The organism is Marinobacter sp. DS40M6, assembly GCF_028581595.1.
GTDB classification, from domain to species: domain Bacteria; phylum Pseudomonadota; class Gammaproteobacteria; order Pseudomonadales; family Oleiphilaceae; genus Marinobacter; species Marinobacter salarius.
The window spans coordinates 1-57,671 of sequence record NZ_JAFCAE010000002.1; the positions used below are offsets into that span (position 1 = coordinate 1).

46 protein-coding genes and 1 riboswitch (1 of these 47 running past the window's edge) are annotated in these 57,671 nt (G+C 58.1%); of the genes, 19 read left to right on the top strand and 27 right to left on the bottom strand.

The features are described 5' to 3' along the window. Nucleotides 1-182: 182 nt before the first annotated feature. The 19 genes from purT to JJO78_RS04150 form a co-directional block, all read right to left on the bottom strand. Nucleotides 183-1,373 carry a formate-dependent phosphoribosylglycinamide formyltransferase gene (purT, locus tag JJO78_RS04060; protein ID WP_199448824.1) on the bottom strand — a complete coding sequence of 397 codons (1,191 nt, stop codon included), beginning with the start codon at nucleotides 1,371-1,373 and terminating at the stop codon, nucleotides 183-185. A 38-nt stretch (nucleotides 1,374-1,411) separates the two neighbouring features. Further along, nucleotides 1,412-1,594 (bottom strand): DUF1289 domain-containing protein, encoded by a 183-nt coding sequence (locus tag JJO78_RS04065; protein WP_007154793.1) that lies wholly within the window; start codon nucleotides 1,592-1,594, stop codon nucleotides 1,412-1,414. Nucleotides 1,595-1,627: 33 nt separating this feature from the next. Further along, the gene (bluB, locus tag JJO78_RS04070) at nucleotides 1,628-2,350 is read right to left on the bottom strand and encodes a 5,6-dimethylbenzimidazole synthase (RefSeq protein WP_075194597.1); all 723 of its coding nucleotides are present in this window, start codon (nucleotides 2,348-2,350) and stop codon (nucleotides 1,628-1,630) included. 9 nt (nucleotides 2,351-2,359) lie between these two features. Beyond that, on the bottom strand, nucleotides 2,360-3,826 hold the full coding sequence (locus JJO78_RS04075) for a cobyric acid synthase (protein ID WP_136633969.1): 1,467 nt from the start codon (nucleotides 3,824-3,826) through the stop codon (nucleotides 2,360-2,362). A 15-nt stretch (nucleotides 3,827-3,841) separates the two neighbouring features. Next, a complete protein-coding gene (gene cobO / locus JJO78_RS04080; protein ID WP_126810324.1) occupies nucleotides 3,842-4,453 on the bottom strand; it encodes a cob(I)yrinic acid a,c-diamide adenosyltransferase in 612 nt (203 codons plus the stop codon). Further along, nucleotides 4,446-5,774 (bottom strand): cobyrinate a,c-diamide synthase, encoded by a 1,329-nt coding sequence (locus tag JJO78_RS04085; protein WP_126810325.1) that lies wholly within the window; start codon nucleotides 5,772-5,774, stop codon nucleotides 4,446-4,448. The genes cobO and JJO78_RS04085 overlap by 8 nt, the downstream gene beginning before the upstream one ends. Nucleotides 5,775-5,787: 13 nt before the next feature. Beyond that, nucleotides 5,788-6,558, bottom strand: coding sequence for an ABC transporter ATP-binding protein (locus JJO78_RS04090; protein WP_126810326.1), 771 nt, complete (start codon nucleotides 6,556-6,558; stop codon nucleotides 5,788-5,790). Then, complete coding sequence (locus tag JJO78_RS04095) at nucleotides 6,558-7,511, bottom strand: FecCD family ABC transporter permease (RefSeq protein ID WP_036206521.1); 954 nt, start codon at nucleotides 7,509-7,511, stop codon at nucleotides 6,558-6,560. Before JJO78_RS04095 ends, JJO78_RS04090 begins: the two co-directional genes overlap by 1 nt. A 33-nt stretch (nucleotides 7,512-7,544) precedes the next feature. Next, nucleotides 7,545-8,441, bottom strand: coding sequence for a cobalamin-binding protein (locus JJO78_RS04100; protein WP_126810327.1), 897 nt, complete (start codon nucleotides 8,439-8,441; stop codon nucleotides 7,545-7,547). Continuing rightward, a complete protein-coding gene (locus JJO78_RS04105) occupies nucleotides 8,435-12,646 on the bottom strand; it encodes a cobaltochelatase subunit CobN (protein WP_273622849.1) in 4,212 nt (1,403 codons plus the stop codon). Before JJO78_RS04105 ends, JJO78_RS04100 begins: the two co-directional genes overlap by 7 nt. A gap of 22 nt (nucleotides 12,647-12,668) precedes the next feature. Beyond that, complete coding sequence (locus tag JJO78_RS04110) at nucleotides 12,669-14,390, bottom strand: TonB-dependent receptor plug domain-containing protein (RefSeq protein WP_226909885.1); 1,722 nt, start codon at nucleotides 14,388-14,390, stop codon at nucleotides 12,669-12,671. A 245-nt stretch (nucleotides 14,391-14,635) separates the two neighbouring features. Beyond that, nucleotides 14,636-14,837: riboswitch (cobalamin riboswitch) on the bottom strand. A gap of 47 nt (nucleotides 14,838-14,884) precedes the next feature. Continuing rightward, complete coding sequence (gene cobD / locus JJO78_RS04115) at nucleotides 14,885-15,904, bottom strand: threonine-phosphate decarboxylase CobD (protein WP_127400907.1); 1,020 nt, start codon at nucleotides 15,902-15,904, stop codon at nucleotides 14,885-14,887. A 28-nt stretch (nucleotides 15,905-15,932) separates the two neighbouring features. Beyond that, entirely contained in the window at nucleotides 15,933-16,490 is a 558-nt protein-coding gene (locus JJO78_RS04120) for a cob(I)yrinic acid a,c-diamide adenosyltransferase (RefSeq protein ID WP_127400905.1), read from the bottom strand. Between the two features lie 42 nt (nucleotides 16,491-16,532). Continuing rightward, nucleotides 16,533-18,230, bottom strand: coding sequence for a methylmalonyl-CoA mutase family protein (locus JJO78_RS04125; protein WP_273622851.1), 1,698 nt, complete (start codon nucleotides 18,228-18,230; stop codon nucleotides 16,533-16,535). Next, a complete protein-coding gene (gene meaB, locus JJO78_RS04130; RefSeq protein WP_083637141.1) occupies nucleotides 18,217-19,197 on the bottom strand; it encodes a methylmalonyl Co-A mutase-associated GTPase MeaB in 981 nt (326 codons plus the stop codon). The genes JJO78_RS04125 and meaB overlap by 14 nt, the downstream gene beginning before the upstream one ends. After that, the gene (locus JJO78_RS04135; RefSeq protein WP_036206496.1) at nucleotides 19,198-20,619 is read right to left on the bottom strand and encodes a phenylacetate--CoA ligase family protein; all 1,422 of its coding nucleotides are present in this window, start codon (nucleotides 20,617-20,619) and stop codon (nucleotides 19,198-19,200) included. 60 nt (nucleotides 20,620-20,679) lie between these two features. Then, nucleotides 20,680-21,105 carry a cobalamin B12-binding domain-containing protein gene (locus JJO78_RS04140; protein WP_007151650.1) on the bottom strand — a complete coding sequence of 142 codons (426 nt, stop codon included), beginning with the start codon at nucleotides 21,103-21,105 and terminating at the stop codon, nucleotides 20,680-20,682. Between the two features lie 15 nt (nucleotides 21,106-21,120). Continuing rightward, the gene (locus JJO78_RS04145; protein ID WP_036206493.1) at nucleotides 21,121-21,813 is read right to left on the bottom strand and encodes a GntR family transcriptional regulator; all 693 of its coding nucleotides are present in this window, start codon (nucleotides 21,811-21,813) and stop codon (nucleotides 21,121-21,123) included. A gap of 208 nt (nucleotides 21,814-22,021) precedes the next feature. Continuing rightward, nucleotides 22,022-22,609, bottom strand: a complete 588-nt coding sequence (locus JJO78_RS04150; RefSeq protein ID WP_273622856.1) for an NUDIX hydrolase — start codon at nucleotides 22,607-22,609, stop codon at nucleotides 22,022-22,024. A gap of 102 nt (nucleotides 22,610-22,711) precedes the next feature. On the opposite strand from JJO78_RS04150, the gene JJO78_RS04155 reads away from it, so the two are divergent. Further along, nucleotides 22,712-23,260, top strand: coding sequence for an NUDIX hydrolase (locus tag JJO78_RS04155; RefSeq protein ID WP_036206490.1), 549 nt, complete (start codon nucleotides 22,712-22,714; stop codon nucleotides 23,258-23,260). A gap of 20 nt (nucleotides 23,261-23,280) precedes the next feature. Here the strand turns inward: JJO78_RS04155 and JJO78_RS04160 are convergent, their stop codons facing one another. Then, entirely contained in the window at nucleotides 23,281-23,592 is a 312-nt protein-coding gene (locus JJO78_RS04160) for a Nif3-like dinuclear metal center hexameric protein (RefSeq protein ID WP_036206488.1), read from the bottom strand. A gap of 467 nt (nucleotides 23,593-24,059) precedes the next feature. Further along, complete coding sequence (gene purL, locus JJO78_RS04165; RefSeq protein WP_075194609.1) at nucleotides 24,060-27,965, bottom strand: phosphoribosylformylglycinamidine synthase; 3,906 nt, start codon at nucleotides 27,963-27,965, stop codon at nucleotides 24,060-24,062. A gap of 536 nt (nucleotides 27,966-28,501) precedes the next feature. Between purL and mltF the strand changes: the two genes are divergently transcribed. After that, nucleotides 28,502-29,896, top strand: a complete 1,395-nt coding sequence (gene mltF / locus JJO78_RS04170; RefSeq protein ID WP_319830334.1) for a membrane-bound lytic murein transglycosylase MltF — start codon at nucleotides 28,502-28,504, stop codon at nucleotides 29,894-29,896. Here the strand turns inward: mltF and JJO78_RS04175 are convergent. Beyond that, entirely contained in the window at nucleotides 29,891-30,358 is a 468-nt protein-coding gene (locus JJO78_RS04175; protein WP_269400128.1) for a regulatory protein RecX, read from the bottom strand. The genes mltF and JJO78_RS04175 overlap by 6 nt on opposite strands. A 185-nt stretch (nucleotides 30,359-30,543) precedes the next feature. Here JJO78_RS04175 and JJO78_RS04180 point away from each other — a divergent pair, with 185 nt between their 5' ends. Then, nucleotides 30,544-33,009 carry a DUF349 domain-containing protein gene (locus JJO78_RS04180; protein ID WP_273622862.1) on the top strand — a complete coding sequence of 822 codons (2,466 nt, stop codon included), beginning with the start codon at nucleotides 30,544-30,546 and terminating at the stop codon, nucleotides 33,007-33,009. Nucleotides 33,010-33,070: 61 nt separating this feature from the next. On the opposite strand, the gene JJO78_RS04185 is transcribed toward JJO78_RS04180, so the two are convergent. Next, nucleotides 33,071-33,334 (bottom strand): late competence development ComFB family protein, encoded by a 264-nt coding sequence (locus JJO78_RS04185; protein WP_041334642.1) that lies wholly within the window; start codon nucleotides 33,332-33,334, stop codon nucleotides 33,071-33,073. A 188-nt stretch (nucleotides 33,335-33,522) separates the two neighbouring features. Between JJO78_RS04185 and JJO78_RS04190 the strand changes: the two genes are divergently transcribed. The 3 genes from JJO78_RS04190 to JJO78_RS04200 all read left to right on the top strand — a co-directional run bounded on the left by JJO78_RS04190 (nucleotide 33,523) and on the right by JJO78_RS04200 (nucleotide 39,400). Continuing rightward, nucleotides 33,523-34,731: an acetyl-CoA C-acetyltransferase gene (locus JJO78_RS04190; protein ID WP_269400126.1), complete on the top strand. Its 1,209-nt coding sequence runs from the start codon at nucleotides 33,523-33,525 to the stop codon at nucleotides 34,729-34,731. A 32-nt stretch (nucleotides 34,732-34,763) separates the two neighbouring features. Further along, nucleotides 34,764-36,914: a 3-hydroxyacyl-CoA dehydrogenase NAD-binding domain-containing protein gene (locus JJO78_RS04195; protein WP_126810336.1), complete on the top strand. Its 2,151-nt coding sequence runs from the start codon at nucleotides 34,764-34,766 to the stop codon at nucleotides 36,912-36,914. 293 nt (nucleotides 36,915-37,207) lie between these two features. Continuing rightward, on the top strand, nucleotides 37,208-39,400 hold the full coding sequence (locus tag JJO78_RS04200) for a carboxy terminal-processing peptidase (RefSeq protein WP_193216587.1): 2,193 nt from the start codon (nucleotides 37,208-37,210) through the stop codon (nucleotides 39,398-39,400). 6 nt (nucleotides 39,401-39,406) lie between these two features. Here JJO78_RS04200 and mtnA read toward each other — a convergent pair whose 3' ends face one another. Then, the gene (gene mtnA, locus JJO78_RS04205) at nucleotides 39,407-40,471 is read right to left on the bottom strand and encodes an S-methyl-5-thioribose-1-phosphate isomerase (protein ID WP_051946882.1); all 1,065 of its coding nucleotides are present in this window, start codon (nucleotides 40,469-40,471) and stop codon (nucleotides 39,407-39,409) included. 159 nt (nucleotides 40,472-40,630) lie between these two features. Here mtnA and JJO78_RS04210 point away from each other — a divergent pair, with 159 nt between their 5' ends. From JJO78_RS04210 to rdgC, 8 genes are all read left to right on the top strand, one after another. Next, complete coding sequence (locus JJO78_RS04210; RefSeq protein ID WP_136633315.1) at nucleotides 40,631-41,971, top strand: TRZ/ATZ family hydrolase; 1,341 nt, start codon at nucleotides 40,631-40,633, stop codon at nucleotides 41,969-41,971. Nucleotides 41,972-42,005: 34 nt separating this feature from the next. Continuing rightward, on the top strand, nucleotides 42,006-42,734 hold the full coding sequence (gene ubiG / locus JJO78_RS04215) for a bifunctional 2-polyprenyl-6-hydroxyphenol methylase/3-demethylubiquinol 3-O-methyltransferase UbiG (protein ID WP_269400125.1): 729 nt from the start codon (nucleotides 42,006-42,008) through the stop codon (nucleotides 42,732-42,734). A gap of 23 nt (nucleotides 42,735-42,757) precedes the next feature. After that, nucleotides 42,758-43,417, top strand: a complete 660-nt coding sequence (locus JJO78_RS04220; protein ID WP_036206455.1) for an HAD-IA family hydrolase — start codon at nucleotides 42,758-42,760, stop codon at nucleotides 43,415-43,417. A 46-nt stretch (nucleotides 43,418-43,463) separates the two neighbouring features. Further along, nucleotides 43,464-44,213 (top strand): YciK family oxidoreductase, encoded by a 750-nt coding sequence (locus JJO78_RS04225; protein WP_036206452.1) that lies wholly within the window; start codon nucleotides 43,464-43,466, stop codon nucleotides 44,211-44,213. Beyond that, nucleotides 44,213-44,446 carry a glutaredoxin family protein gene (locus JJO78_RS04230; protein WP_007151668.1) on the top strand — a complete coding sequence of 78 codons (234 nt, stop codon included), beginning with the start codon at nucleotides 44,213-44,215 and terminating at the stop codon, nucleotides 44,444-44,446. The genes JJO78_RS04225 and JJO78_RS04230 overlap by 1 nt, the downstream gene beginning before the upstream one ends. Before the next feature lie 12 nt (nucleotides 44,447-44,458). After that, the gene (gene yaaA, locus JJO78_RS04235; RefSeq protein ID WP_273622870.1) at nucleotides 44,459-45,229 is read left to right on the top strand and encodes a peroxide stress protein YaaA; all 771 of its coding nucleotides are present in this window, start codon (nucleotides 44,459-44,461) and stop codon (nucleotides 45,227-45,229) included. A 26-nt stretch (nucleotides 45,230-45,255) separates the two neighbouring features. Next, nucleotides 45,256-45,456 carry a DUF2788 domain-containing protein gene (locus JJO78_RS04240; RefSeq protein ID WP_036206443.1) on the top strand — a complete coding sequence of 67 codons (201 nt, stop codon included), beginning with the start codon at nucleotides 45,256-45,258 and terminating at the stop codon, nucleotides 45,454-45,456. 115 nt (nucleotides 45,457-45,571) lie between these two features. Next, the gene (rdgC, locus tag JJO78_RS04245; protein ID WP_075194581.1) at nucleotides 45,572-46,501 is read left to right on the top strand and encodes a recombination-associated protein RdgC; all 930 of its coding nucleotides are present in this window, start codon (nucleotides 45,572-45,574) and stop codon (nucleotides 46,499-46,501) included. A gap of 10 nt (nucleotides 46,502-46,511) precedes the next feature. Here the strand turns inward: rdgC and JJO78_RS04250 are convergent, their stop codons facing one another. Continuing rightward, on the bottom strand, nucleotides 46,512-49,256 hold the full coding sequence (locus JJO78_RS04250) for a bifunctional acetate--CoA ligase family protein/GNAT family N-acetyltransferase (RefSeq protein WP_036206438.1): 2,745 nt from the start codon (nucleotides 49,254-49,256) through the stop codon (nucleotides 46,512-46,514). A gap of 172 nt (nucleotides 49,257-49,428) precedes the next feature. Here JJO78_RS04250 and JJO78_RS04255 point away from each other — a divergent pair, with 172 nt between their 5' ends. Then, nucleotides 49,429-50,355 carry a histone deacetylase family protein gene (locus tag JJO78_RS04255; protein WP_036206435.1) on the top strand — a complete coding sequence of 309 codons (927 nt, stop codon included), beginning with the start codon at nucleotides 49,429-49,431 and terminating at the stop codon, nucleotides 50,353-50,355. 17 nt (nucleotides 50,356-50,372) lie between these two features. Here JJO78_RS04255 and JJO78_RS04260 read toward each other — a convergent pair whose 3' ends face one another. Continuing rightward, nucleotides 50,373-51,296 carry a flagellar protein MotY gene (locus JJO78_RS04260; RefSeq protein ID WP_410174377.1) on the bottom strand — a complete coding sequence of 308 codons (924 nt, stop codon included), beginning with the start codon at nucleotides 51,294-51,296 and terminating at the stop codon, nucleotides 50,373-50,375. Nucleotides 51,297-51,462: 166 nt separating this feature from the next. Between JJO78_RS04260 and pyrC the strand changes: the two genes are divergently transcribed. Together pyrC and rnt are read left to right on the top strand one after the other, a co-directional pair. After that, complete coding sequence (pyrC, locus tag JJO78_RS04265) at nucleotides 51,463-52,494, top strand: dihydroorotase (protein ID WP_273622878.1); 1,032 nt, start codon at nucleotides 51,463-51,465, stop codon at nucleotides 52,492-52,494. A 123-nt stretch (nucleotides 52,495-52,617) separates the two neighbouring features. Beyond that, nucleotides 52,618-53,253, top strand: coding sequence for a ribonuclease T (rnt, locus tag JJO78_RS04270; RefSeq protein ID WP_036206941.1), 636 nt, complete (start codon nucleotides 52,618-52,620; stop codon nucleotides 53,251-53,253). A 57-nt stretch (nucleotides 53,254-53,310) separates the two neighbouring features. On the opposite strand, the gene JJO78_RS04275 is transcribed toward rnt, so the two are convergent. Next, nucleotides 53,311-55,296, bottom strand: a complete 1,986-nt coding sequence (locus tag JJO78_RS04275) for an SDR family oxidoreductase (protein WP_273622881.1) — start codon at nucleotides 55,294-55,296, stop codon at nucleotides 53,311-53,313. Nucleotides 55,297-55,697: 401 nt separating this feature from the next. Here JJO78_RS04275 and JJO78_RS04280 point away from each other — a divergent pair, with 401 nt between their 5' ends. Together JJO78_RS04280 and JJO78_RS04285 are read left to right on the top strand one after the other, a co-directional pair. Next, on the top strand, nucleotides 55,698-55,997 hold the full coding sequence (locus JJO78_RS04280) for a hypothetical protein (RefSeq protein ID WP_007151678.1): 300 nt from the start codon (nucleotides 55,698-55,700) through the stop codon (nucleotides 55,995-55,997). A gap of 24 nt (nucleotides 55,998-56,021) precedes the next feature. Next, a protein-coding gene (locus tag JJO78_RS04285) for an insulinase family protein (RefSeq protein ID WP_273622883.1) crosses the window boundary here: on the top strand, nucleotides 56,022-57,671 show its 5' portion. 1,203 nt of this gene lie beyond the right edge of the window; the window shows 1,650 of its 2,853 coding nt (coding positions 1-1,650); the start codon lies at nucleotides 56,022-56,024; the stop codon falls past the right edge of the window.

Below are 57,671 nucleotides of genomic sequence, written 5' to 3' on the forward strand. Positions count from 1 at the left end.
CCTTGTCAACCGCTTTCTGAAGAATTTTGAAACTCGAAATCTTCAATTAATTCAAACGGTTGTCTTTCAATTTCTGGCCCGCCTCAGTGGCGTGCCCCTCGAAAGAGATGCGTATTCTACAGAGCTCACTCCGACTGTCAACGGTTCGTTATAACTTTTTCAGGAAACCTGACGATTTATCGTCAAAGCTCGGTTTTCACAGCGGCCGCAGCCTGGGTTGCTTTCTCCCTGGCCTCGTCAATCGAGCTACCGGACGCAAGCGCGACCCCCATTCTCCGCCGCCCCTTTAGTTCAGGTTTCCCAAAGAGCCTGAGAAAGATGTCGGGTTGAGCCAACGCTTTTTCAAGCCCTGTATAGGCAACCGCATCCGAATCACCCTCCGGCAATATCACTGCGGAGGCTGACGGACCCTGTTGACGGATCGCCGGTATCGGCAACCCGAGGATGGCACGGGCGTGCAAGGCGAACTCAGACAGGTCCTGGGAAACCAGTGTCACCAACCCCGTGTCGTGAGGGCGTGGCGACACTTCTGAAAACCATACGTCATCGCCTTTCACAAACAATTCCACACCGTAGACACCATAGCCACCCAGATTGCTGGCAACCGCTTCCGCGATTTCCCGGGAACGGGCCAGCGCCTTGTCACTCATTGGTTGCGGCTGCCAGGATTCACGGTAATCGCCGTCTTCCTGATGGTGCCCAATAGGATCACAGAATGAAATACCGTCGCGGTGTTTCACGGTCAGCAAGGTAATTTCGTAGTCAAAATCCACAAACCCTTCGACAATCACCCTGCCCTTACCGGCTCGACCACCGGTCTGGGCATAATCCCAGGCGGCCTCAATATCATCAGCGGACTTAACCGTGCTCTGCCCTTTTCCTGACGAACTCATAACGGGCTTCACCACCAGAGGCATTCCGATGGCTTCGACGGCCGCAAGATACTCTTCTTTCGACTCGGCAAATCGATAGGGCGACGTTGCAAGCCCGAGCTCTTCGGCGGCCAGGCGACGGATACCTTCCCGGTTCATGGTGAGATTGACGGCTCTTGCGGTGGGTATCACCCGATAGCCTTCCTGCTCGAGCTTTACCAGCTCCGGCGTGGCAATCGCCTCAATTTCCGGCACGATGAGGTTTGGCTTTTCCGCTTCAATAATGCTGCGCAAGGCAGCGCCATCGAGCATATCGACAACGTGACTCCGATGGGCCACCTGCATGGCCGGGGCGTTGGCGTAACGGTCAACTGCGATAACTTCCACGCCAAAGCGCTGGAGTTCAATCACAACTTCCTTGCCCAGCTCTCCCGAGCCACAGAAGAGAACCCTGAAAGCATTTCCTTTCAGCGGAGTACCAATACGAACTGTGTCAGTCATGAAAGTTTCTGCCTTTCCTGATATCGGGGGTCAAAGACCTAGATCAAAAATTTGCTTTCACGCTCGGCCACTTTGCGCAGCACTTCCTGGCGCTCTTCATTGCTCATCTGGGACCATCGCGTGATCTCATCACCACTGCGATGGCACCCAACACACATATCGTTGTCATCAAGGGCGCAAATACTCACACAAGGCGAGCGCACCTTATCAGCCACTTTCATTCCGCAACCTCACCTAACGTCTTGGCCACTACTTTAACCTTTCCTGATCTCCGCTTCTAACGCCGGTTCCGTCAACGACTCACCCCAGGTGCTTCCATGCACAAGATCAGCCAGAGGCAACCGCGAGCGCCATCCCTTTTTCTGTAGTTCAGGCTGTTCAAGAAACTCGCTGACAAAGCCAAGGCACAGATAGGCCAACGGGTACACGTGTTCGGGGAGTTTCAGTGTCTTCGCCAGCTTTTCCTGATCCAGAATACTGACCCAGCCCACACCGATCCCCTCAGCCCTTGCTGCCAGCCAAAAGTTCTGTACCGCCAGGCACGTACTGAAAAGATCCGTTTCAACGATCGAGTTACGTCCCAGCACATGGCTACCACCACGACTTCGGTCACAGGTGATGCATAGATTAATCGGGCTCTCCAGGATGCCCTGGAGCTTCAGACTCTTATACTGTGTATTGCGATCGCCTTCATAATTTTCCGCGGCTTTCCGGTTTTCTTCCTCGAAAATGGAAAGCACTGCGCTGCGCACTGACTTGCTATCGATCACGAGAAAATCCCACGGCTGCATAAAACCGACGGAGGGTGCGTGGTGGGCCGCGTCGAGCAGTCGGGCAAGGACATCCGGGGGAATCGGATCAGGAAGAAACTGCGAGCGCACATCCCGGCGTTCATGGATCGCACGATAAAGCCCGCTCGTTTCTTCATCACTAAAGGGGCGATTCTGGTTTGGCCGGTGAGTTCTGTGGTCTGTCATTCTATGCCTCTAATGCCGTCGGTTGAGTCCCAGCAAATGCTTCAGAAACCCCGTGTCCAGACACTCCTCAACAAGATCCGCCAGTCGATCCAGCTGTTCCAGGCGATGTGCCTTGTAGTCTACAGCCTGATGCTGAGCTCCCAAGCCCGCCCATTCGAGTATCTCACGGGTCGCTTCAGGCTGATCGAAAATGCCGTGAACATAGGTTCCAATTATCTGGCCATCCTCACTCACTGCGCCTTCAGGCTGTCCATTCAGTGTCGCCATGGGGCGTTCAAGCGCGGGGCCACAGGAAATACCGTTATGCATCTCATAACCTGTGAACCCCGCCCTTCCGCTGCCAAGCGTTAACTCTCCGGAAACGTCCTTCAGCGTTTTGCCGGCAACCATCCGTGTGGTCATGTTGAGCAACTCAAGGCCAGGCGTGGTGCCGGCATCCCCTTCCAGGCCGTCCGGGTCGGATACCGACCGCCCCATCATCTGAAAGCCGCCGCAAATGCCTAACACCTTGCCGCCATAACGGAGGTGTTTCTGAATAGCCTCGGGCCACCCCTGGGATCTCAGCCATTGCAGATCATGCCGGGTGCTTTTGCTGCCCGGTAACAGGATCAGGTCAGCCGGGGGAATCCGCTGGTCGGGGCCGATGAATTGGAGGTTGACGCCCGGGTGCAGACGAAGGGGGTCGAAGTCATTGTGGTTGCTGATGCGAGGTAACACCGGGACGATCACATTCAGTGCATCGGGTTCATTGGTGCCACTGGTGCCAACGCTGTCTTCTGCGTCAATCACCAAGCCATGCAGATACGGCAATACGCCAGCTACGGTTTTATCAGTGCGTTCGGCCAGCCAATCCAGGCCTGGCTTCAACAAGGCAATATCGCCCCGAAAACGGTTGATAACGAAGCCTTTCGTGCGCGCTCGTTCGCTCTCGGTGATGAGTTCAAGCGTGCCCACCAGTTGGGCAAACACACCACCCTTGTCAATATCGCCGACGAGGAGCACTGGGCAATCGGCCGCTTCGGCGAAGCCCATGTTGGCAATATCATTCGCACGCAAATTGATCTCGGCGGGGCTACCAGCCCCTTCGGCAATGATTACGTCATAGCGGGCACTCAGGTCACGCCATGCCTCCATCACAGAGGCCATCGCCTCGGCCTTGTAGGCATGGTAATCCAGAGCGTTCATATTGCCGTGAACCTTGCCTCGCAGGATTACCTGGGCACCGCAGTCACTCTGGGGCTTGAGCAACACCGGATTCATATCGCTATGCGGGGCGAGCCCGCAGGCCAGTGCCTGAAGTGCCGTGGAACGGCCTATTTCACCGCCGTCTACGGTAACCGCACTGTTCAGGGCCATGTTCTGAGGTTTGAAAGGCGCCACGGAAACACCCTGCCGCGCCAGCCACCGACACAGGGCGGCGACGACCGTCGTTTTGCCGGCATCGGAAGTCGTTCCCTGTATCATCAACGTGGTCATGGGTAGCAGCCTCTGTTACAGCTCGACACCTTTCTGGGCTTTCACACCCTGGTCCTTGAAGGCATGCTTCACCACGCCCATTTCCGTGACAGTGTCCGCCAGGTCCACCAGTTCCTGTGGTGCCGACCGACCGGTCACTACCACATGCTGCATCTCCGGGCGGCCCTGGAGGTCGTCCAGAACACGGTCGAGATCAATATAGTCGTACTTCAGGGCGATGTTGAGTTCGTCCAGCAGGACCAGGTCGTAGCTGTCGTCTTTCAACATGTTGGCGGCCACATCCCAGGCGGCATTGGCTGCCTCCACGTCCTGCTCCCGGTTCTTGGTATCCCAGGTATAGCCCTGGCCCATCACGTGATAACTCACGTTGGGCAATTCGCGGAAGAACGCTTCTTCGCCGGTGCTGAATGCGCCTTTGATGAACTGGACAATACCCACTTTCATGCCATGGCCGAGCGCCCGGGCCACCATGCCAAAACCGGAACTGCTCTTGCCTTTGCCCGGGCCGGTCAGCACCAGCAGCACACCCTGTTCTTTCTGGGCACGGGAAATGCGCTCCTGCATGATCTTCTGCTTTGCATCCATGCGGCGAGCATGGCGTTCGGGGTCTTTGGCGCGTTCACGCATGGTCAGGCTCCTTATCGATAAGCGGGCGAATGGCCTGCCCGCGAAAAATTCCGGCCACCAGTTCTGGGGCGGAGGGAAAATAGCCGTGGAAATAGCTGGCCACCAGCCCCTTCCGGCAATACACCGGTTCAGCCTCGGTGCCCGCAACCTTGCGGGTTCGGGCCAGGGGGTGCCAGTCAGTCTCCAGTCGCGAGTGATGATAGGTATGCCCCCGTAACTGCCCCTGCTCGGTATTCAGGCTCTGCAAACCCAGCGCCTGCAGGCGGCCGGCCATACTGGCGCGACCGGGGATAATTCCGAGCAGGTTGTGGATCTCTCCGTCGTGGTCCGCCAGTTCCTCCACACAGGCCATTAACCCGCCACACTCGGCCAGCATGGGTTTACCGGCGCTGTAGTGGTTGCGAATCGCCTCCAACATCGGACGGTTACCGGCCAGAGTGGCACCATGAAGTTCCGGGTACCCGCCTGGTAACCAGAGGGCGTCGGCGTCTGGCAATGCTGAATCTATCAGCGGGGAGAAAAAAGACAGTTTTGCCCCCATCGCCTGCAACAGGTCCAGATTGGCGCGGTAAATAAAACTCAGCGCTGCGTCCCGGGCAATGGCGATGCGAACGCCCTCAAGCAACGGTGGTGGGGACTCCGGGGGTTCAGCTTCCAGCGTCACGGGAAGCGGCAGGCCATCCAGCCCTGCTTCCGCAAGGACGTCAGCGGCAGCGTCCAGGCGCTGCTCCAGATCGCCCAATTCGCCGGCCTGAACCAGTCCAAGATGCCGGTTTGGGAGACTCATGGCCTCGTTTCGGGGAATGGCCCCTAGCAGACTGATCCCCTCAGGCAGGCTCTCCCGCAGCATAGCCCCATGTCGGGGACTGCCGATGCGGTTGGCAATCACCTGATAAACCGGAAGCGCGGAGTCGAATTTTGATAACCCCAGAGCCACCGCTCCAAAGGTCTGAGCCATGCCGCGGGCATCAATGACCGGCAGAGCGGGAATACCCATCAGCTTGGCGAGGTCCGCACTGGAAGGGTCACCGTCAAACAATCCCATTGATCCTTCCACCAGAATAAGGTCGGCATCCTGCGCGGCTTCCGCCAGACGCCAGCGACACTCGTCCTCGCCCGTCATCCACGGATGCAACTGGTACACCGGCTGTCCGGATGCGACTTCCAGCACCATCGGGTCCAGGTAATCCGGGCCGTGCTTGAACACCCGTACCTTTCGTCCGGCATTCCTATGCAATCTCGCCAGTGCTGCGGTCACCATGGACTTCCCCTGGCCAGAACCTGGTGCGGCAATCATTGCGGCTGGTACGGTTGCTTTCATATAGCTCCTACGTTCAATACTTAACAGGGACAAATAGCGGCGCACCATCCACGTCCACTGTCAGAAGTTCCTGATCATAAAGCCGTTCAAGCGCGGCCGGCACGAGCATTCGTTCTGCAGGCCCCCAGCAGGCTTCGCCGTTGGGGTACAGCAACAGCAGATGGTCACACCATCGTGCCGCAAGATTCAGGTCGTGCAGACACATGAAGACGGAACGCCCACTACGCGCCTGCTCGGTCAGTAACTGGAGTACCGACACCTGATGGTGCAGATCAAGATGGTTGGTGGGTTCATCCAGAAGCCAGGTATCAGGTGCCTGGGTCAGCACTGTGGCAATGGCTACTCTCTGGCGTTCACCGCCAGAGAGTGTGTTCACCAGCCGATCACTGAGATGGCCCACATCCAGCTGTTCCAGAGCGCCTCTCGCAAGACGTTCATCGGCTCCGGACTCCATCTGCCAGGGTGACAACCAGGGATGGCGCCCGATCAGCGCCGTTTCCAGTACCGTCGCGGGAAAACCGTCCTGCCGTTCCTGGAAAACCATCCCCAGTTGTTGCGATATTGTCCTGCGCTTCAGGTCTGCCAAAGGATGCTCTCCCAGGCAAACCGATCCGTGACGTGGTGCTCGCAACCCCGCCAGTGTGTACAAGAGCGTCGTCTTGCCGGCACCATTTGGCCCCAAAACGCCCCAGATCTGCCCGGGTTCCACGGCAAAGTTCAGCGCTTCCCCATCGCCCCGCCCGGGAATGTCGATGACCAACTGTCTAGCCTGCAACGGATTCATCAGCGGCTCCGATACAACAGGTAAAGGAAGGTGGGTACACCCAGCAAGGCCGTGATCACACCTACCGGCAACTGCTCGGGCGCAATCACTACTCGCGCCAGGGTATCCGCCAGCACCAGCAGCGTGCCGCCAGCCAGTGCACAGGCAGGGAGGATCAGGCGCTGGTCGTTACCAAGCACCAGCCGCAACATGTGAGGCACCACCAAGCCGACAAAACCAATACTGCCAGCCATGGTGACCGCGGTGGCCGTGAGCAGGCTGGCAAGGATATAGATCGTCCATTCCAGCGGTCGCACCGCCACTCCCAGGGCTGCCGCCTGCATGGGACCGCGTGCCAGTACGTTAAGACTCCGCCCCAGGGGTACCACCAAAAGACACACCAGCACCAGGAAAGCCAGGGCGGGCCAGGGCGTTCTAGCGTAGGACACATCGCCCATCAACCAGTACAACATTCCCGGTAAGCGCTGGGCCGGGCTGATCGCTAACATCAGGGTAATCACCGCGCCCCAGCCTGCGGCGACCACCACACCGGTGAGCAACAAACGCGACGGCGTCCAGCTTCCGGTGCCATGGGCCAGACCGAACACCATCAGTGTGGCCAACAACGCACCGGCAAAAGCCGATCCCGAAATCATCAAACCACCCAGGCCCGCCAGCATCGCAAACAAGGCCCCGACGGCAGCACCGCCAGACAGCCCCAGAACGTAGGGGTCCGCCAACGGATTGCGTAACAGCACCTGCATCAGAGCCCCGGCCACGGCCAGCAAACCGCCCGTTGCGAAAGCAGACAGTGTCCGTGGCAGGCGCAATTCCAGCACCAGGGTTTGCTGCAGGTTGCTGCCCTCACCCAGAATGACGGCGACAACATCTCCCGGTGCCACGCTGACACTGCCCACACCCACCGACAACATCATGGCGACGAGGCTGGCCAGAGCCAACAACACAAGTGGCATGGTCAGAGGCCTGCTCAAAAGGTCTGTCTCCCACTAACGTTTGGCACGGGCATCATCCAGTTTCTCGCAAAACAGTTGTGAACCTTTCAGAATACGCGGCGTCGGGCGCTGGATCAGCGACGGTGGAACGAAGTACAGGTTCTCCTTCGCGGTGGCATCGATACTCTGGAAAGCCTCCCAGCGGGTCAGCCAGTGCCGGTTCTCTTCACCCATGCCACCGGCCAGAATGGCCTCAGGGTTGGCGCCGATAACCGCCTCGGCACTGATCCTCGGCACCAGGCGATCAAGATCACCGAATACGTTCACGCCTCCGCATAGCGTGATCACCTTACCAATCAGGTGCTCGTCGTTCACGGTCATCAGAGGCTCATCCCACACCTGATAGAACACCGAGACCGGCTCCGCACCCTGATATTGTTTTTCCAGTGAAGCCATTCCCTTGCGGAAACGATCTGCTTCGGCAAAGCCTTCATCTTCGGTACCCGCCAGAATCGACAGCCGTTCGATGGTGCTTGAAACGCCCTCAAAACTCCGGGGCTCAATGGAAAACACCGGCAACCCCAGGTCCTTCAGGGCCGCAATCTGTTCCGGCGGGTTGCCCGTCACCCAACCAATGACCAGGTCAGGTTTCAGTGCCATCAGGCGCTCAAGGTCCATTCGAGTGTGGCTACCCACAGAGGTGACCTGCTTCGCCTGCTCGGGGTAATCACTGTACGAAACCACCGCGATGACCTGATCACCGGCGCCTGCAGCCCAGACAAGTTCGGTTGCTCCGGGAGACAAGGCCGCGATCCGGCTGGCCGGTTGTTCAAGGCAGACTTCCTGGCCGGTATCGTCGGTTGCACATCGCTCAGTACCGGCCACAGCCCCCGGTGACATGGCCAGAGCTAACGACATCAACGCAGCGGTATGCCGGAACGATTTCAACATGAGGCCCTCTGGTTTCCGGGAGTCTGACAATCATCGTTGGCAGCGCCTAACGGGGGAAAGTCGGCCGACCCACCTTTTCGCGCGGACTCGAAGGCTTCCCGCTGCCGGGGGTCCAACTGGTCCGCGACCCAATCCATCAGGGGGTGATCCGGACGGGTGTGGCCACTGCCGGGAAGGCCATGGTCGATGATGTTTCCGGCGAAGTCACGTGCCAGGGCCTGACGGGTGAAGACGTCCGCCTCCCAGAAGCCCCGTTTCGCGGCCAGGAGCGCAATCGCCTGCATGTGGGTTTTGACATACACGTTGTGGCCCTCTGCCAGGAAGTCATCCAGGCCAAGGCCGTGGCGATCCTGAAAGTACACTTCATTGACCTCGTCCCACACACTGGAACGAAGCACTTGTGGGCTTGTGATTTGCCAGCCCCATAGGTTGTCGAGAAAATCACTGCCCATGGTGCGGGCACCGGCATAGCCGTGCTCCATCAGTGGGGCCAACCATTGCGGATTCAGATTACGGGCTCTCAGCTCTACCTGCAGCGCTCGCTGAAGCGAATCCACCCGGGGATTTCGCGGGTCTGCGTACTGGAGCACCCGGTTCTGCGGTGGCTCGCCGCGCAAGTGCTCCACGGCGTTGGACAGCCCGCCCTGGAAATCAAAACCGTCATCGTTGTCCAGCAGGCCATAGAGGTGGCTGGCCCGCCCAAGATAGGTATGGTTCACCGACCGCAATTGTCGGTCGAAAGCATCGTGAGCCGGTTCACCCTGGCTGCCCTTGCCATAGACGTGCCCCATGCGCCGGCGATAAGCGTCACCCAGTTGCTCCCGGTCCTGCCAGGCGCCCGTGCGGGTAGCAAGCCGGTTAACCCCCGCACCGTATGCGCCCGGAGCCGTACCGAAGACCCGGTATGCGGCCTTTGCCCCCGCATCCCGAGCCGACGAACCTGCGGCCAGCAGTACTCGTGTATCAGCAACCCAGTGGGCGGCAACACCGTTGGTGGACAGGGATTCCTCACCCGGCTTACGCATGTCGACCGGCAGAACCGATAGCGCCTGATCCAGTGCCTCTTCTAGCTCGGGGTGCTCGGCCCTGATGGATCCCGCCGCGCCTGCCAAGGCGTAACGCGATGCCATATCCAGCCATTCCAGTTGGCTTTCATAGAGATCCCGGAACAAGCCGGACGTGGTGAAAACCACATTGCGGCGAATGGGTGTATCGGTTCCCGGGCCGGCGGGCAAACGCTCCAGGCCTTTCACGATGCCCCGACTGTTCCACACCGGGCGCACACCCAATAGCTTCATGCCAAACGCAATCATGACCCCTTCGTCTCGCACCGTATCCGAGGCCCAGAGCACCAGTGCATCGCTTTGTTCTGAGGTGCTGTCTTTTGTGGCCCTGGCCTCCTCGACCAGTTCTTCAGCCAGCGACCAGGCCACACGGGTTGGAATCAGGTCATCCGACAAGGCATGAAAATTGCGCCCCGTTGGCAATACCGCCGGCGTTCGCAATGGATCGTTGCCCTGCCCCGGAGCAACAAACCGGCCATTCAACGCGTTGAGAAAGCTGGTGCGCTCAGAAGCAGGAGACGCTTCAAGATCAATGCGCCAGGCCGGTTCTGGCTTGCCGGCCTTACCCGCCATGGAGTCGAGCATGGTGTCCACCATGTCTGTGCTCCAGTCCCGGCCAAACACGTGCAGCCCCAGGGGCATAAAGTGTTCCTGCATATCAGTGACGTAGTGGCCGGCTTCGTGAACCAGCAGGTCGGGTGAAAGTTCATCGAGGGAAACCTCTTCCACCGACAAACCCATCTCGCCAGCGATTTCCTGTTCGAGATCGTCGGAGATATCCAGCACCTGGATTTTCTCCCGCAGCATCTTCAGCGCCCGCTCCCTGGTAGGGCTGTCGGGTTCATTGGCGGACTCCCAGGTTTCCACGAGCTGTCGGAGCTCCAGCAGTTCGTCATAAAGCTCCGTTGCGGCCAGCGGCGGCGTCAGGTGACTGATCATGACTCCCAGCGCCCGGCGCTTGGCCTGGATGCCCTCACCCACACCGTCGACGATGTAAGGGTAGATCAATGGCAGGTCACCCCCCAGCAGGTCCGGGTAGTCATCCCCCGTCAAACCAGCACGGCGGCGTGGCAGAAATTCCCTGGTTGAGTGGCGCCCAACGTAGACCAGCGCATCAGCCTGGTAGTGATCCCGTAACCAGTGGTAAAAACCCACGTACTGGTGGGTCGGGGGGAAGGTGGTGTTGGCGTGCAACAATTCTTCGTCCACTTCCCAGCCCCGGGGCGGTTGCGGACCGATGTAAATATTACCAAATCGAAGCCCAGGGAAAATCAGCCTGTCATCAACCACCATGGACTGGCCCGGCGCTTCTCCCCACCCCTTTAGTCCGGGAATGCCCGTATCGGCCAGTGCAACCCGGCTGTCATCCAGTTCCGCACTGTGACCACCTTCATCGAGACGTGCTTGCCAGAGCGCTTCGTACTCGTCCAGTCTGCTCAGAGCCGACTTTCGGTTCGGGTGCTGGAGGTGTTCAATCAGGTGCCGCAAGTCACGAATTCCCCGACTCAACAGACCGGTTGCCAATTCTTTCTCGCCCAACCTATGTGCCTGCTCAAGTCGCTCATGCAGATAACCCAGGGGGCCATGGACCATTTCCTGCTGGACAACCCTGGGCAAGGTTTCGAGATACTGACGATAGGTACTGCCCGCCATTGAGGCAACGTCACCGGCCATTTCCCTCAGCGCGCGAGGATCATCCGGCAGACTCACGCCTCGTTGCTGGAGCAGGTCGGTGAGGGCTTCCGGACTCTCCGGCAGCGGGCCGGTCTCGTAGCCCTCGGCTTTAAGCCAGTGCAGCATTTCATATAGGGAAGCTGGCACATCGAGATTGTCCGCCCCAATATTCTGCCGGCCCGGTGGATGATTGTAGTAGATGATGGCCACGCGCTTGTCGGCGTTGTCCTTGGCTTGCAGCGTCTGCCAGCGTTTCAGGCGGTCCGCAACGGCGTCCACCCGCTCCGGCACCGGCTGGGTAAGCGTCAGAGCCACACCGGTGTTTTCGTCAATCACTTCCGGCTCCGCCGTAGCCAGCACCATAGGCTGACTGACCCCCTGGAGCTCGGGCATCGCCAATTTGTAGTGCACCTTGTCAGACGGAATACCATCGATCGACAATTGCCATTGGTTGGTGGTGCGGGAGGCCAGGCGCAAGCCCTTGATCACCGGCACATTCAACCGGACCAACGCTTCCGTGACCTGACGCCGACCCTCGCCGCCTCCAATAATAAAGTCCTGAAGACTGACAATACCGGACAGGGTCGCCGGGCCTACCGTTTCATTCAGGGCACGGACAGCCTCCAGGCTGGCACCACCCCATCGGGACAGGATTGCAAAGCATTGCATTCCTCTGGATTCCAGGGCTGCACAGGTTGCGTCCAGCAGCGCCCGATCGCCGGGGCGATCACCGCTATCCAGGTCCAGAAGCGCGACCACAGGGCCAGATTGCAGGTTAAGGTTCGCCGCGCTATCTGTGGATTCACCATTACGGTAATAGCGGATCAGCGACCGGGGCGGCAGATCCGGCACGTCAAGCTCTTCGCCCGCCTGAACAAGCAACCAACGCAATAAGGCATCCAGGTGTTGCGGGGTGCGTCCCTGGTATAGGGCCCGGCCTTCAAGCCAGGGTTCCTGTTCGGGGAAACGGGCCTTAAGCTCTGCCAGATGGGCTTTCAAGTCCGTGCCGGGGTCCGGCGCTTTCATCAGGTTGTTCAGGGTCGTGGCATCCAGCCCTTCCAGGGGCTTGCGCCCCTGTAACCGTGACAGCACAGTCAGCGCCCTGTCGCCATTCACCCCCAGAATCGGAAACTCGCGAACGGCGGCCTGCTCGCCCACAGCACGCTCAATCCGGCCCACCTGCTCTCCGAAAACCGCCGCCATCAACAAGGCATCGGCCTGGCTCACCAGATCGTCGAGAGCGCTGTTGTCCAGGTTTGCCAATTGCTCCGGTGTTCGCAGAATAATGCGGTGATCTGGCTGGGCTGCTAGAAAGCGTTCCGCACCAGCAGCCATCTCCGCAGCGGAACGCTCAGACACTACCCCAAATACCGTGGCGCCGGACACTGGTTGGGACAGCATCAACAGAAGCCCGGAAAGGCAGCCGAACAACGGGCGTCTCAGAGTCCTATACAGGCGCTCAATCATGCCCTTACCTCTCCATGGTTGATCATAGGTCGTAGCGAATCGTCAGCATTGCGGTGCGGCCAGCGGCTATGTAAGCACTTCCATCAAAGCGCTGCGCCGTGGCGTATTCTCTGTCCAGCACGTTGTCGACCGTCAGATTGGTGGTCCAATGGCTGTCGATTTCCCACTTTGCCCGCAGGTCCCAAGTGACAAAGCCGGCAATGCGCTCTTCATTCTCTGCGTCGTCGTAGCGATACCCCTGGCCCTTAACGGTGGTTCCCAACGACACTCGGCCGAAGTCCCGATCCAGATCCACCCGGAACTGTTTCGCGCTACGGCGACGAATTCGATTGTCGGTCTCACGGTCGCGGGGGTCGGTTACCGAGGCCCCAGCCTGCACGGTCCATTCGTCCAATTCCAGGCCAGCACTCAGCTCAACCCCCCTGATGCGTGCTTCGTTAACATTGAATGGTGCGAACCGACCGTCCCTAAAGACAAATACAATCAGATCATCAGCGTCTGTCTGATAGATCGCGGCATCCCAGAACCAACGGGCGTAATTTCCGCCAATACCAAGCTCCACGCTACCTGCGGTTTCCGGTTGAAGATCCGCATTGCCGAAGTTCGGGAAGTAGAGGTCATTGAACGTGGGCGCCCGGAAAGATGTGCTGTAGCTCACCCTTACTCTATGGTTGCGATCCATATCGACACCCATGGCGATCGCACCGGTTTCCTCACGACCAAAAGCCTCGTTATCGTCGGCGCGCAAACTCAACTGAAAGTCCGTCGGACCAAAATTCAAAAGGGCCTGACCAAAAACAGCGGCGTTGGTGCGGCTGGTTTCGTCAAAGTCGGTGGTGCTGTCTACCTCATCCATCAAGAGTTCACCGCCCAAGATGTACTCATGGCGGCCGATGCTGATCTGGTTCTCCCAACGGGCACTGCGGGTTTTGGTGTCGAAGGTGCTGTCACCAAATTCGTCCCGTGTATCCTGCTCATCAATGGATTCGGCTAACAGGATACGGCTCCGCCAATAGTCGCTGATCGGCGCGTCCAGACGAACACCAACGGTTTGGATAGCAAAATCTGTATCACCGCCCTCGAACTCGGTATTGCCCTGGGCACGCATGAGGACAACGCCGGCTTCCCCACCGGAGTCGAACTGGTGAGCAACGGACGCCAGGGCTGAGGTGTTACGAAAGCCCTTGTCTTCGCCCCCTTCAACAATGGCCGTGCCGTCAGTTTCCAGATGGCTTGCGCTCAGGCTGTATGTCATCCGGCCTTCAGTACCGGCCGTCCCGGCCACATACTCCTGGGTATTGAAGTTGCCACCGCCGGCCTGAACCCATCCCTCGCGGCCCTTTTCGGCGCTGTGGGTAAAGGCCTGGATAACGCCGCCCACGGCATCGGCTCCGTACAGGTTACTGCGGGAACCCCGAACAATTTCTACCCTTTCCACCATTTGCGGCGGGAAATACTGCCAGGCAGCACTACCACTGGTGGCCGAGCGCAAACGAATGCCGTCCACCAGGAAAACCGTGGATTCGCTGCCGGTACCCCGGGTGTAGACACTGGTGTTCTTACCGAACGAGCCGTTGCTGGTGATATCAATGCCGGGTTGGCCCATCAGCAGCTCGTCGAACGTTTGAGGTTGCAAGCGTTCAATCGCCTCTTCATCGATCACCGTGACCGATGAGTCACTTTCGCCCCGGGTCTTCGGACCAAGCGTGGCCGTCACGACAATGGGGTCAAGTGCCGAGACCATTACCTCTTCGTCGGCTAGCGCACTGGAAACTGGGAGGAACACAAGGGGGAGGCCGGAAAACAGGACCGGCAAAGACTTCGGACAACTCATAATCAACACTCGCTGGCAAACCACGCGCACCCGCGTGATGGTTATTGTGTTGCGGAGTTTGAGTATGAGATTGGGGAGGCAGGATACGAGTCAAAGTACGGGTGTGAGACCGACGCAACTCTCCCACCGCCGTCGCCCTCCGCAACTTCCGGTGTGCATTCAGGCCGGTCTCCGGGCTTGCGAGTGGATCAGCCTGTTGGACTGGTCCGGGGCAATCACCTTCCCATGCATGATGCACAGTGGCTTTTTCGATTGCCTTTAGCTCGCTTACCGTTGCGGGGGCAGCGTCGGACTTTAACCGACTTCCCGTTTTACGCTTTCCGGCGGGGATACCGCAAAAAAGCGTTACCTGAACACGGTGTTCATCGAATCGGGCGCCAAACTAGCAGCCCTTATGTGCTAAATCAATACAGACGGCTTAAATACAGTGCCTGCTCTAACCGCGTCCATTCCGGTTCTGAGCCGGGCAATCCAAACCGCAGTGCAGCAGGATTCTCGAACCCCCGCACGAGGATTCCCCGCCGTGCGAGTTCGCCTGCAATGTCCGCCGCCCGGCCATGCCGAACGTATCTAAAAAGCGCCGTTCCAGTAGCGCCTTCAAAGCCGTGCCGCGACAAGCAGTCCGCCAACCGCTGGCTTTCACTGTGCAGCCGCTCCATCGTCGCCGCCTGCCACTGGGTGTCCGCCAGCGCCTGGCCCATGATAAATCGCGCAGGGCCACTGATTGACCAGGGCCCGATCACTGCGCTCAATCGGCGAACAATATCCGGGTCTCCCACCGCAGCTCCGGCCCGCAGGCCCGCCAGGCCGAAAAACTTACCCAGGGATCTCATGACGATAAGACCGGGTCTGTCGGTCGCATACCCGACACTGAGTTCCGGAGTGGCATCGACGAACGCCTCGTCTACAATCAGCCACCCACCACGACGTTGAAGCCGCTGATGCCAGTTCAGCAACCGGTCCGGATCAACAACCTGGCCAGTGGGATTATTTGGATTGATCCACACCAGCACGTCCAGCTCGTCCAGCCAGCTTTCATTATCATCCTCTAGCTGATCATTGCCAATCTCGATCACCCGATGACCGGCAGCAGCCCAGTTATGACCATGCTCCTGGTACCCCGGAGAGGGCACACCTACCCGGCACGGCTTTCGTAAACGGGGCAAGTGCATGATTGCCGCCTGGCTACCAGCCAGGGCCATACATGCGGCGCCATCCGGTGCACCTACCCATTGCCTGATGAGTTGCTCCAGGCCATCGTCAGGGTCCGGCAGGCGGCGCCAGACCTCTTCCGGGATCGCCGGAACCGGCCACCCACTCGGATTGATACCGGTGGACAGGTCCAGCCATTGATCCAGAGGGATGCCCCACGTCTTCGCGGCGGCCCGTAGCCGGCCACCATGTTCCAGCGGCGACAAATTCACGCTTCAATACCCTGGTCTCGGGCCAGCATTATTTTCCCGGCACCCAAAGCACATCGTCCTTACCCTGGTTGTTGGCGTGTCTGGCAAGGACGAACAGCAAATCAGACAGCCGATTCATGTATTCCAGAACCAACGGGCTGATGTCCTGCTCTTCCTGTAGCTGAGCAATGATGCGCTCAGCACGCCGCGTTACCGTGCGGGCATGGTGGAGATGCGTAGCCGCAGCATTGCCTGCGGGCAGGATAAAGGAGCGAAGCGACGGAATATCCGCGTTGAACCGGTCGATCTCCTGCTCAAGCTCAACGGTCTTGCCCTCGGCGAGCCTCAGTGGCGGGTACTTCGGGTTCTCCACGATCGGGGTACACAGATCCGCCCCGACATCAAACAGGTCGTTCTGGATGCGTGCCAGTATCACGTCCAGTTCGTCGTCCACATGCAGCCGCGCGAGACCAATCACTGCGTTGGCCTCATCCACCGTACCGTAGGCTTCCACACGCAGGTCATGCTTGGCGACGCGGCTGCCGTCGCCAAGACCGGTATCGCCCTTGTCTCCGGTTTTCGTATAGATCTTGGTGAGCCTGACCATTCATGTCTCCCGTGAACCGGTTCTGTCAGTATTCAAAGCCGGTCAGATTACAGGTTTTTCGCGATAGGTTCCCCATATCCCTTTCAGGGTTTCAACAATATCGCCCATCGAGGCGCCCTCTTTCACCAGTTCGATGGTGATGGGCATGAGATTGGCCGATTCGTCCTCGGCCTGCTCTTTCAGTTGCTTGAGCATGCCTTGAACTTTCTCCTCGTCGCGATTGTCCTTGACCCTATTCAGGCGTTCAATCTGCCGGCGTTCGGTTTCCGGATCGTGGGGATGGGTTTCGATTTCAACATCCTCTTCGTCCTGCACGAACATGTTGACGCCGATAACCGGACGCTCACCGCTGGCCTTGCGCAGCGCGAAATCGTAGGCGGAATCGGAGATGCCCCTCTGGAAGTAGCCGTCGTCGATGCACTGCAGCGTGCCACCGAGCTCTTCCACTTCGTCGAGAATCTTCCAGACTTCCTTCTCGATCTCATCGGTAAGATTCTCGACATAGTAGGAACCGCCCAATGGGTCCACCACCTGGGTGATGTTGGTCTCGTAGGCGATGATCTGCTGGGTTCGCAGGGCAATACGCATCGCCTCTTCCGTTGGAATGGCGAACGCTTCATCCATGCCGTTGGTGTGCAGGGATTGGGCGCCACCCAGTACCGCAGACAGTGCCTGAAGCGCGGTACGGATCGGGTTGATGGTGTATTGCGGCTTGGTCAGGGTGGCCGCGGCAGTCTGGGCGTGAAAACGAAGCCGGCTGGCCTCGGGTTTGGTGGCGTTGAATTTTTCGCGCATGATCTTGGCATAGACCCGCCGGGCTGCGCGGAACTTGGCAATTTCCTCGAAGAAGTCGGCCTGGCTGACGAAGAAAAAGGACAGGCGCGGCCCGAACTCATTCACATCCACACCCGCATCGATGGCGGTCCTGACATACTCCATGGTGGTTGCCATGGTGTACGCCACTTCCTGGACCGCTGTCGAACCGGCTTCAGAAATGTGATACCCGGAGATATTGATAGGGTTGTACCGCCTCATGTTTTCGGAGCCGTACTGGATGCAGTCCCGCACCAGGCGAACCGACGGCCGAACCGGAAATATCCACTCTTTCTGGGCAATGTATTCCTTGAGAATGTCGTTCTGGATGGTGCCCGACAGGTCATTGAGATCGTATCCCCGTTTCTGCGCCAGGGCGATGTACATGGCGTAGAGAATCCAGGCTGACGGATTGATGGTCATGGATACCGAGATCTTGGTCAGATCAATATCGTCGAACAACTCCTCCATGTCGGCAAGGGTGTCGATGGCAACGCCTTCGCGGCCTACCTCACCCTGGCTCATGGCATGGCTGGAGTCGTAACCCATCAGCGTCGGCATATCGAAGTCGATGGACAGACCGGTCTGGCCCTGGGCGATCAGGTACTTGAAGCGACCATTGGTTTCCCTCGCTGTACCAAAGCCGGCAATCTGGCGCATGGTCCAGTTCCTGCCCCGGTACATGGTGGGGTATGGCCCCCGCGTAAACGGATATTGCCCAGGAAAACCAATATCCTCAAAGGGCGTATTCTTCAGGTCCAGTGGCGTGTAGGTACGTTTCGTCGGCATTCCCGAGGCGGTGGTGTATTCCGTCTTGCTCTCCGGCGCCCGCTTGATAAAGGACGACACCTCGTTCTGTTCCCACTGGTCGAACTCTTTTTCCATGTTCTTGAGTGCAGCGGGGTCATACTGGTCAGTGCGCTTCATGAATGGTCTCCTTCATGGCTTTTAACAAGGTTACTGCGGCTCCATGGGGGTCCAGTTCGCGCTGGGTAACCTTCTTGAGCAGCTCTTCGGTCTGCGACCTGCTGTCACGTGCAAAATTATCCCGGACAATCTCTTCAGCAACCTTTACCACCCGGGTTAATGCAATCTGGTGCCGCCGCTGGGTGATTTCGCCGCTTTTTTCCAGGTGCTCAGCGTGACGATCAATGGCGGCCATCAGGTCGTCAAAACCGGTATGCTTTTCGGAACTGGTAGGCACCACGGGCACCCGCCAGATTCCCTCGCCCGGCTCCAGGCTCATCATCAGCATGGCCTTGAGTTCCTGAATGGTTTTGTTGGAGTCCGGCCGGTCCGCCTTGCTCACCACATGGACATCGGCGATCTCCAGAACGCCGGCCTTGATGGCCTGGATGTCGTCGCCCAGCCCGGGCGCGTTGACGACCACGGTCGTGTGGGCGGCACGGACAATATCGACCTCGTCCTGCCCCACCCCGACCGTCTCGATCAGGACCACGTCAAAGCCGCCTGCATCCAGAAGATCAACCGCATCCAGGGCTGGCCTGGCGAGGCCGCCCAGGGTTCCCCGGGTGGCCATGCTGCGGATGAAAACGCCGGGGTCGGACACCAGGTCGCCCATGCGGATACGGTCACCGAGGATCGCACCGCCGGAGTACGGGCTGGACGGGTCAATAGCAACAACGCCGACCTTGCGGCCGCTGGCCCGGTACTCATGGACCAGTTGCGTGACAAGGGTGGACTTCCCGGCTCCTGGCACACCGGTAATGCCCACCACATGGGCGTTGCCGGTGCTTTTGTAAAGCTCGGCCAGGGCTTCGCGCACCTCAGCATCACCGCCGCTTTCAACGCGGGTAATAAGTCTGGCGATGGCGCGAAGATGCCCTTCCCGCACACGTTCAGCGAGCTTCATCGAGGGTATGCGGTTAATCATTTAACCTCCTCGCTTCTGGTTGAGGCTCTGGTAAAGATCGCGGTCGTCAACCACACGCTGGGCTTTGAAGTCCGTGCGAGGAAAGGTCTCGGGGTCAACCATGACGACCCGTGCGCGCACGCCCAGTACCCGGCTAAGTTCAGCCTCTGCTTTCTCACCGAGAGATCTGATCGCATCCGGGCCCCTGCCTGCGACCTCCTGATCAAACTCCGCTTTGACAGCCAGCTCATCCATAGAGCCACCCCGTGAAATGATGATCCGGTGCTCGCCACCATAACCAGCCAGGCCTTCCAGAACTTCCGCAATGGCGCTGGGATACACGTTTTCACCGCGGATCTGGAACATGTCGTCAATCCGGCCGTAGATGCCTTTGGGCAGCCTGGGATAGGTGCGACCACAGGGATTGTCTTCCATCACCCAATGGGTCAGATCGCCGGAAACCATCCGGATCATCGGCTGGGACGTTCTCTCGAGATGGGTGTAGATCGGCGTTCCCTGATCGCCGTATGGCACCCGGCGATGGGTGTTGGGATCAGCCACTTCGGTGTAGACAATGTCCTGCCAAAGCAGCATGCCCTCGGTGTCTGCGCTACCGGAGGCATGCATCCAGGGGGTCAACTCTGCCATCGTTCCGCAGTCAACTACCTTGGCACCGTAGATCTGCTGAATCTTGTCGCGGATGGACGGAATAGAGCCGCCCGGTTCACCGGAGAAGAACAGCACCTTGATGCCGAATTCTCTCGGGTCTACCCCTTCCTCGCGGGCCACTTCCGCCAGCCTTAACGCGTAAGACGGCGTTGAATACAGCCCGGCTGGCTTCATCATTCCGAGCCAGGTTACCGCTCGCGCAGTCATCCCGGGCGCACCAGCGCCGAAGGGGAAGGCTTTGCAACCCAGTCTTTCAGCCCCGATCAACGCCCCCCATGACCCCATGTAGAGGCTCAGGATCGCCGCCACAAATACCGTATCACCGGGGCGCAACCCCATCCCCCACATGATCCGGGCATGGTTGTTGGCAATGGTTTCCCAGTCACGCCTGGAAATGCCAAAAGCGGTGGGTCGGCCGGTGGTACCAGAAGTGCCGTGAATATGATGGATGTCGCTTTCGGGACAGCAGAGGTAATCCCCGAAAGGTGGATTTTTCGCCTGGGAATCGCGCAGTTCCTGCTTGGTGACGACGGGCACTTCCTCGAAGTCTGCGAGGGTACGGATGTCATTGGCCTTTATACCGGCCTCATCCCATTTGCGCTGGTAAAATGGCGAGTGGTCGTAGGCATAGGCCATCACCTCGCGGATGCGCGCAACAATCAACTCATCGCGTTTTTCCGGGTCCATCGTCTCCCGGTCCCGGAACCAGTAGGGACTGTTCGTATCCGGAAAATAGTCGTTGCGATAACTGGGGGGAAAATTCCACTCTTCCATCGGAGACTCCTGATATTGTTATTGGTTGTCGTCTGAGGAAATCTGCGGCCACGGCCCTGACTATCGGGCACCTCGATCTGCGACCATTTGCCGGAACGAATCGATGATTTCTTGCGGAGGAGTGTCCTGAAGAAGAATCTTGTGGACGCCCATCTGGTAGAGTTCTTTGACATCGTCGTCGGGGATGACACCGCCACCGGCAACGATCATGTCTTCAGCTTCCTTGTCTTTCAGAAGCTCCAGTACCTTGGGGAAAATGTGCATGTGCGCACCGGACAGCAGGCTGATGCCGAGGATGTCCACGTCTTCCTGAATGGCAGCGTCCACGACTTCTTCAGGCGTGCGATGCAGTCCGGTATAGACCACATCCATGCCGGCATCACGCAGAGCACGAGCGACCACTTTAATGCCGCGATCGTGACCATCCAGACCGATTTTTGCCAACATTACCCGAATCACAGCTGCATTTTTGTCATTGTTTTGCATCGCGTTCTCCTTGGATTAACTAATCGTGCTCCCGCTTCTTTTCAGGGGTTCACGGCAGACTTGAATCTCTTTCTGAAGCCATTTTGATGCGGTTTCCACATGCTCTCTGGCAAGTGTTTCAGCAGTCCGTGCATCACCGGCCAATACCGCGTTCAGTATTGCCTCGTGCTCTTCCCAGATCTGTTTCTGGTTTTTCTCGACAATGAGAATGTCACTCATGACGCGCCTTACGTGGTTCCAGTGCGCCTCCATTGAGTCAAGGATGAAAGTGTTACCCGCCAGCTCGTAGATGAAGCCATGAAAGCGCATGTCAGCATCGATCAGAGCGGGGAGATCATGTGCTTTCCCTGCCGCGAAACCTTCGGCAATGATGTCCTCACCTCGCTTTCGCGCCCCGGCATCCACTCGCTGGGCGGCAAGCCCGGCACTCACCAGATCGATCCCACACCGGAATTCGTACAGCTGCGCCACAAAACTCTCATCAAGCACCGACACCATCAGGCCCCGACGCCCTACCGCTGACAGAAACCCGTCATCACGCAGACGCTGCATAGCCTGGCTTACCGGCAACCGCGAGACATCAAGTCTCTCGGCCAGCGTCTCTTGTGTGACCCGCTCACCCGGCTTAAGCAAACCTTCAACGATCGCATTGACCACAGAGTCATAAATCAACTCCGGCAGGTTTTTTTCGGTTTGAATTTTTTTCATTGATCGCACCCCACGACGCAACTCCTTTTTGTCGTTTGCATACAGTATTCACCATGTAATACCTGATCGATTTACAAGCATATTAGACCTTTGTCTAACACTTGAGCATTCAGGGACACATAAAACGTCAGCGGGCCCAAGAAATGGGCCCGCTGATAAACGCGAAAAAAAGAGGAGAACTCGAAAGGAGGGGGTCAGGAGACGCTGGTCAGCGTTTCGGCGGCGGCTCCAGCAAATCAATACCGGCGTCGTAAACCGCATTGAGGAAATCCACCAGAACGACCGCAGACAGGCCCCATATCTGATAGCGTTCCCAGCGATAACAGGGGACATAGAAGGTATTGTTGAGGAAGTTGAGCGGATCTGTGCGTTCTCGATTGTCGTTCAGGAAAAACTCAACGGGCACCCGGAAAATACTATCGATTTCCGCAGGATTGGCTTGAAGAGGGTGATCGCCGGGTATCACCCCTACGTAAGGCGTTACGAGAATCTGATGCAGCGACATGACCTGGCTCAGCGGCGCAATCAGTTCCACCTGGTCTGGTGGCAGCCCGATTTCCTCGTGGGTCTCGCGCAGCGCGGTATCGGCCAGGGAATGGTCTTCCGGATCGCGCCGCCCGCCTGGGAAAGACACCTGCCCCCGGTGGGTACTCAGGTTTTCCGACCTCAGGGTAAACACGATTTCAGGGTTTCCGTGGTCATTGGTGACCGGGACGAGTACGGCTGCTTCGGGGTAATCCAATGTCAACAAACGGGGTACATAGCCTGACAGGCGTTTGGTGAGAAGATCGCGCAAAACACGGCTCCGTTAAGACTTCTGACTGTTGAATGAGACACCGGCAGCGCAGATAGTTACACTTGCTACCAACACACATTTGTCCAGTATATGGTGAAACAGATGAAATACTGCAGCACATGCGGCCATCCTGTCGAACAGCGCATCCCCCAAGGCGACAATCGCCACCGCTACGTGTGCATCAGTTGTGAAACCATACATTACCAGAATCCCCGCATCGTCGCCGGTACGGTTCCCGTCTGGAAAGGGCGGGTTCTGCTATGCCGCCGCGCTATCGAGCCCCGCTATGGTTACTGGACGCTGCCTGCAGGGTTTATGGAAAACTCGGAAACCACCCTCGAAGCGGCCACCAGGGAAACCCGGGAAGAGGCGCTTGCAGAAGTGACGGTGGACAATCTCTACACCATCATTCATGTGCCACACATTGATCAGGTACACATGTTCTATCGCGCCACCCTCACCAGCGAAGACTTCGGGGCCGGCGAAGAGTCGCTGGAAACCCAGCTGTTTGCGCTGGAAGACATTCCCTGGGATGAGCTGTCGTTCCCCACTGTCCGTCGCACCCTTGAGCTCTATGTGGAAGACGTTCGCAATGAGCACTTCCCAGTGCATGTGGACGACATTCGGTACCGGATGGGGCCTCGTGCCTAAATATCCACGCCTGGCCGCCGCTACAGCGCTTCCATACGAAACACCTCGTAGGCGGGCTCTTCATAGGGATGCGCCTGTTTCAACGCTCGAAGTGCCGCCTGAATAAGGTCGTCCTTGCACACCAGCTCAACGCGGAATTCGTCCACACGCTCAATTTCCCCTGCCTGGCCCAAAAAAGGCTGGCTGCCATCCAGCGGACGAAACTGCCCCTGACCTTTACATTGCCAGGCACAGCAATCGTAATCTCCAATACGCCCGGCACCCACTTCAAAAAGGGCGCTTTTGGTCGTTTCAAGATGACTCTCAGGCACGAAATAACACATCTTGTACATTCGTCAGATCCTCCCTTGAACACCGTTGTGTCAGAACAGAATCGGGCCATTCCGACACTCTTCCAACGGATAATTTTTGTACAGATTAAGCATTTAGCTACTTACCCACAGAATCTGTGGATAACTCTGGGGAAAGTTTTGGGGAACATGCCCCCATCCCCCGGAATTACTGCACTTTTGTTAAATTGGCGACAAATTCACCTACTTAATTAAGTTCTTATATTTCATATAGTTATAGTTGTCGAACAAAAAATGAACCTAAACCCAGTGCTTTGTGCACATTGCACACAGCATGGCACCAGGAATGTGCATAAACCGTTTGAGTCAAGGGGATTTTCGCACTTATAAACAAAAATTTCCCTTGAAAATTCTTGAAAACTCCCGTCGCCAGAAACAAAAAAGCCGGCCCTGGATGAGTCACCTTTATGGTGCGTCCGGGGCCGGCTTTTTTAGCTCAGGCTATGGCTTTAGCTGAACCAACGCCTCGCATTACGGAACATTCGGATCCATGGCGCGTCTTCACCCCAATCGGCAGGGTGCCACGAAAGCTGGGAGGTTCTGAATACCCGTTCGGGATGGGGCATCAAGATGGTGACCCGTCCATCCCTTGTGGTCACACCGGTTATGCCCGCCTCAGATCCGTTAGGGTTCCATGGGTAACGTGTGGTGACCTCGCCGCGGTTATCCACGTAGCGCAGCGCGATCAGCTCGCTATCACTCAATTGGTCTGCAGACGTTCCAGCCGGGAACTCAACCCTGCCCTCACCATGGGCAACCGCTATCGGCATCCTGGAGCCGGCCATGCCTTCCATGAACGCCGACGGAGAAGCGGGCACCTCCGCCATCACCAACCGGGCTTCGAACTGCTCCGACTGGTTACGTACGAAACGCGGCCAGCCTTCGCTGCCGGGAATCAGTTCGTGCAGGTTGGACAGCATCTGACAACCGTTACAAACGCCAAGTGCCAAGGTGTCCTGACGGTTGAAGAATGCGGCAAACTGATCACGAACCCGATCATTGAACAGGATGGACTTGGCCCAGCCCTCACCTGCACCCAGAACATCCCCATAAGAGAAGCCACCACAGGCAACCATGCTGTTAAACCCTTCCAGGGAAACCCGGCCGGAGAGCAGGTCACTCATGTGAACATCCACGGACTCGAACCCGGCACGGTCAAAGGCGGCGGCCATTTCAACCTGTCCATTAACACCCTGCTCCCGCAGCACCGCCACCCGAGGACTGGCCCCTGTGTTGATGTATGGCGCGGAAACATCGTCGTTGAGGTCGAACGTCAGTTCCGCGTGAAGCCCCGGGTCACTGCTGTCCAGCAGGTTGTCGAACTCCTCCTGAGCGCAATCGGCGTTGTCACGGAGCGACTGCACGCGATAGCTGGTTTCCGCCCAAAGACGCTGCAGGTCCGCCCGCGGTCGTGATATGACCGACTGTCCCTCAAAGGTATAGCGGATGTGGTCGTCCTGGTTGACGGTACCGATCACTGAGGTGTGGTCACCAAGACCCGCTGCCGAAAACTGCTGTAGTACAAACCCGGTATCCTCCCGACGAACCTGGATCACGGCGCCAAGTTCCTCATTGAAGAGCTCACGAGCGAACTGGGACGCATCCTCCGCAAGACCATCGAGTTTGATGTCGATACCGGTGTGCCCGGCAAAGCTCATCTCAGCCAGGGTGACGAACAGGCCACCATCCGAACGGTCATGATACGCCAGCAGCTTGCTGTCTGCGTTCAGGCCCTGGATAACCGCGAAAAACGCCTTGATGTCTTCCGGGTCGTCCAGATCCGGTGCTACCGCACCCACCTGCCGGTAGACCTGCGCCAGTGCCGAACCACCGAGGCGGTTCTGTCCCGCCGCAAGATCAACCAGAATCAGATCTGTATCGCCCGCATCTGTCGCCAGCTGAGGGGTCAATGTTCTGTCCACATCCGTCACCGGTGCGAAACCGCTGATGATCAGCGACAACGGGGCCGTAACACTTTTTTGCTCGCCGCCATCCTCTTCCCAGACCGTCTTCATGGACATGGAATCCTTGCCCACCGGAATGGTGATACCCAGTGCAGGACAAAGCTCCATACCAACCGCACGAACGGTTTCATAGAGGTTTTCATCCTCACCCGGGTGCCCTGCCGCGGCCATCCAGTTGGCGGACAGCCGAATATCCGACAATTTGGCGACAGGGGCGGCCGCCAGGTTGGTAATCACTTCGCCCACTGCCATGCGCCCGGATGCAGGCGCATCGATAACCGCAACCGGTGTGCGCTCACCCATGGCCATGGCTTCGCCTGTTTTCACATCAAAAGACGACGAGGTAACCGCCACATCACTGACAGGCACCTGCCAGGGGCCCGCCATCTGGTCACGCGCGACAAGCCCCGTGATGGTCCGGTCACCAATGGTGATCAGAAAACTCTTTGAGCCCACCGACGGCAGCCTCAGAACACGGCTTACCGCATCGTTCAGATCAATTTTTGTGGAATCAAATATGGGCTTAGTGAATGAGGAACGCGAAACACTGCGATGCATGCGGGGCGGCTTGCCGAACAGAACGTCCATCGGCAGATCAACCGGGCGGTCGTCGAAATACGAATCCCCGAGTTCCAGATGGTGGGCCTCGGTGGCTTCGCCGATCACCGCATAGGGGCAACGCTCACGGCGGCACAGGGCATCAAACTGTTCAAGGTTCTCCGGCGCCACCGCCATCACGTAACGTTCCTGGGATTCGTTACACCAGATCTCCAGGGGCGACATGCCCGGCTCGTCGCTGGGAATGTCACGCAGTTCGAAACGGCCACCGCGACCACCGTCCTTGACCAGTTCCGGCATGGCGTTGGACAGGCCGCCAGCTCCCACGTCATGAATAAAGCATATGGGGTTGTCGTCGCCCATTTGCCAGCAACGATCAATCACTTCCTGGCAGCGACGTTCCATTTCCGGGTTATCCCGCTGGACCGACGCAAAGTCCAGGTTCTCGTTGCTGGATCCGGAATCCATGGACGATGCAGCGCCGCCGCCCAGACCAATCAACATGGACGGGCCGCCGAGGACGATCAACTTGGCCCCCACAGGAATATTGCCTTTCTCCACATGGTTCGCCCGGATATTACCCAGGCCGCCAGCGATCATGATGGGCTTGTGATAACCGCGTACCTCTTCGCCACCAGCACCGGGCGCCACTTCCTCAAAGGTCCGGAAATACCCGGCGAGATTGGGACGGCCGAACTCATTGTTGAAGGCAGCACCGCCAATGGGACCTTCAATCATGATATCCAGAGGCGAGGCAATTCGTTCCGGCTTCCCGTAACCAAGCTCCCAGGGCTGCGGGTCATTCGGGATGTTAAGGTTGGATACCGTGAACCCGCTGAGGCCCGCCTTCGGCTTGGAACCACGCCCGGTTGCCCCTTCATCACGGATCTCACCACCAGAACCGGTTGCAGCGCCAGCCGCCGGCGCTATCGCGGTCGGATGGTTGTGGGTTTCCACTTTCATCAGGATATGGATATCTTCCTCATGATAGCGATACACACCGGTTTCGGGCTCCGGGAAGAAACGCCCCCCACGGCTGCCGGCGATGACCGACGCGTTGTCCTTATAAGCGGAAAGCACGCCCTCGCTGTTCATCTCAAAGGTATTGCGAATCATCGCAAACAGGGATTTTTCCTGCCCTTCGCCGTCGATATCCCAGGAGGCGTTGAAAATTTTGTGGCGGCAATGTTCTGAGTTGGCCTGCGCAAACATCATCAACTCAACATCGGTGGGATCACGTTCCAGGTCCGAGAAGGACTTCACCAGGTAATCGATCTCGTCTTCCGCCAGCGCCAGGCCCAGTGAGCGATTGGCATCTACCAGTGCCTGACGCCCACCAGAAAGCACCGGAACACGGTTAAGGGTGCGCGGCTCGTCGGTATGGAACAACAATTCCGCACCGCCCATCTCGTGGAAGACTTTCTGGGTCATGCGGTCGTGAAGCAACGCCGCAATCTTCTCCCGCTGCTCGAGGCTCAGCTTGCGATTGGCTTTCACGTAATAGGCGATACCCCGCTCAATCCGCCGAATCTGCCGCAGGCCACAGTTGCGGGCGATGTCCGTCGCTTTACTTGACCAGGGTGAAAGGGTGCCTGGGCGCGGAACCACCAGGAAAAGTACGCCATCAGGCTCTTCGGCGGAAACACTGGGACCGTATGTCAGCAGGCGATCAAGTACCGCCTGATCGGATTCGGACAGCGGGAACTCAAGATCCGTGAAGTGCATGAACTCGGCATACACATGTTCCACCGCAGGCACGATGTCCTGGAGGCGAGTATGCAGCTTGCGGGAACGAAAGGGCGAGAGCGCGGGAGCGCCGCGAAGTTCAAGCATGATCAAAACCTGTACGCGCGAGACTGGGAGCCGGTGCAGCATCCTGTGTTCCGTATCGACGGAGTACAAGGCAAACAGGAAAAGGCCGGCCATCTGAAAGGCCGCAATGATACTTGAAACACGCACCGGGATACAGCGTCAAAAGGTTATAAACCGGCCGCTATAATTTACATTGTTTTGCACATTAACCGAGCAGATTCATTGACCACCCCAGTATGACCGGGGATCATTACAGATGAGCCAGGGAGGCTCCGTATTGAGTGAACATCGGTTAAACTCCCCAAAACTGTGCTGGCATGCCACTTGCTGCTTTTTTAGTAACGCAAGAAGTGCGAGCGAGGTAGCAGGGAGTGATCGGACATCAGGGGAAACACCGTAACACTCAGCGTCCTGCATCAAGGGAGTTCAGGAATTTGCCTAAGAACCGTCGTCAGCCGTACACGGCCATCGCGAAATACACCTGCCTACTGTCAATAATCCTGACAGTTGCAGGATGCTCAAGGCCAAGCACTCTTCAGGAGATCCGTTCCGAGGGTGTGCTCCACGTTATCACCCGGAATGCGCCATCGGTTTATTTTGAAGGCCGTGATGGCCCCACTGGTTATGACTACGAACTGGCGCGCCTGTTCGCAGAGGACCTGGGCGTTGAGCTCAAGGTTCGCGTTGCGAAGGACAACACCAGCGTGCTGTCGATACTCGATCAGGACTACGCTCACATCGGTCTGGCAGGGCTGTCCTCGCGCCCCGATTTTCAGCAGCGCTACCAGAAGGTTGCCAACGGCATCGAAGCCGAATCCGTTGTGGTCTATAACCGCGAAGTTGACCGCCCGGAATCCCTGGAGGATCTTGAGGGGCAGACTATCCATCTGGTGGCGGACAGCAATCACGAACACCAATTGGAACAGTTCAGCGCCAACAACAGCGGCCTGCAGTGGACCATGCACGCCGGCCTGGACGCGGCTGGCATCCTCTCACGCGTGGAGTCCGGCGAGTTCCCGCTGGCCATCGTATCCTCCAACGAACTCGAGCTGAACCATGTGTTCTTCCCGAAGGTCAAGAGCGCGTTCAGCCTCGGAGAGCCCGAACCATTACTGTGGCTCTTTCCCAGCGAGCAGGACCAGAGTCTGGCCAATGCCGCCGAACAGTTTATTCAGGAGCTGCGGGACGACGGCACACTGGCGCATATTTCCGAGCGATTCTACGGTCATCTCGACCGCCTGGACTATGTTGGCGCGCGGACCTTTGTTCATCACGTGGAAAACCGCCTGCCCAAGTACGAAAGCCTGTTTCGCGATTACGCCAAGACCTACGAACTGGACTGGCGACTGCTGGCCGCCATGGGCTACCAGGAGTCCCACTGGCGCCCTAATGCAGTCTCTCCGACCGGTGTTCGCGGCCTGATGATGTTAACGCGGAACACAGCCAGCCATATCGGCATCAATAATCGTCTCGATGCCGAGGAAAGCATCCAGGGTGGCGCAAAGTATTTCACCATCGTGCATAGCCGGGTCCCCGATCGCATTCCCGAACCGGACCGTACCTGGTTTGCCCTCGCCTCCTATAACGTTGGCTGGGGGCACGTGGAGGATGCCCGCAGGCTGACTGAGGGGGCCGGCAGAAACCCTGACCGCTGGATGGACGTCAAGGAATTCCTGCCTCTGCTTGCCCAGAAGGAATGGTATTCCAAAACGCGGTTTGGCTACGCCAGGGGGCATGAACCGGTGATTTACGTTCAGAACATACGCCGCTACTACGATTTCCTGGCCTGGCTGACGGAGCCAACAAAGGTAGCGGAAACTGAGGAAAAGCCCTGGTTCAAAGAGCTGGAGGGTATGGAAAAGATTGTCGGCCCCGTCGATGGCAAGGAAAACAACAGCGACATCAGGGCGTCGCTGCCAGAGGAATTCGGTTTCGTCCCACCAACGCTATAGCCGTTGCTCAAGCGCGTTTTCCACGTGCTCGGAGGAAAACCCCCGACGGGCAAGAAAGCGGGCCTGGCGAGCTTTTTCATCCCAGTCATCGCGGATATCGCTGAGCCCGAACCGCTTCTCCCGAAGCAGCGTCGCCCGGTCGGTCCAGTCCGTGTCGTTCATTTCCCGGACGCAGGACGGCGTCTCCTGGACACCCCTTTGCTGGAGTTCAGCCTGGATTCTCAGCGGCCCGTAGCCCAGATCCATCCGCTGCCGGGCATAGACCTCCGCGAATCGCTCATCACTCAACCAACCTTCGGTTTCATAGTCGTCCAGAACCTGCTCAATAACATCCGATTCGATCTTCCTCTGCTTGAGCTTAAGCGCGAGTTCCAAACGGCTGTGCTCCCGTCTGGCGAGCAGTCGCAACGCGGCGGAACGCGCCTTGTGGTCCTGATCTTCCGGATTTGATGCTTTTCCCATTCAGACTCTTCCCGCAAATGCCGACAAAACGCTAGACTAGCCCCCACCTAATACAGCTGACCGTTCAATTCCATGGATCGATCAGCTGACGTACCCGGCACCCGGAACTCCGGACAACGCCGATGGCTGGTGCCTGCTTACTTTGCCGGCACCGGGAACTGGTTTCAATATCAAAGGATAACCCCATGGCCGCATTCATCCAGAAACTGTTTGGAAATCGCAAAGCAACCGCGACTGCCGTTACCCCTCGCAAGGAAGCTACGAAGGAAGAGGCCGACAAGACAAGCAGGCAGGATGACCAACGAGAGCTGCAGGCAGAAGCACTGAAAGCCAACCCGTCCGAAGGCGAACTCGAGGAACTGGCCATTGGCGGCCTAACAGCAGGTATACGCAGCGAGGCGGCGGAAGCACTGACAGAAAAAGCCACCCTGCAGCGCGTCCAGAAGCTTGCCAAAGGCAAGGACAAAGGGGTCTATCAAATCGTTCGCCAGAAGCTGCAACGTATTCGCGACGACGAAGATCGACAACGAAAACTGGCCGAAACCATTCAAACCATCGTGCGTCATGCGGTTGAGCAGGCCCGCAGCGACGACACGAAGTTGTTTGAGGCGCGTCTGGACGCACTCCTCCAAAAGTGGGCTGATGTGGAGGCTCAGGCCTCACAGGAACAAACCACGGAGTTCCTGCAGGCTGTTCACCAGTGCCGCGAACGGCTGCGCGAGATGCAGGCCGAAAAGGATCAGCTGAGGCATCAGCAAGAGCAAAAGAGCCAACGGGCGGAAACGTTGTCCTTGCTGGAAGACACCCTTGACGAACTGAAACATCAGGATCCGGACCTGGAACCCTCCCTGGCCTCCCTGGATGCCTTGCAGAAAACCCAGGAGAACCGCTGGCTGGAAGCCACCCGGGACACCCAGGTGGAGAAACAGGAACAGAAAACCTACGAGAACCTGATGCAGTCGCTGCGGAGTTATATATCCGCAGTCAAGCGCCTCGGCCAGCACCGCGACGAGATCATGGCACTGCAGGCCACCGACAGCAGTGACACCGATGATAGCAAGCAGACCGACCAAGCCAGGGTGATACTGGAAACCGTCGACTGGCCCCGCGATTTCAGGCGCCCCACCTTGCTGGACGCTCTGAATCGCCTTGCGGGAAAACCCCGCCCTGCAAAAACCAACAAGCCAGACTCGGAAGAACAGAAGGCCTTGGCTGATTCGCTTCGGCAGGTGTTGGATAAGTTGGAGGAAGCTCTCGAATCCAAGCAGTTGAAGGAGTCCCGCCAGCACTTCAAGGCCGCACAACAACTCGCAAAAGGCCTTGATCATCGCCACGGCAAATCACTGCAACCACGAATGCACCTGCTCGGAGGCCAGCTTCGCGAACTGACAGACTGGCAGGGCTTTGCAACGCGCCCGAAACAGGAGTCGCTCTGCGAACAGATGGAATACCTGGCAAACCAGCCCATGGAACCGGAAGCCAAGGCTGAGCGAATCAAGGAACTGCAGAATGAGTGGCGGGGTTTGGGAGGTTCTTCCGATCGCGACTTGTGGTCACGGTTCAAGCAGGCCTCGGATCAGGCGTATGAGCCCTGCAAGGCCTATTTCTCTGCCAAGTCCGGGCTGAAACAGGCAAACCTGGAAACCCGCAAGACGATTTGCGATCAGCTGGGCACATTCCTCGACAACGCCGACTGGAATAACATTGACTGGAAAGCGGCCGAACGCATACACCAGACCGCACGTGAAGAGTGGAAAGCGGCCTGGCCCGTGGAATTTCGCGACAATCGCCCGGTTCAGAAACGGTTCGACGACCTGCTGAAACAGCTCGAGGCGCCGCTGGATACCGAGCGTAAGAAGAACGAAGCTCTTAAACAGGGCATTGTTGAGCGAGCGGAAGCCCTGATTGAACACGAGCCCCTGGGCGATGCCATGAGCCAGGCGAAAGCCCTGCAAACAGAGTGGACGAGCATTGGCATTACCCGACACCGCGAAGACCGAAAACTGTGGCAAGCGTTCCGCAAAGCCTGCGACCAGATCTTCGCGCGAAGGGATGCCCGCAAGAATGAGCAGGAACAGCTTTCCCGTGAGGCGGATGAAAAAGCGGGGCCGGTGCTTGAAGCCTGCCAATCGGCAGGCTCCGATAGCAGCCTTGATGTACTCAAAGCGACACTGGCTGAACTTGACTCGCTCAGAAACGAGCCATTGTCTGCGGGCAGCAAAGAGCGAGTCAGCCAGGAACGCAGTCGCCTTTCAGGGCTGGTTTCGACCCGCCAGCTGCAGGATCAGATAGATACCTGGAAAACTTGGATCAACGCCCGGAGTTCAAGCACCCTGGACAGCGAGGCACTGCCACAGCATTGGGCCGGTCTGGCTGCCGATGTGGGCCAGCCAGACCCGGTAGAACTGGTGATTCGGGCGGAGATACTGGCGGAAGTGCCGTCACCGGCGGAAGACCAGGGCCGTCGCATGGAAATTCAGGTACAACGACTTGCCGAAGGCATGGGCAACGCTTCTTCGGACAGCGACAAATCAAGGCAACTGGAAATGCTGGTTGCCAACTGGTGTGTGGCTCAACCAGTGGATGTTGTCAGTGAGCCCCTGGCTGAACGGCTTGGCAAGGCGTTGGAGGCTGTACTGCGGGAGAGCTAACCATCGCGCTGATGGCTTTTCATTCCCGCTGATGGCTCTGTTATTCGCGCTGATGGCTCTTTTATTCGCGCTGATGGCTCTTCACAAACTCCCTGGCCTCCCGAACGGCGGTCAGGGCCTGTTTTTTCATGGTTTCGAGTTCGCCGTCGGCGAGGTAGAACATCATATCGATGCTGTGGCGGTAATATTTGGCTGGTAGCCGATTCAGCGCCACACACATCACGTCGGTCAGGTAGTCCTGGCTGTCACCATCCCCTCTTGTTTCATCAATGGCTTCCGCAACCAGCGGCTCGTAAAAGTTATCGATGGCATCTCTCAGGGACATCGCCTTGCTCCTGCTTGTGATGGGTACCTGTCTACACCATAGAACCCTACCCTGAAATTGTCATGACCGGATTGAGCAGTTTCGCCAATTCGATTGGCAGTGCTCGTCATTACGCTTACCCGTCAGGACCCGCTATGGTTACCCTTCGCGATGCTATTACTGAGTCAACGACCAACAGAGGACAGGAAATGACCACCGAAGCCTATATCTTCGATGCGGTTCGTACGCCCCGGGGGCGCGGCAAGAAAGACGGTGCCCTGCACAGCGTTAAACCCATTACCCTGCTGACCACCGTTCTCAAGGCGCTACAGGAGAGAAACAGCCTGGACACCGCCCAGGTGGACGACATCGTTATGGGCTGCGTGACGGCGGTTGGCGACCAGGGTGCGGATATTGCCAAAACCGCCGCCCTGGCCGCGGACTGGGACGAAGTTGTAGCCGGTGTCACCCTGAACCGCTTCTGTGCATCCGGCCTTGAGGCCGTCAACCTGGCGGCGATGAAGGTTCGTTCCGGGTGGGAAGACCTGGTGGTTGCCGGCGGTGTTGAAGGCATGTCCCGTGTCCCCATGGGTTCCGATGGCGGTGCCTGGGCCACGGACCCGGCCACCAACCTGCACACTGGCTTTATGCCACAGGGCATCGGCGCGGACCTGATTGCGACACTGGAAGGCTTTAGCCGGGAGGATGTAGACGGGTTTGCGGTGAAGTCACAACAAAAGGCCGCCAACGCCTGGGAAAAAGGCTATTTTTCAAAGTCCATCGTTCCGGTTACCGACCAGAATGGCGTGATGATCCTGGATCGTGACGAACATGTACGCGGCAACACCACGGTGGAATCCCTGTCCAGCCTCAAGCCCTCGTTCCAGATGATGGGTGAAATGGGCTTCGACGGCGTCGCCCGGGAAAAATACCACTACGTGGAGAAAATCAATCACGTACATCATGCCGGCAACTCCTCCGGTATTGTGGATGGCGCCACGGCGCTCCTTATTGGCAGCGAAGCCAAGGGCAAGGCCATGGGGCTCAAACCCCGAGCACGTATCCTGGCCACAGCGGTCACCAGCACCGACCCCACTATCATGCTGACCGGCCCTGCCCCGGCGGCTCGCAAGGCGCTGGAAAAAGCCGGCATGACAGTCGACCAGATCGACTTGTTCGAAGTAAACGAAGCGTTTGCCTCCGTGGTGATGCGCTTCCAGAGGGAGTTGTCGGTTCCGGACGAAAAAGTGAACGTGAACGGCGGTGCTATCGCCATGGGCCACCCACTGGGGGCCACTGGCGCTATGATCCTGGGCACCCTGCTCGACGAACTGGAGCGGAGAGAACTGCGCTACGGCCTGGCCACCCTGTGTGTGGGTGGCGGAATGGGTATTGCCACCATCATTGAGCGCGTCTGAGCCGACGACTGATTCTGAGAGGAGAACCAACTATGAGCGCCATTCACTACGACCTGGGTTCAGACCAGATCCTGACCCTGACCATCGACATGCCCGGCCAGTCCGCCAACACCATGAACGCCGATTTTCGAGCGGCACTGACGGAGACAGTGGGCAAGGTTAAAAGCGATCTCGACAATATCCGCGGCATTATTGTCACCTCCGCCAAGAAAACCTTCTTTGCCGGCGGTGACCTGAAAGAGCTGTACAAAGTAACCCGGGAGGACGCCGGTGCCTTTGAAGACATGGTCAACGGCATGAAAGCCGAGATGCGCGTCCTCGAAACCAGCGGCAAACCCATCGTGGCAGCCATCAATGGCTCTGCCCTCGGTGGCGGTCTGGAAATCTGCCTGGCGTGCCATCACCGGGTTGTTCTGGACGAAGACAAGATTCAACTGGGCCTTCCGGAAGTCACCCTTGGACTGTTGCCCGGTGGCGGCGGCACTCAACGCCTGCCCCGTATGATCGGTTTGGAAGCGGCCTTCCCCTTCCTGATGGAAGGCAAAAAGGTAAACCCAAAAGCGGCGCTTAAGGCCGGCATTGTTAATGAACTGGCCTCGTCCACCGACGACATGATGGCCAAGGCACGGGCCTTTATCGACGCCAATCCAAAGAGCCAGCAGCCTTGGGACCAGAAAGGCTTCAAGTTTCCTGGCGGCGCGCCTCACCACCCCGCCATGGCCCAGAAACTGGCTATTGCGCCGGCAATGCTCAAGCAGAAAACCAAAGGCTGCTACCCCGCCCCGGAGCGTATCCTGTCCGCCGCCGTGGAAGGTGCCCAAGTGGACTTCGACAATGGCAGCCTGATCGAAACCCGCTATTTCGCGGAACTGGTTATTGGTCAGGTCGCCAAGAACATGACCGGCACTTTCTGGTTTCAGCTTAACGCGGTCAACGCCGGCGAAAGCCGCCCGCAGGGTGTTGAGAAGGAAACCTTCCGCAAAGTGGGCGTCCTTGGCGCCGGCATGATGGGCGCGGGCATCGCCTACTCCACCGCAACCCGAGGCCTGGATGTGGTCCTCAAGGACGTTTCCACGGAAAACGCTGAAAAAGGCAAGGCCTATTCCGAGAAACTGCTGGCGAAAAAAGTCAGCCGTGGGCGCATGACGGAAGAACAGAAAGCCGAGATATTGAACCGCATTAAGGCCACTGGTTCCGCGGACGACCTGGAAGGATGCGATCTGGTCATCGAGGCCGTTTTTGAAGACAGCAACCTGAAAGCAAAAGTAACCCAGGAAGCGGAAGCGAAACTGGCCGGGAACGGTCTCTTTGCGTCCAACACCTCCACCATTCCCATTACCCAATTGGCCAAGGCCTCGGCTCGGCCCGAAAAATTCATTGGGCTGCACTTCTTTTCGCCGGTGGACAAGATGCAACTGGTGGAAATCATCGTGGGTGAGAAAACATCTGACGACACCCTCGCCCGCGCCTTTGATTACGTCCAGCAGATCGGCAAGATCCCCATTGTGGTCAACGACAGCCGCGGGTTCTTCACCTCACGGGTGTTTGGCACCTTCGTCAATGAAGGAATCGCCATGCTGGGTGAAGGTATCCATCCGTCCAGCATCGAAAACGCAGGCGTATTGGCCGGCATGCCGGTCGGCCCGCTGGCGATTTCTGATGAAGTCAGCATGACCCTTATGCAACATATCCGCGACCAGAGCAAAAAAGACACGGAAGCGGCCGGTCAAACCTGGAACGCGCACCCGGCGGAAGCCGTCATCGACCGGATGGTCGGCAGCCACGACCGCAAGGGCAAGGCCGCCGGTGCCGGCTTCTACGAGTATCCGCAATCTGGGAAAAAGCACCTCTGGCCGGAACTGGACACACTGTTTGTCGATCGGGAAAAAGCCCGGAACACGGACCTCCAGGAGCTGAAAGACCGCATCCTGTTCATCCAGGCCATCGAAACCGTACGCTGCCTGGAAGAAGGCGTACTCCGGACCGTTGAAGACGCCAACATCGGCAGTATATTCGGTATTGGCTTTGCCCCCTGGACCGGCGGTGCCATCCAGTTCATCAACCAATACGGTGTCAGAGCCTTTGCAGAACGGGCAAAAGTCCTGGCCGAGCGCTTTGGTGAGCGATTCAACCCACCCCGTCTGTTGCTGGACAAGGCAGAACGCAACGCGGTCTTCGAGTAATCAACCCCATCCCTTGCCGGAGCTGCACCTGCGCGCTCCGGCAAGGGGGTCACCAAAGGTTTCTCGCTGGCTTTCCGCCGGCCCCCGCGTTCACAAATCTGACGACTTCATGGACAGATTGTCACGTATCGAAACTTCCCCACTATGGCAACCGGTTCTGTGCTTGCCTACAATAAAACCATGAGCCAATCCAGCGATACCCAAAAAGCGCTTAATCAACTGCCAGCGGCCGCTCATCATGGGTCCCTCTCCGCAGCGCACGGTATCGTCCACACCGTCAGGTAACAAAGCTTATGAGCATCGCGGAACGATTTGTCACCCGTTACAGCACGACCATGGGTGGAGTCATGCCCGGCAAAAAAACCTTTGCCCTGGCTCTCACGCTCGCACTCGCTGTGCCTGTATCGGCCAAGCTGGATACCGACAAGGTCTACCAGCCGGTGTCTCCAACGGTGGAGCAGGCCCGCGCCAACATATTGATTGCCCGCCAATTGCAGTTCACCCACTTCCGCGATTTGAGCATCAACGACTCGCTGTCTGGGGATGTGTTTGACGCTTATCTTGACTACCTGGATGGCCAGCGCGTCTACCTGACACAGAAAGACATCGACAAGCTCAGTGCGATTCGGCTTGGGCTCGGATCGGCGCTCAAAACCGGTCAACTGCAACCGGGTTTTGATATCTACAACCTGGTTCAGCAACGCATCATTGAACGCCTCGAGTTCGCTCTCGACCTGATCGACAACGGCATCGACAAGCTCGACTTCAGTGCCGACGAACGCATCCTGCTGGACCGCTCCGATGCCGATTGGGCCGCCGACAGGGAAGCACTGGACGACCTGTGGGTAAAAAGAATCAAGAACGCCGTCCTGGCACAACGTCTCAACGATTCCGATGACGAATCCATCAAGGAGGCTCTGCAACGGCGCTATGAAGGCCAGTTGAAGCGCGCCTACCAGGCACGTAGCGAGGACGCGTTTCAGGCTTACATGAACGCCTTCGCGGGCATGTGGGACCCGCATACCTCCTACTTTTCACCGCGCACGTCCGAGAATTTCAATATCAACATGAGCCTGTCCCTCGAGGGCATCGGCGCAGTGCTGCAATCAGACAACGAATACACCAAGGTGGTTCGCCTGGTACCGGGTGGGCCTGCCTCAAAGCAAGGCCAGCTTGAGCCGGCAGACCGTATCGTGTCGGTCAAACAGGACGACGAGGAAAAGCCCGTCAACGTCATCGGCTGGCGCCTCGACGAGGTTGTGGATCTGATTCGCGGCCCCCGCGAATCCACGGTGACCCTGGAAGTCATTCCCGCCGATGCCCCGGATGAAACCGTCACTGAAACCATCGCCATTGAGCGGGACAAAGTGAAGCTGGAGGAACAAAGCGCCAGCAAGGAAGTCATCGAGTTCGAACGCGGCAATACCACTTACAGCATCGGCGTCATTAACATTCCCACCTTCTACGCCGACTTCAAGGCGATGCAGGATGGCGATCCCAACTACAAGAGCACCACCCGGGATGTTCGCAAACTGATCGACGAGTTGAAGGCAGATGGCGTCGATGGCGTGGTGATGGACCTCCGCAATAACGGCGGCGGCGCACTTCATGAAGCCAACGACCTGGTCGGCCTGTTCATCGAGGAAGGCCCCACGGTACAGATTCGCAACTCCAACAACGACGTACAGGTACTCAACGACGAGGACCCATCCGTTGCCTATGACGGGCCGCTGGTGGTGCTGGTCAACCGAATGAGTGCCTCCGCCTCGGAGATTTTTGCCGGTGCCATCCAGGATTATGGCCGGGGCCTTGTGGTCGGCTCCCAAACCTTCGGAAAAGGCACGGTACAGGCTGTTCGGCCGCTGAATCACGGCCAGCTGAAGATCACCCAGAGCAAGTTCTACCGGGTGTCCGGCGGCTCGACCCAGCACAAAGGCGTGATTCCGGACATAGAAATTCCGTCGCGCGTGGACAAGACCCGTATCGGCGAGGATGCGCTGGACCACGCCCTGCCCTGGGACCAGATTGAAGCCGTGCCACATGCGCGCTACTTCGACTTCAGCGGTGTTATCGATGAACTCCGGAAGCGCCACGATACCCGATTTGAGGAAAACCCGGAGTTCAGCTTGCTGCAGAAGGAAATCGAATTCCTGAAGCAACAACGCGAACAGGAATACGTCAGCCTGAACCTTGAAAAGCGCAAGGAATATCAGTCACAGATTGAGAGCACCCGGTTGACCATCGCCAACGCACGCCGCGCCATACACGGTGAAGAAGCCTTCGAAAGCCTGGATGCGCTGGACGACTGGCAGGACGAGCAGGCGGCGGAACCAGACAGCGCAGACGACGAACTGGATTTCATTATCCGCGAAGGCGGTAACATCATGGCGGATATGCTTGAGCTGGATCAGCGCATGGCGTCCATCCTGGCCCCCAAGCAGATCACCGCCCAGGCGGATACGCTGAGCGGCAAGTCAGGCCAGTAAAGGGTTTCAGCTAAACAATCCCGCCATACCGGTCAGGTTCGGGGTGCTGACCACACCCTTCTCAGTGACGATGACGTCGATCAGACTGGCCGGCGTCACATCGAACACCGGGTTAAACACCTTCACGCCAGCGGGGGCGATCTGAACGCCCCGAACCTGCCTGAGCTCCTCCCCCTCGCGTTCTTCAATCGGGATGTCCTTCCCCGATGCGAGGGCCATATCCACCGTACTGGACGGTGCCACCACCATAAAACCGACTTTATGATGCCGGGCCAGGACCGCCAGGCTATAGGTGCCAATCTTGTTGGCCACATCACCGTTGGCCGTAATTCGGTCCGCGCCGACAATCACCCAACGCACATGACCCGCCGCAAGTATCGACGCCGCCGCCCCATCTGCGTTGAGCGTCACCGGAATCCCATCCCTTGCCAGTTCCCAGGCGGTCAATCGGCTACCCTGAAGCCACGGCCGGGTCTCATCGGCAAACACATCCTTCAAAAGCTTTTTCTCATGCAGCCGCCGGATCACTCCCAGCGCTGTGCCGTAGCCGCCGGTGGCAAGCGCCCCGGTATTGCAGTGGGTCAGAACCGAAAACGGTTTGCTGGCATCCATGTGGGCCAGTGCATAGTCCGCCATTGCCAGATTGGCGGACAGGTCGTCCTTATGGATTTGAACCGCCGTTTCGGAGAGGCGCTTTACCGCCTCCTCCAGGGAGTGACATTCTGAGAACACCTGCTCCATTTTCTGCAGCGCCCAGAACAGGTTCACCGCCGTTGGCCGGGAGGCCGCCAGTTCGCGAATGGCCTGCTTGATCTCCGCTTTCCAGTCACCGCCACCAGCGTGCCGGGCTGCAAGGGCAACACCGTACGCGGCGCTGATTCCGATCGCCGGCGCCCCACGCACCACCATATTGCGGATACTCTGAGCCACCCCGGCGGAGCCCTCCAGCGTGATCCAGTGTTCCTGGTCCGGCAGCAGCCGCTGATCCAACAATTCAAGACTTCCGCCATGCCAGCGAATGGCTACGGTGCCGATAGCACGGTCACCAGATGAAACAGGGGCGCGACTCATTCATTAACTCCTGAGGGTTACAAAACGGCAGTATACCTGTGTTAATACGGTAAACTCAGCCCCCAGGGTAGTTCTCAACCGGGCCGGTCGCTATACTTTCGGGCTACATTTCAAGACAGCGTGGCTCCGTTCCAGGCTGCACGTACAAAGGTAGGGTTAATGACGGCAGATACCATTACCGCAGCGGACATTCGCATCAACGCACGCTGGCTGATTCCCATCGAGCCCGCCGATGTGGTTCTGGAACATCAGGCGGTTCTCGTCCAGGGTGACAGGATTGCCGCCATCGTATCGCAGGACGAGGCGGATGCCCGCTTCCGTGCCAAGGAAGTGATCGACCTTCCCAGCCATGTGGTGCTGCCCGGCCTCATCAATATGCACGGCCACGCCGCCATGTCACTGTTCCGTGGCTTGGCCGATGACCTGCCCCTGATGACCTGGCTTAACGACCATATCTGGCCCGCCGAAGGCACGTTTGTCAGCGAAGCATTCATTGCCGATGGCACCCAGCTTGCCATGGCGGAAATGCTGCGCACCGGTACCACCACGTTTTCCGATATGTACTTCTTCCCGGAAATCGTTGCCCAGCTTGCGCACGACGCCGGCATGCGCGCACAGATCTGCTTTCCGCTGCTGGACTTCCCCACACCCTGGGGGAGCGGGCCGGATGAATACCTGTCCAAAGGCGAAGCGTTCATAAAACAGTGGCAGGACAACGCCTTCATCATGCCGGCCATTGGCCCCCATGCGCCCTACACCGTATCCGACGAGCCACTGAGAAAAGCCGTAGCGCTATCGGAGGCGACGGGTGCCCCGATCCAGATTCACCTGCATGAAACCGCCTTCGAAGTTGCGGACGCCATGGAAAAGTCCGGCAAGCGCCCTACTGCCCGCCTGGCGGAGCTGAAAGTACTCGGGACCAACACCCAGTGCGTGCACATGACGCAGATTGATGAGTCAGACATAGCGCTGCTCCAGGCGACCGGTGCCCACGTTATCCACTGCCCGGAATCCAACCTGAAACTGGCCAGCGGCCTGAGCCCGGTGCAAACATTCCGCAAGGCCGGCGTCAATGTCGCCATTGGCACGGATGGCGCGGCCAGTAACAATGACCTGGACCTGTTCGGCGAGCTTAACACCGCCGCCATGCTGGCCAAGGTGGTCGCAGACGACGCCTCGGCACTGTCCGCCCACGAGGCACTGGCTATGGCGACCATCCAGGGCGCCAGAGCTCTTGGGCGCGATCATGAGTTGGGATCGTTGGCCGCTGGCAAACTGGCGGACATTATCGCCGTGGATCTCGGCGACCCGTTCCTGCAGCCGGTGTATGATCCCGCCTCCCATCTGGTTTACAGCAACCATGGCCGCCAGGTAAGCCATAGCTGGATCAACGGCGTACCCCAGGTGCAGGAAGGCAAACTCACCCGCATTGACGTCCCGGACCTGATGCTACGCGTCCAGGGCTGGGCCGACCGTATTCGCGAACAGCAAACCAGTTGACGCGCACACTCTCAGCGACCAGGCAGAACGGCATATGAGTAACCACAACGTAGACCAGAACGAAATCGCCAAGTTCGAGGCACTGGCCAGCCGCTGGTGGGACCCCACCAGCGAATTCCAGCCTCTGCACGACATCAATCCCTTGCGACTCAACTACATCGATGAACGCGCGCCCCTGGCCGGTAAGCGGGCGCTGGATGTCGGTTGCGGCGGTGGCCTGCTCTCCGAGGGCATGGCACTGCGCGGTGCCCATGTCACCGGCATTGATATGGGAGAAGCACCGCTATCCGTCGCCAGACTCCATGGTATGGAAAGCGGCATTGAGGTGGACTACCGTCAGATCACTGTAGAAGAGCTGGCGCAAGACCCGGAACACGCGGGCCAATACGATGTGGTGACTTGCCTGGAGATGCTTGAGCATGTGCCCGACCCGGCGTCGGTGATCAGCGCCTGCGCCACCATGCTCAAACCGGGCGGGCATCTGTTCGTGTCTACCATCAACCGCAATCCAAAATCCTTCCTGTTCGCCATCGTCGGCGCGGAATATATGCTCCGCCTGCTGCCCAAGGGCACCCATGAGTGGCGCAAGTTTATCCGGCCGTCCGAGATGTCCGACCATCTCCGCCACGCTGGCCTGGACATCCGCGACCTGACCGGCATGACCTATAATCCGATTACCAAAGCCTACCGCTTGGGGCGGGATGTGGACGTGAACTACATGATGCACGCCATGGACACACGAGAGGACAGTACGCCGTCGTGAACGCCACACCCCCAGAGTCAGCCATGCCAGCAACCCCGTCGACCGTCCTGTTTGACCTGGACGGTACGTTGATCGATACCGCACCGGACTTTATTCGTTGCCTGAATGAGCTGCGACTCTCTCACGGTTTACCAGGCCTGCCCGCACCGCATATACGGCGCTCTGTCTCCAACGGGGCCCGGGCCATGATCAAGATTGGCTTCGGGCTCGACCCGGACCATCCCGACTATCTGGAAAAACACACCGCATTTCTCGACCTTTACGAGGCCGGCGTTGCCGTGGAAACCACTCTGTTCGAGGGCATGGACAACCTACTGAAAAGCCTCGAAGCACGGGGTATCCCCTGGGGCATTGTCACCAACAAGCCGGTTCGCTTCGCCGTCCCGCTGGTGGAAGCCCTGGGACTTGCAAACCGCTGTGCAGCGGTGGTCTGCCCCGACCATGTCACCCACCGCAAGCCGCATCCAGAAGCTCTGTTTCTTGCCTGCAAGGAAGTGGGCGTCGAACCGACAACGGGCGTATACGTGGGCGACCATGAGCGCGATATCGAGGCCGGTCGCAACGCCGGGATGACAACCATTGCGGTTCGGTACGGTTATATCGAGCAGCCGGAAACCGTTGACCTGTGGCAAGCCGACCTTATTGCGGACACCGTCAGCGACCTGGCAAAACTGTTACAATAGCGCCGATGGCAGCACTATTTCAGCATTTCCCAAATGGAGACTCAGAATGCAGGACTATCAAGCACCGGCCGACCTACTGAAAGAACGCATCATCATGGTGACCGGTGCCGGCAGCGGGATAGGAAGGGCTGCAGCAAAGGCCTATGCGGCTCACGGCGCTACCGTCATTCTCGTCGGCCGCACCGTCTCCAAACTGGAATCCGTCTACGATGAGATCGAAGCGGCCGGTCATCCCAAACCAGCCATCGTACCGCTGAATTTTGAAGGCGCTGCGGTGAAGGAGTATGAAGAGCTGGCCATGACCATTGAAGACAACTTCGACCGGATCGACGGGCTTCTCCACAACGCAGCCATTCTGGGCACTCGCAGCCCGATCGAACTGTACGATCCGGAAATCTGGAACAAGGTCATGCATGTCAATGCCACCGCGCCTTTCCTGCTGAGCCGGGCGATGATTCCGTTACTGCGCAAATCCGACGATGCGTCGGTGATTTTCACCGCCTCCGGCGTCGGACGCCGGGCCAAACCCTACTGGGGCGCCTACGCCGTTTCCAAATTTGCCATCGAAGGCCTGAGCCAGATGCTGGCAGAGGAGCTGGATGACGACCGCCACAACGTCCGCGTGAACAGTCTTAACCCCGGCGCCACCCGTACCAATATGAGAGCCACCGCGTACCCGGCTGAGAACCCGGACCAGAATCCGGCACCGGAGGAATTGATGCCGGTGTATCTGTACCTGATGGGTAAGGACAGCCACGACGTGAATGGCCAACAGATAGACGCACAGCCGAAATAATGGAACTGATTTTCTACACCACGTCCCAATGCCACCTGTGCGAACTGGCGGAAGCCCTATTGGTCAGAACGCCCATGCCGGAGCCGGTGCCCGTGGACGCCGTGGACATTGCCCAGTCCGAAAAACTGGTTGAACGCTATGGCACCCGGATTCCGGTGTTGCGCCGTAACGATACCGGTGAAGAACTGGACTGGCCGTTCACCAGTGACCAGTTAATGAATTTTCTTCGATGAGGACAGCCCGACATGTTGATGGTGATATCCCCCGCCAAGACACTGGACTACGAGAGCCCGCTGGCGACCCAAAAGACAACCCAGCCGGACTTTCTCGACGATGCCTGTGAACTGATAGACCAGCTTAAAGACCTGGAACCCCATGACATCAGTGACCTGATGGGGATCAGCGACAAGCTCGGTCAGCTCAATGCTGAACGCTTTCGCACCTGGCACACCCCCTTCACACCGGATAACGCCCGCCAGGCGGTGCTTGCCTTCAAGGGCGATGTTTACACCGGCCTGGATGCGGAAAGCTTCAGTGAGAAAGAATTCGAGATTGCCCAGAAGCGGCTGAGAATTCTGTCCGGCCTCTACGGTGTGCTCAAGCCGCTGGACCTGATGCAACCTTATCGTCTGGAGATGGGTACCAAGTTCGAGAACCGCCGGGGCAAAGATCTGTACGCTTTCTGGGGCAGCAAGGTCACCGATGAGCTTAACCGCTTGTTGAAGGCTGATGATGGCGTGCTGGTAAACCTGGCCTCTAACGAATACTTCAAGAGCGTTCGCAAAAAGGACCTTGAAGGTCGCCTGGTTACACCGCAGTTCAAGGACTGGAAAAACGGCCAGTACAAGATGATCAGTTTTTACGCCAAAAAGGCCCGGGGCCTGATGTGTCGCTACGCCATCCAGAACAACATCACCCAGGCCAGTGACCTGAAAGGCTTTGACCTGGAAGGTTACCGGTTCAGCGAAGAGCAGTCCGATGCGGACAGCTGGGTATTCTTACGGGATAAGCCGTAAACCGTTCACTGAATCCGGAGACATTAATGAGTGAAGCCGTTTTTTCCCAGCTCGCCATGCTGGTCTTTCTCACAGGCCTGATCGTCTGGATGGGATTCATCGTGTGGGATCTGGCCAAAAAGTCCCAGGCCGGGCGGTTTGGCACCATCATTTTGTTCACCATACTCGGTGCTGGCGTGGTGGGGTTCATCATCAAGACCGTGATGGTGGAGATTATGAATCTCTAACTGCCCAAGATGAGGTTTTCAGCATTGTCACTTTACGGCCACGGACCCGTGGCCGTATCATCCCCACCCTTTTCAGACTCTCACCATCATCGAATAACCAACAAGGATCCGGACCATGTGGTTTCGTAATGCCCGCGTATTCCGTTTTACCAAGCCATTCGAAATAACCGCCGAAGCCCTGGAAGAAAAACTCCAGGAAGACGCCTTCAAACCCTGTGGTCCCCAGGAAACCTCACGCCAGGGCTGGGTATCGCCCATGGGTAAGCACAGCGATCTGCTGGTTCATAGCGCCGGCGGCTATCACCTGATTGCCCTGCGCAAGGAAGAGAAGCTGCTGCCCGCCTCCGTCATCAAGGAACTGGTGGACGAGAAGGCTGAAATGATTGAAGCGGAACAACACCGAAAGGTGCGACGCAAGGAAAAGGACGAACTGAAAGAAGAAGTGACGCTGGAAATGCTGCCCCGGGCATTTTCCAAGAACCGTCGCTGCTACGCCTATCTGGCACCGGCAGACGGTGTACTGGTTGTTGACGCGGGCTCCTCCAAACAGGCGGAAGATCTCGCCTCAACACTTCGCAAAAGCCTGGGTTCCCTGCCCGTTCGCCCGCCAGCCGTGGAGCAGGCACCCGCCTTCACCTTCACCGGCTGGTTGAACGAGTCCATTGATCTACCCGTGAGCATCGAGCTGGGCACCGAGTGCGAACTGAAAGACACATCCGAAGACGGTGGCGTGGTGCGCTGCAAAGGCCTGGATCTTCAGGGTGATGAAATCCGCAGTCATCTGGACGCCGGCATGCAGGTGACCAAGCTGTCTGTCACCTGGGACGACAACCTGTCATTCGTGCTGGACGAGGAACTGGGCATCCGTCGCCTGAAATTCGGCGACACCCTGCAGGAAAAGCTGGACGATGTGGATGCGGATGACGCCGCAGCACGCTTCGACGCCGCATTTTCACTGATGACCCTGGAGTTGGCCAGGCTGATTCCTGGCCTGCTGGAAGCCCTGGGCGGCGAAGACCGTTCCGCCATTGTGGAAGAAAGCTGAACGTAACGATTCAGTGGGACGTCTGTTCCAGGCGTTCCCGCTGCCAATCCTTCTCCGGCTCGTTCAGTACCAGCGTGAGGTCCATTACTTCCTCTTCCGTGTTGTAGTGGATCTCGAAGCCCAGATGCTCAGCCAGTTGCAGCATCGGACGATTGTCCGGTAACACATCACCCACCATCTCCACCGTGCCCTTGGCACGGCAATAGTCGATCATCTTCTGCATCAGGGCCACACCCAGTCCCTCGCCTTTCATCCTGTCGTGCACCATCACCGCGAACTCACAGCGCAGGTTGTCGGCATCGGTCCAGGTTCGCACCGTTCCCAGGGTCTCCTCCCCCTCGCCGTCCTCCCTTGGCGCATTGGCAATAAAGACCATTTCCCGGTCGTAGTCGATTTGCACCATTTGGGCCACGTCTTCACGGGAGAAGTGCTTGCGGTACTGGAAAAAACGGTAACGGATGGACTCCGGGGACTGGAGTTCATGAAACGCACGGTGTGCCGGTTCGTCTTCCGCCAGCACCGGGCGAATGATGACACGGCGCCCGGACTTCGGCAGCACGATCCACTCCTCCAGCTCCCTGGGGTACGGCTGGATAATCGGCCGCCCCGGCTTGTCCGCCAGGTCGATCGCCACGTTCACCGCAACCGTGCCCTGGTCGTTGAACAACAGCGGTGAGATCTCCAGCCCGCGAATCTCCGGAATATCGATCACAATCTGGGACAGAGTCACCAGGGTTTCCGAGACCGCGCGAATGTCCTCCTCGGGCTTCAGGCTGTGTTCTTTCAGCAACTTGTACATGTAGGTACGCCGCAATAGCTCCCTGGCCAGCACCATATTCAACGGCGGCAACGCAATCTGTCGATCCGTCATTACGTTGATATGCGCCCCCGAGGCGCCGCAGACTACCAGCGGCCCAAACAACTTGTCCCGGGTGATCCCCACACTGAACTCGATGCCACCGACGTGCTGGTAGGAACGTTGCACCGCAAAACCCAGAAAACCGCTGTCAGGGTAATGTTTCTGGTATTCGTCCATCAGGAAGCGACAGGAATCCATAATCGCCCCCTCACTGTTCAGTTTCTGAACCGTGCCCTTGTAACGGCGCTGTCCGGGGCTGAGTTCCACAAGCGGATGACAGGCCTGTTCATGGATCAGCGTGATGTCCACCGGACGACGCTCCACGGCGAAGACCTCCAGCACTTCCTCCATATCGTCGCAATACATGGTCTCGACGGCATTAATGCCGTAATTCCGGATCACGTCGCGGGCTTCCTGGTTGGACAGATGCGCCCGACCGGAGCGAATGGCATTCACGACGATACGCCGTGTTTGGGTATGGTCGGCCAGATGGTCGGTAAAGGACTCCGGCGTTTCGGTCAGCAACCGTTGCACGCGTTGGTGTCGCACGTGCTGCATGAACGCCATAACGGCCTTCTCAGGGTTGAAGAACGACGGTAAGCCCGCCCGATAAAACTCATCGCGGGCATCCAGCACCGTACTTTGCCCCAACCAGCAGGTGAAGACGTTCAAGCGCGTGCCCTTGGTAGCCTGAACCACCGCATCGGCAATCCGCAGGCTGTCCTCGGTCAGGCTGGGCGCGTACATCACGAGAACGTTGGCCACTTCCGGGTCTTTGGCAAGAATCTTGATTGCTTTGGCGTAGAGCTCCGGTGAGGCGGCGTAACCGAGGTCGATAGGATTCTTTCGGGTCCAGTACGGTGGCAGCAGTTCCGCCAGTGAATCGATCGACTTGCCCGACAGCTTTGCCAGTTCACCACCCAGATACGCCAACCGGTCTACCGCCAGTACCCCAGGGCCAACGCCGTTGGCCATAATGGCCAGTGTTTCCCGCCGCAGGGGACGCATTCGTGTCAGCGTTTCCAGCGCATCAAACATCTGCCCCAACCCATCCACTCGCAGCACACCAGCACGCTGCAACATGGCATCGTATATGGGGTCACTCTGGGTCAGCCCTGCGGGCAGCTCGTGGGGGAACCATTCCGATTCCGGCACACGGCCGCTTTTCACGGCAATCACCGGCTTGGTGCGGGAAGCCACACGTACGGCGGACATGAAGCGGCGTGGATTGGGAATATTCTCAATGTGCAGCAATATTGCTCGGGTCTGGCTGTCCTGGGCCAGATAATCAATCAGGTCGTCGTGATCGATATCCATCCCATCGCCCAGTGTCAGGAAGTAAGAGAAACCCACACCCCGGGCGAACGCCCAGTCGATTACCGAACTGGCGATGGTGCCGGACTGGCCCACGAACGCCACCTTACCGGGAATGGCGCCCATGTGGGCATAGGTGGCGTTCAGGCTGCGGGCTGGCACCATCAGCCCAATGGTATTGGGACCAAGCACGCGTATGCCGGTCTCCCGCGCAGCATCGCGAACCGAATACATTAATGGCTGACCGGTTTTACTGTGGCTCCTGGACATGCCACCTGTCATCACAATAGCCGTGCGGACGCCTGCCTCGCCCAGTCGCTTGATCATCTTCGGCACGGTATCCGGAGGGGTACAGATAATCGCCAGATCGGGGCTAAACCCCATGCGGGATACTTTCTTGACGCAGGGTACGCCGTGGACGTTGTCGTAATCGTTCTGGTTGACCACCATCAACTGGCCGGGATAACCACCACCGAGTAGGTTCCGCAGAACCATGCCACCGAGGTTGTCTGCCCGTTCCGAGGCGCCGATCACCACAATAGAAGACGGGTTGAAAAGGCTTTCCAGATAACGGGTGCTCAAGTTTCACTCCTTGATTCGAGTCGACCGGGCGTGTGTACACCTTATCTTAGGCGCTTGCCTGACGATGTAAAACGGCTATCTCCGCCATAAGACCAAAGAAACGCAGAAAGCCCGGTCTATCCCTGATAATATTGGACAAAATACAAGCACAACCAGAGTGTTCGGGACCAGTATGACAACGGGATTCTTCTCTCACGACGACTGCATGAAACACAATATGGGGGCGGAGCACCCTGAGTGCCCCGAGCGACTGGCAGCCATCACCAGTTACCTGGCCGACACCGGCCTGGGGCAAGATCTCGACTGGGTGCGACCTGACGAAGCCACCCGGGACCAGTTGCAGACCGTGCACCCCGAACGCTATCTGAACCAACTTGATCTGATGCAGCCCACCAGGGGACGGGTGTATACCGACCCCGATACCGCCATGATGCCTGACACCCTGAGAGCCGCCCGACTTGCCGCTGGTGCCAGCATTGAAGCAGTCGATATGGTGCTCAGCAGCCAGCTTACCAACGCGTTTGTGTGCGCCAGGCCACCCGGGCACCATGCCGAACGCAGTAAATCAATGGGTTTCTGTTTCTACAACAACATCGCGCTGGCCGCCATGCGGGCGTTGAACTTTCACCAGTTAGAGCGGGTAGCGATTATTGATTTCGACGTACACCAGGGCAACGGCACGGTGGATATCGTGGGCGGTGATGAACGCATCCTGATGTGTTCCAGTTTCCAGCATCCGTTCTACCCGCATTCCCACGTGCATCGCCAGGCAGAAAACATCATCAATACGCCCATCCAGGCAGGCACTCCGGCAGACGAGTACCGGAAGATCGTGGAAGCAGCGTGGCTGAAACGGCTGCAGGACTTCCGCCCGCAACTGGTGCTAGTCTCCGCCGGCTTTGACGGCCACCGACTGGACCCAATGGCGGAGCTGAACCTGGAAGTAGAGGATTACCGCTGGTTGACGGAAATGATCACCAGCGTGGCCAGCGACCATGCCAACGACCGTATTATCTCGACCCTGGAGGGTGGCTATCATTTGAGGGCGCTGGCCGAGAGTGTCAACGCTCACCTTGAGGTACTCAACGCCATCCACTGAGATTGCCGCACGCAATGTCAGGTATTTGGCGTTGCAGCCTCGTAGCCATTGGCTTGCTGCAGGTCCGGCCGTTCGCCTTCCCGCTGAAGGCGAATTGTGGTGCGCCGGTTGTCTGCCGCGCGGCGTGATACCGGGTACTGGTCCGCATGGGCCCTGGTGGTCACGAGATCAGCATCAATGCCCTGCCCGATCAGGTAATCCGCCACCGCATTGGCCCGCTCTTCGGACAACGCGCGATTGTCGATACGGCTACCGCTGCTGTCGGTATGCCCATCCACGAACACCCTTTCCACCGTGGAATCTGCCTGGATGTAAATCACAATGTTGTCGAGAAACCGACGGTCAGCTTCAGACAGGCTGGTGCTGCCTGACGCAAAGGAAATGCGGGACCGCTTGATCTGATCGTAGTTGACCGGCAACAGGCCAGCGGTGCAGCTTCGATAACCGGAGAACTGGCCCGCAAAGTTAATGTTGGACACTTTCACCCGAACCGGGCTGCCGTCGTACCAGGACTCACGCGTAACCGTTGGGTCCATCCCCTCCAGCAGGCTCTGGACAAGCACCATGGCCAGACGTGACTCAAGCATCAGCGGCCGACGACTGTCGTCTACGTTAACCCGACCAAGGGGACGGGGGGCGGTTCCCGGGCGCCAGGACGGCGCTTCCATCACCAACTGAGCCTGACCAGGACGCATAAGCGGCGTTTCCGACTCCAGAAAGAAGGACAGCGACTCACCCGCCTTGTGGCGGAATACGGCACGGCCGTAGCCCGGAACCTGATGCACTAAGGTACACTCGAATACGGACTCCGACAGGTACCACTGGCTGTTCTCGATACCCGCGCCAAAGGTGGCGGCCTGCACCGCAACAGAGCCTGCCGTCAGTGCACCGATCGCACTGGAAACCACTGCACCACGCAGGAAGGCGGAAATTCGTGCCATACCATCCATCCGTCAGAAAAGATTCACTACCCTCGTAACGGCCGAAGTCAGTCTTTCTTTAGGACGCCCGCCAAAACAATCGCTGTCGGCTTCTGATATAATTTCGCCAGATTTTTTCTTTCAGGGGTTCACGTTTGACGGGCCCCAGCAGATCCCGGAACCGTAAATGACCGAACAACTGATCATCACCCGTCCTGACGACTGGCACCTCCACGTGCGGGACGGCGACATTCTCAAAGACGTCGTACCCGCCACCGCCCGTTGCTTTGGCCGCGCCATCATCATGCCAAACCTGGCGCCACCGGTGACGGAGGCAGAACAGGCCATGGCTTACCGTAGCAGGATACTGGCCGCAGCCGGCGACACCGAGTTCGACCCGCTGATGACGCTGTACCTCACAGAAACCACTACGCCTGCACAAATCAGGGATGCCAAGGCTGCGGGCGTGGTTGCCGCCAAACTGTATCCGGCTGGCGCCACCACCAACTCCGCATCCGGTGTGACCGACATCCGCAACATCTATCCGGTACTGGAGGCCATGAGTGACTGCGGCATGCTGTTGCTGGTCCACGGCGAAGTCACCGATGCAGAGATCGACATCTTCGACCGGGAGAAAATTTTCCTCAAGCGCGTACTGGCGCCGACCATGGAGGCGTTTCCGGATTTACGGGTGGTTCTGGAGCACATTACCACCGCCGATTCGGCTGAATTCGTACGTGACCATGACGGTGACAATCTGGGCGCCACCATCACGCCGCAACATCTGATGTACAACCGCAACCACATGCTGGTCGGCGGCATTCGCCCTCACCTGTATTGTCTGCCCATCCTCAAACGCAACCGGCACCAACAGGCGTTAAGGGATGCAGTGGTCAGCGGAGACCGCCGCTTCTTCCTGGGAACGGATTCTGCGCCGCACTCGAAAGACAAGAAAGAAACCGCCTGTGGCTGCGCCGGCTGCTATTCGGCGTTCAGCGCCATGCCCCTGTATGCGGAGATTTTCGAAGACCTGGGCGTGCTGGACAAATTGGAAGCCTTTGCCAGCTTTAATGGCGCCGATTTCTATGGCCTACCCAGAAACAGCGATACCATCACGCTGGTGAAAGAATCCTGGGAGATGCCCGACGAACTGCCCCTGGCTGACGGTACCATCGTGCCTTTGAAGGCCGGCGAAAGCCTGAGATGGCGGCTTGTCTGAACATCAGCCGACCAACCGTTCCCTGTTAATCGTTCCTTATCAATCATTTGTTTACCAGGCCGGCAACCCTGGCCAGAGACTCCAGGAGTTTAAGTGACTGAAGAACATAAAGAACCGCATCCCATGTCCCGCCGCTTCCGTGGTTTCCTGCCGGTTGTGGTGGATGTGGAAACCGGCGGCTTCAATCCTGAGAAGGACGCCCTGCTGGAGATCGCTGCGGTCATACTGACAATGGATGAGGACGGCTGGTTGAAGCGGGCTGAAACCCACGTTCAGCAGATCGACCCATTCGAGGGCGCCAACCTGGAGCAGTCTGCGCTGGACTTCACCGGTATCGACCCGTGGAACCCGGAGCGGGAAGCCGTTCCGGAACGAGAAGGCATGAGCGAAATTTTCGGGCCCATCCGCAAGGCGGTCAAAGCCCACGATTGCAAACGAGCCGTGCTCGTTGGCCACAACGCAACCTTCGACCACAACTTTGTGTTCGCCGCTGCCCTGCGTTCAGACATCCGCCGCAACCCGTTTCATCCGTTTTCCACCTTCGACACGGCAACGCTAGCTGGCCTGGCCTACGGCCATACCGTACTGGCGCAAGCCTGCAAGCTGGCGGGCATTCCGTTCAGCAACAAGGAAGCGCACTCGGCCGCCTATGACGCAGAGAAAACCGCAGATCTGTTCTGTGGCATCGTCAACCGCTGGCGCGAAATCGGTGGCTTCCCACCGCCGCCCATACCGGACGACACAGAAGAGGCGCCTTGATAGACAGCCACAAAAAACCCCGCGCGAAGCGGGGTTTTTTGATCTCCAAGGGCAATACTACCAGTAAATACCCCGCATGATCGCCGCAAAGGCCACCTGCTCGGAGGACACCTTCGGCTTCTCGCCGGAACGGCTGCCGGCAGCGGCCGGAGAGTCCGGGAACATGCGGTAACCCGTGTTCATCACGATCTCGCCCATCTTCGGCGCCAGCGCCTGCATGACCTGGGCAAAAATGCCCAGACGCGTGGCGATGCGCTTGGGACGGTACACGATGGCGTCTGCCACCATTTCCGCCGCTTCGTCCGGTGTCAGCGTGGGCACCGAGTCGTAGATTTTGGTGGGCGCGATCATCGGCGTTTTCACCAACGGCATGTTGATGGTGGTGAAGGTCACGTTGCGATCCGACCACTCCGCCGCCGCACAACGGCTGAAGGTATCCAGCGCTGACTTGGACGCGACGTAGGCTGAGAAACGGGGCGCGTTGGTCAATACACCGATGGACGAAATATTGACCACGTGGCCGCGACGGCGCTCCAACATAGCCGGAGCAAAACCCATGATCAGGCGAACGGAGCCGAAGTAGTTCAGCTGCATGGTACGCTCGAAATCGTGGAAACGGTCGAACGAGAGCGCCAGTGAGCGACGGATGGAACGGCCTGCGTTATTGACCAATACGTCCACATGGCCGTGATTGTCCAGCACCGTTTTCACGAACCGGTCACAGTCATCCATATCGGCAAAGTCACATTGGTAGGCATGGACGTTGCCGCCACGGGCTTCCAGTTCAGCAGCCACTTCCATCAGGCGCTCTTTCTTGCGCGCGCCAATCACCAGGATAGCGCCGGCATCCGCCAGCTTTTCGGCTGTCGCCAGACCGATACCGGAGGTACCACCGGTGATCACACAGACCTTTCCTTCCACGGTGCCACGCAGGGTGCGGTCCTTGAACAGATCAGGGTCCAGGTTACGCTCCCAGAAGTCCCACAGAACCGCTGCATAGCTTTCCAGGCGCGGCACGACGATACCCGTGTCCTTGAGGACTCTTTCTGTCTCACGGGCGTCAAACCGTGTGGGATAATTGATAAACGACAACACCGAAGGCGGAATGCCCATGTCGTCCAGCAATGCGGTAGTCAGACGCTTAACGGGCGGCAGATTCTTCAGGCTCTGGCGGATAAACGGCGGCACAAACCCGAACATGCGCGAGTCGATCCGCATCGCCATACGGGGAGCATGACCGGCTTCGGAGAAAATATTGAGAATCTCGCCCACTTTGTACGGATCAGAATCCACCAGGTGGAAGCAGTTACCGTCCTCGCCTTTCAGGTGCGCGATGTGGTCCATGGCGTTCACCACGAAATCCACCGGCACGATGTTCAGGCGCCCGCCCTCGATGCCGATCGTCGGCACCCACTGGGGCAGTGCGTGGCGGATCTTCTGGATCATCTTGAAGAAGTAATAGGGCCCGTCGACCTTGTCCATCTCACCGGTCTTTGAGTGGCCAACCACCATACCAGGGCGGTAAATCCGGAACGGAACGGTGCAACTCTCGCGAACCACCTTTTCAGATTCGTGCTTGGTCAGCAGGTAGGGATGGTCGAGCTTTTCCGCCTCCTCGAACATGTCCTCGCGGAAGGTGCCCTTGAACAGGCCAGCCGCCGCGATGGAGGAAACATGGTGGAAGCAACCGGCTTCCATAGCGGCTGCCGCATTGACGGCACTGTGGGTGCCCTCGATGTTCGTGGCCTGCTGGGACTTTTCGTCCGCCCCCATGTCATACACTGCAGCAAGGTGGAAGAAATGATCAATGTTACCCTTGAGCGATTTCATCGTCTTGGCATCGATGCCCAGGTTCGAGCTGGTAAGGTCGCCGATCACTGCTTTCACCCTGGACTCATCCGCGCCCCAGCGCTCCCTCAACGTGTCCAGTTTTTCCTGTGATTGCTCGCGCACCAGTACATGCACTGTGCCACCGCGAGCCAGCAGTTTTTCAACGAGAAAACGGCCGATAAATCCGGTGCCACCCGTCAGAAAGTAATTCATTGATAGTCCACCCTGCTTGTTGCTCAGTTGTTGTCTTTTTCCTTTGTTGTCATCGGCAGTATTAGACCAAAGTCTTATACCGCCGAAGCACGCCGGCATTGTACTTAATTGCAACACTCATGTATCGAACTTTTTTAGAGTATTTACTCTGTAAGCTCTTGTTTTAATTAGAGCGTTTACTCTAGTTCATGCATGCAATACACGCCGGAACCTTTTCGGTTTACCGGTACGCTGAAATTGAGACTAGCACAAGGTGGGCAGGCTGCCCGCAAATCCTTACCATTACCGGAAGGAAATGAAACCTGACGGTTGCGGTGACATAATCGGAACCTTCAACGGCAGTTTCTGTCTCTATACTCTCTACACACTCTCTACATTTCCCGCACTTCGGAACCCGGAACATGCACAAAGACGATCCCAACGCTGAACGCTACATTGCCATTGCACGTGCCTGCCTGAAGGCCATCAACGACACAGCCGCCGACGCCGGCACCCGGGAACAGAAAATCCAGGCGGTGTATCAGGCCATTGACCACGCCTTCCAGGCCGAATTCGCGGATTATCGCCAGTCCGTTGCGGTGATGGGGACAGTTCTTGAGCGCATCGCCTCTGGCCAACTCGATGCCGATGCAGCCGCCAGCCTGGCGAAGAAAACCCTGGATCAACAACCGGAAAGTACCCGTAACGCCCTGATTCATTAACGTTTCAAAGCAAAGAGAGACTGTATGCACCCTGGCATCCATGGATTTGCCCAAGGTTTCCTTGGCCTGAAGCAAGGATTTCTCCTGGCGCTGGTATTGGCCTTCAGTTCGGTTGCCCTGGCGAGCCAGTCGCCCACAAAAAGCCCGAATGACGCCAACCTGTACCGTTATGTGCAGTTGGACAACCAACTTCGGGTGCTTCTGATTTCCGCGCCGGGCTCCGACAAAGCCGCAGCATCCATGAACGTTGCCGTCGGCAGTGGCGATGACCCCGCCAACCGCGAAGGCCTCTCTCACTTCCTTGAACACATGCTGTTCCTGGGCACGGAAAAATACCCTGACCCTGGCGAGTACCAGCAGTTCATCAAAAGCCATGGTGGCAGTCACAACGCATTCACCGCATTCCAGGACACCAACTACTTCTTCGACGTACAGGCCGAGCATCTGAAGGAAGCCCTGGATCGCTTCGCCGAGCAATTTTCAGCACCGCTGTTCACGCCAGAACTGGTGGATCGCGAACGCCGCGCCGTGCACTCGGAGTACAGCTCGAAACAGAAAGACGACAGCCGTCGCTTCTACTCCGTAAAAAAGGCCGTCAGCAATCCCGACCACGCGTTCCACCAGTTTGCCGTCGGTAACCTGACCACCCTGGAAAACACCGAAGAGCGCCCCTTGCGCCCGGACCTGATCGACTTCTGGAAAGCCCATTACTCATCCAACCTGATGACGCTTGCCGTCTACGGCCCACAATCGCTGGATCAGCTCGAGGCCATGGTACGAGGCCGCTTCGACCGCATCGAAAACCGCAACCTGAACGCGAAGGTCCACGACGAGCCACTGTTCAGCCCAGGCACCCTGCCCGCCCGCGTGCATGCGGATGCGCTGAAGGATATCCGCAACCTGACGCTCACCTTCCCCATCCCGTCTCAGGAAGACCACTACCGCGACAAGCCGGCCAACTACGTTGCCAGCCTGCTTGGCCACGAAGGCCCGGGCAGCCTGTTTGACGTTCTTAAGAAGGCTGGCCTGGTGGAAAGCCTGTCCGCAGGTAGCGGCATGGATACCGGCCAGGAAGCCACCCTGGAACTGAACATGGCGCTGACCCCGGAGGGCCTTGAAAATCAGGAAACCATTCTGGAACTGACCTTTGCCTACATCGACAAGGTGCGCGAGGAAGGCATTTCCCGCACTCGTTTCGAAGAAATGAAACAACTGGCACAGATCGATTTCCGTTTCCGTGAGAAGAGCCAACCGGTACAAGAAGTGATGCATCTGTCGCGACAGATGCGGCATGTGGCGCCAGAGGACGTACTCCAGGCGCCATGGATGATGGAAAGCTATGCACCCGATAAATACCGGAACATTCTGAACCGGCTTACTCCGGATAACGTGCTGGTGTCCGTCCTGGAAACAGAACCGAACCTTGAAGACCCCAACCTGACCCAGTGGTACGACGCCGCCTGGAAACTGAAGCCCCTCGCCATCCGGGACATTCGGCAACGGGACGACAACCCCATGGTGTCCAGGCTGGCCCTGCCGCTCGAAAACCCTTTTATTCCCGAAGAACTCGACATGATCGACGGCGCCACCATGGAGCAGCCCGTTTCCATGGGGACCGTCAGTGGCATGGAGGTCTGGTACGCCCGGGACACCCGGTTCGAGACGCCCAAGGCC

Excerpts from the sequence above, each read along its gene's own strand:
- purT (WP_199448824.1), bottom strand. The coding sequence starts at position 1,373 with ATGACTGACACAGTTCGTATTGGTACTCCGCTGAAAGGAAATGCTTTC.
- JJO78_RS04065 (WP_007154793.1), bottom strand. The coding sequence starts at position 1,594 with ATGAAAGTGGCTGATAAGGTGCGCTCGCCTTGTGTGAGTATTTGCGCC.
- bluB (WP_075194597.1), bottom strand. The coding sequence starts at position 2,350 with ATGACAGACCACAGAACTCACCGGCCAAACCAGAATCGCCCCTTTAGT.
- JJO78_RS04075 (WP_136633969.1), bottom strand. The coding sequence starts at position 3,826 with ATGACCACGTTGATGATACAGGGAACGACTTCCGATGCCGGCAAAACG.
- cobO (WP_126810324.1), bottom strand. The coding sequence starts at position 4,453 with ATGCGTGAACGCGCCAAAGACCCCGAACGCCATGCTCGCCGCATGGAT.
- JJO78_RS04085 (WP_126810325.1), bottom strand. The coding sequence starts at position 5,774 with ATGAAAGCAACCGTACCAGCCGCAATGATTGCCGCACCAGGTTCTGGC.
- JJO78_RS04090 (WP_126810326.1), bottom strand. The coding sequence starts at position 6,558 with ATGAATCCGTTGCAGGCTAGACAGTTGGTCATCGACATTCCCGGGCGG.
- JJO78_RS04095 (WP_036206521.1), bottom strand. The coding sequence starts at position 7,511 with ATGCCACTTGTGTTGTTGGCTCTGGCCAGCCTCGTCGCCATGATGTTG.
- JJO78_RS04100 (WP_126810327.1), bottom strand. The coding sequence starts at position 8,441 with ATGTTGAAATCGTTCCGGCATACCGCTGCGTTGATGTCGTTAGCTCTG.
- JJO78_RS04105 (WP_273622849.1), bottom strand. The coding sequence starts at position 12,646 with ATGATTGAGCGCCTGTATAGGACTCTGAGACGCCCGTTGTTCGGCTGC.
- JJO78_RS04110 (WP_226909885.1), bottom strand. The coding sequence starts at position 14,390 with ATGGTCTCGGCACTTGACCCCATTGTCGTGACGGCCACGCTTGGTCCG.
- JJO78_RS04120 (WP_127400905.1), bottom strand. The coding sequence starts at position 16,490 with ATGGTCAGGCTCACCAAGATCTATACGAAAACCGGAGACAAGGGCGAT.
- JJO78_RS04125 (WP_273622851.1), bottom strand. The coding sequence starts at position 18,230 with ATGAAGCGCACTGACCAGTATGACCCCGCTGCACTCAAGAACATGGAA.
- meaB (WP_083637141.1), bottom strand. The coding sequence starts at position 19,197 with ATGATTAACCGCATACCCTCGATGAAGCTCGCTGAACGTGTGCGGGAA.
- JJO78_RS04135 (WP_036206496.1), bottom strand. The coding sequence starts at position 20,619 with ATGGAAGAGTGGAATTTTCCCCCCAGTTATCGCAACGACTATTTTCCG.
- JJO78_RS04140 (WP_007151650.1), bottom strand. The coding sequence starts at position 21,105 with ATGCAAAACAATGACAAAAATGCAGCTGTGATTCGGGTAATGTTGGCA.
- JJO78_RS04145 (WP_036206493.1), bottom strand. The coding sequence starts at position 21,813 with ATGAAAAAAATTCAAACCGAAAAAAACCTGCCGGAGTTGATTTATGAC.
- JJO78_RS04155 (WP_036206490.1), top strand. The coding sequence starts at position 22,712 with ATGAAATACTGCAGCACATGCGGCCATCCTGTCGAACAGCGCATCCCC.
- JJO78_RS04160 (WP_036206488.1), bottom strand. The coding sequence starts at position 23,592 with ATGTACAAGATGTGTTATTTCGTGCCTGAGAGTCATCTTGAAACGACC.
- purL (WP_075194609.1), bottom strand. The coding sequence starts at position 27,965 with ATGCTTGAACTTCGCGGCGCTCCCGCGCTCTCGCCCTTTCGTTCCCGC.
- JJO78_RS04175 (WP_269400128.1), bottom strand. The coding sequence starts at position 30,358 with ATGGGAAAAGCATCAAATCCGGAAGATCAGGACCACAAGGCGCGTTCC.
- JJO78_RS04180 (WP_273622862.1), top strand. The coding sequence starts at position 30,544 with ATGGCCGCATTCATCCAGAAACTGTTTGGAAATCGCAAAGCAACCGCG.
- JJO78_RS04185 (WP_041334642.1), bottom strand. The coding sequence starts at position 33,334 with ATGTCCCTGAGAGATGCCATCGATAACTTTTACGAGCCGCTGGTTGCG.
- JJO78_RS04190 (WP_269400126.1), top strand. The coding sequence starts at position 33,523 with ATGACCACCGAAGCCTATATCTTCGATGCGGTTCGTACGCCCCGGGGG.
- JJO78_RS04195 (WP_126810336.1), top strand. The coding sequence starts at position 34,764 with ATGAGCGCCATTCACTACGACCTGGGTTCAGACCAGATCCTGACCCTG.
- JJO78_RS04200 (WP_193216587.1), top strand. The coding sequence starts at position 37,208 with ATGAGCATCGCGGAACGATTTGTCACCCGTTACAGCACGACCATGGGT.
- mtnA (WP_051946882.1), bottom strand. The coding sequence starts at position 40,471 with ATGAGTCGCGCCCCTGTTTCATCTGGTGACCGTGCTATCGGCACCGTA.
- JJO78_RS04210 (WP_136633315.1), top strand. The coding sequence starts at position 40,631 with ATGACGGCAGATACCATTACCGCAGCGGACATTCGCATCAACGCACGC.
- ubiG (WP_269400125.1), top strand. The coding sequence starts at position 42,006 with ATGAGTAACCACAACGTAGACCAGAACGAAATCGCCAAGTTCGAGGCA.
- JJO78_RS04220 (WP_036206455.1), top strand. The coding sequence starts at position 42,758 with ATGCCAGCAACCCCGTCGACCGTCCTGTTTGACCTGGACGGTACGTTG.
- JJO78_RS04225 (WP_036206452.1), top strand. The coding sequence starts at position 43,464 with ATGCAGGACTATCAAGCACCGGCCGACCTACTGAAAGAACGCATCATC.
- JJO78_RS04230 (WP_007151668.1), top strand. The coding sequence starts at position 44,213 with ATGGAACTGATTTTCTACACCACGTCCCAATGCCACCTGTGCGAACTG.
- yaaA (WP_273622870.1), top strand. The coding sequence starts at position 44,459 with ATGTTGATGGTGATATCCCCCGCCAAGACACTGGACTACGAGAGCCCG.
- JJO78_RS04240 (WP_036206443.1), top strand. The coding sequence starts at position 45,256 with ATGAGTGAAGCCGTTTTTTCCCAGCTCGCCATGCTGGTCTTTCTCACA.
- rdgC (WP_075194581.1), top strand. The coding sequence starts at position 45,572 with ATGTGGTTTCGTAATGCCCGCGTATTCCGTTTTACCAAGCCATTCGAA.
- JJO78_RS04255 (WP_036206435.1), top strand. The coding sequence starts at position 49,429 with ATGACAACGGGATTCTTCTCTCACGACGACTGCATGAAACACAATATG.
- JJO78_RS04260 (WP_410174377.1), bottom strand. The coding sequence starts at position 51,296 with ATGGCACGAATTTCCGCCTTCCTGCGTGGTGCAGTGGTTTCCAGTGCG.
- pyrC (WP_273622878.1), top strand. The coding sequence starts at position 51,463 with ATGACCGAACAACTGATCATCACCCGTCCTGACGACTGGCACCTCCAC.
- rnt (WP_036206941.1), top strand. The coding sequence starts at position 52,618 with ATGTCCCGCCGCTTCCGTGGTTTCCTGCCGGTTGTGGTGGATGTGGAA.
- JJO78_RS04275 (WP_273622881.1), bottom strand. The coding sequence starts at position 55,296 with ATGAATTACTTTCTGACGGGTGGCACCGGATTTATCGGCCGTTTTCTC.
- JJO78_RS04280 (WP_007151678.1), top strand. The coding sequence starts at position 55,698 with ATGCACAAAGACGATCCCAACGCTGAACGCTACATTGCCATTGCACGT.